This window comes from uncultured Polaribacter sp. (assembly GCF_947500975.1).
Classification (GTDB): Bacteria; Bacteroidota; Bacteroidia; order Flavobacteriales; family Flavobacteriaceae; genus Polaribacter.
Genome location: NZ_CANMUE010000004.1, coordinates 57672 through 115342, shown reverse-complemented (window position 1 = coordinate 115342; position 57671 = coordinate 57672). Strand labels below are relative to the sequence as shown.

Sequence of the window (57671 nt, the reverse complement as noted above, 5' to 3'; positions counted from 1 at the left end):
TAAACAAATGTTAATGGTTGGTGGTTTTGAAAAATATTTCCAAATTGCTCGTTGTTTTAGAGATGAAGATTCACGTGGAGATCGTCAGCCAGAATTTACACAATTAGATATTGAAATGGCGTATGCAAGTATGCAGCAAATTATCGATTTAAACACCAAAATGTTTAATGAAGTTGTCAGAAAAATTTACGGCAAAAAATGGATTTTACACCCTTTTGAAGTTATTACTTACAAAGATGCCATGGATAAATATGGTTGTGATAGACCAGATTTACGTTACGGATTGCAAATGCAAGATATTACAGAAATTGTAAAAGACACAACTTTTCAAGTTTTTAGTAAACCTATTGATGAAGGTGGAATTGTTAAGTGTATTAGAGTTTCTGCTGAAGAGCAAGGAAACAAACGTATGTCTAAAGGGCAAATTGAAAACTTGACTGCCATTGCTCAACAAAATGGTTTAGGTGGTTTGGCATATATTATTGTAAATGAAAACGATTTACAATCGCCAATTATTAAGTTTTTAGGCGAAGAAATTGCAGCAAACATTATCAAAGCAACAGACGCTCAAATTGGAGATATTGTATTTTTCTCTGCTGCAGATTATGCAACTGCAAATAAAGCATTAGATGCTGTACGCCAAGAAATGGGACGTATTTTAACGTTGATTAATCCAAAGGAATTAAAACCAGCTTGGGTTGTAGATTTCCCTATGTTTGAAAAAACAGAAGAAGGTAAATGGACCTTTACTCACAATCCGTTTTCTATGCCAGCAGTTTACGATTTAGAAAAACATATGACTGGAAATGATGATGAAATTGGAACAATCATTGCCCAACAATACGATTTAATCTTAAATGGTTATGAAATTGGTGGTGGCTCTGTTCGTGCACATAAAGCTGAAATTTTAGAAGCTACCTATAAAAATATGGGTTACAATAAAGAAGAAATGATGAAAAGTGTTGGAACGATGTACAAAGCGTTTCAATACGGAGCACCACCTCATGGAGGAATTGCTTGGGGAGTTGATAGATTGATGATGATTTTAGAGAAAAAAGCTTCTATTAGAGAAGTTATGGCTTTTCCAAAAACAGGTTCTTCTGAAGATTTATTATTTAATGCACCATCAATTTTATCTGATAAAAAAGTAGAGGAAATGAATGTAAAAATTATCAGAAATTAAAGATTGTTTTACTCTAAACTAAAAATAAATAATTTAAAAATCTCGCTAAAGCGAGATTTTTTTATTTTCTAAAAAATAAATCAACAATAAAAAAAGTAAAATCAAAATTAACCCCCTTTTTAACTCATTTAAGGCACTTTTTAGTTTTTAACAAATGTTGATAAATTTGCGTCATAATTACTAATTCGCTTTATAATAATATTTTAAAATCGTAAATTTGAGTTTAATAAGTTTGTCTTAATAGAAAAACTTTTTCAACCTAAAATTATTAATTCACATTTATAATGAGCGAAGAAAAAAAGAATAATTATGATGCCTCCAGTATTCAGGCATTAGAAGGTATGGAGCATGTAAGAATGCGTCCATCAATGTATATTGGAGATGTTGGAATTAGAGGTTTACACCATTTAGTATATGAAGTTGTAGATAATTCTATTGATGAAGCAATGGGTGGTCATTGTGACACTATTGATGTTACAATTAACGAAGATAATTCGATTACAACTAAAGATAATGGACGTGGAATTCCTGTAGGAATTCACAAAAAAGAGGGCGTTTCTGCATTACAAGTTGTAATGACAAAAATTGGAGCTGGTGGTAAATTTGACAAAGATTCTTATAAAGTTTCTGGTGGTTTACACGGAGTTGGTGTAAGTTGTGTAAATGCATTATCAGAACACTTAACAGCTACAGTACATAAAGAAGGTAAAGTTTGGCAACAAGAATACTCTAAAGGAAAAACGCTATATCCTGTTAAAACTATAGGAGAAACAGATTTTACCGGAACTATTGTTACTTTTTTACCAGACACCTCAATATTTACTCAATCTACAGAGTATAGTTACGACACGCTAGCAACTCGTATGCGTGAACTAGCTTACTTAAACAAAGGAATTACGATTACCTTAACTGATAAAAGAGTTACTGATGACGAAGGTAATTTTATATCAGAAACTTTTCATAGTACAGAAGGTTTACCAGAATTCATTAAATATTTAGATTCTACTCGCGAGCAATTAACTGCGAATGTAATTTCTATGGAAGGTGAAAAAAATGGTATTCCTGTTGAAGTTGCTATGATTTATAACACCTCGTATGCAGAAAATTTACACTCTTATGTAAACAATATTAATACACACGAAGGAGGAACACACCTTTCTGGGTTTAGGCGTGGTTTAACAGGAACTTTAAAAAAATATGCTGATGAATCTGGATTGTTAAAAAACGTAAAATTTGATATTTCTGGTGATGATTTCCGTGAAGGATTAACAGCAATTGTTTCTGTAAAAGTAGCAGAACCACAATTTGAAGGACAAACAAAAACGAAACTAGGAAACAGAGAAGTAACTTCTGCTGTTTCTCAAGCAGTTTCAGAAATGTTAAAAGACTATCTAGAAGAGAACCCTAATGATGCTAAAACCATTGTTCAAAAAGTAATTCTAGCAGCAACTGCAAGACATGCCGCAAGAAAAGCACGTGAAATGGTACAGCGTAAAACCGTAATGAGCATAGGTGGTTTACCTGGAAAATTATCGGATTGTTCCGAAACTGACCCTGCGCAATGTGAAATATTTTTAGTTGAGGGTGATTCTGCAGGTGGAACTGCTAAGCAAGGTAGAGATCGTAATTTTCAAGCAATTCTTCCTCTTCGTGGAAAAATCTTGAATGTTGAAAAAGCAATGCAACACAAGGTTTTTGAAAACGAAGAAATCAAAAATATGTTTACTGCTTTAGGCGTTTCTATAGGAACAGAAGAAGATCCAAGAGCTTTAAATTTATCAAAAGTACGTTATCATAAAGTAGTTATTATGTGTGATGCCGATGTAGATGGTTCTCACATTGCCACTTTAATTCTTACTTTTTTCTTTAGATATATGAGAGAAATGGTAGAACAAGGGTATATTTACATTGCAACTCCACCTTTATATTTAGTAAAAAAAGGTCAAAAAAGAGAGTATGCTTGGGATGATAATCAACGAGATTTAATTGCTCAAAAAATGGGTGGTTCAGTAAATATTCAACGTTATAAAGGTCTTGGAGAAATGAATGCTGAACAACTTTGGGATACAACAATGAATCCTGAGTTTAGAACATTAAGAAAAGTAGTTATAGACAGTCCTGCAGAAGCAGATAGAGTTTTCTCTATGTTAATGGGAGATGAAGTTCCGCCAAGAAGAGATTTTATTGAACGAAATGCAAAGTATGCCAATATAGACGCATAAGAAGTCTTTTTCAAATCAATTACGCACACTCTATGAATCATAGAGTGTGCTTTTTTTTTATATATTAGCTTACTTAATAACCCAATTACTAAACAAAACTATTACAAATGAAAAAGTGTATTATTATCTTATTAGCAATTTTTGCCTTTACAACAAATTCGAAAGCTCAAAATGGTTTCGAAGGTTATCTATTAGCAGATAACAACGACCGTTCTAAATTAATTGAAGCTTATATTAGCCCTGCAATGAAAGGATTAATTTACGGAATGAATAATGGCTGGTATCACACAGCAAAAGTTCATAAACCTTTAGGATTTGATATTTCCATTGGATTAAACGCATCTTTTGTGCCAGAAAAAGATGAAATGTTTAGTTTGTCTGGTTTGACATCTATTAACAATGGATCTATCACTGCAGCAACAGTTGCAGGTTCTGAAGACACAACACCATCAACCACTGTTGATTTTGAAGAAAGCGGAACAACTTTTAGTACAACTTTTAATGCACCAGGAGGTATTAAAGAAAGCCTACCTTTAAGTGCTGTACCTGCTCCAGCTATTCAAGTAAGCTTAGGTTTACCTGCAAAATTTGAAGTTAACTTAAGATTAGTTCCTAAAGTTGGTGATGATGATGTAAAAGGAAACTTATTTGGTATTGGATTAAAAAAAGAAATTACAAGCTTATTTGGCCCTATGGATAAGACACCTTTACATGTTTCTTTACTAGCAGCATATACATCTATGTCAGTAGAATATAATATTGAAAGTGAAGGAGATATTGCAGTACAGAATGGCTTGGCTGAATTTAAATTAAATGCATATACTGTTCAAGCAATTGCATCTTTAAATTTCCCAATTATAAATCTTTATGGAGGAGTTGGTTATAACTCTGGTAATTCAACCCTTAATATGACAGGAGATTACACTTTAAGTTACGGAGCTTTAACAAGAACAGTTACAGATCCTTTTACATCTGAGTTTAACTCTGGTAGTTTTAACACTACCGCCGGTCTTAGATTAAGCTTAGGTTTCTTTAAAATTTTTGGTAGTTACACATTACAAGAATATAATACCGCTAATTTAGGTATTGCATTTAGTATCAGATAAACAAAATAGCTATATAATTTATAAAAAGACATCAAAAAATGATGTCTTTTTTTATGAAATTTATCACATTTAAATATTTTTAATATCGTATTTTTACACCAATAAATTATCATAAAACTAAAAAACATATAAATTATGAAAGTTACAGTTGTTGGTGCAGGTGCAGTGGGTGCAAGTTGTGCAGAATACATAGCTATTAAAGACTTCGCATCAGAAGTTGTAATCTTAGACATTAAAGAAGGCTTTGCAGAAGGAAAAGCAATGGATTTAATGCAAACTGCTTCTTTAAATGGTTTTGATACCAAAATTACAGGAAGCACAAATGATTATGCTAAAACTGCAAACTCTGATGTTTGTGTAATTACATCTGGTATTCCTAGAAAACCAGGTATGACCCGTGAAGAACTAATTGGAATTAATGCTGGAATTGTAAAAATGGTGTCTGCAAACTTAATCGAGCACTCTCCAAACACAATTATTATTGTAGTTTCTAACCCTATGGATACTATGACATATTTAGTTCATAAAACTACAGGATTACCAAAAAATAGAATTATTGGAATGGGTGGAGCTTTAGACTCTGCACGTTTTAAATATAGATTAGCAGAAGCCTTAGGAGCTCCTATTTCTGATGTTGATGGAATGGTAATTGGTGGTCATTCTGATAAAGGTATGGTTCCTTTAACAAGATTAGCTACAAGAAATTCTGTTCCTGTTTCTGAATTTATTTCTGAAGAAAGATTAGAACAAGTAAAACAAGACACTAAAGTTGGAGGAGCAACATTAACAGGTTTGTTAGGTACTTCTGCATGGTATGCTCCTGGAGCTGCTGTTTCTGGTATGGTACAAGCAATTGCTTGCGATACTAAAAAGATTTTCCCTTGTTCTTCTTTATTAGAAGGAGAATATGGTTTAAATGATTTATGTATTGGAGTTCCTGTTGTTTTAGGTAAAAACGGTATTGAAAGCATTGTTGAAATTAACTTAAGTGATGCAGAAAAAACTCATTTACAAGAATCTGCCGCAGGTGTTTCTAAAACAAACGGTTTGTTAGAATTATAATCAACCTTTTTTATAGATATTTAAAATCCAGCTTTAAGCTGGATTTTTTTTATTCATTTTTCAAAAAAAGCTAAAGACAATTAACAAATTACCTCCTAATAAATAAGTTTTTATAAACTCAAAATATTATATAATAATTCTTTTATAAGATCTCTTTTTACACTTAAAAAAAGCAATCTTTTTTTATATATTTGACACATGAACTCTAAATGGTACATTAGTACACTATTTTTAATTTTATTCATTTGTTTTGGAACATTCCAAGACCAAGTAATTATACCAAATCAAGAAATTGTTTTGGAATTTATTGATACTAAAATCAATAAAAATGAAATTAAAAATACGATTGCAAATGTAAAAGAGAAGCTTCTAAACACTGGTGTTTCTAATATTAAAATCAAAGAAACAAAAAATGGAACACTTAAAATTTCTTACTATAGTGTTGCTCCTATTAAACTTATAAAAGAAGCACTTTCAGAAAAAAATGCTATTGTTATAAATCAAAATTCAGAAAATAAAGATAATAAAACTGAATATTCTGATTATAATATTGATGTTTATGAGTTAACTAACCAAACTAAAATATCTAACTTAGAAGATAATTTTGTATTCGAAATCGAATCTAATTCAGATCGTTTTACTACAAACTATAATTTGTTTTTAATAAAACATTTTGATAGCCATAAAGAAAATCAAAGCTACAAAATAGCATATACTGAATACAAAAAAAATCCTTTTTCAAAGGATAATTCTTCTTGTAAAGAACCAGAAGTTAGAGCTGGACCTAACAACTACAACAACATATAAATATCTTAATTTACACTTTTCTTAAACTCTTGTAAATTAACGAGTAACAAACTCATAATTAAAAAACTATAATCAATAAAATTATTGTCAAGTTTTACGAGAAACTATATATTTGCTCGTTTTAAAAATTTGACTAAAAAATAAACAATAGAATGCAAAACAAAGGACTTATTAAAACTTTCGCAATCCTTTTTGGATTGGTTAGTTTATACCAATTATCATTTACATATTTTGCTGGTAAAGTTGAAGATAAAGCTGAAACTTACGCAATTAGTAAGGCATCAGAAAATAATGCTAGAGAAAAAGCAAGTTTCGAAAAAAAATACTTAGACAGTGTTGCTAACAAAGATGTAATCGATTTAGGCATTACAAAATACACTTTCAATGATTTGAAAGAAAAGCAAATGAATCTTGGTCTTGATTTAAAAGGAGGATTTAGTGGTGTTTTACAAGTTTCTGTAAAAGAAGTTTTAAAAAGCTTATCAAACGACTCTAAAAACGAAGTTTTTAACAAGGCTTTAGCTGCTGCAGATGAAAGATTAAAGAATGATAATGCTACTTATTTAGACATCTTTTTTGAAGAATTTGAAAAAATAGCAGGAACAACTAAATTAAGCGACCCTTCTATTTTTGGTACAAAAGCATTAAGCGAAAAAATTTCTTTTAATGAAGAAAATAGTACGGTAAAAGAAACTTTACAAGAAGAAATTAACAGTTCTATTGGAACAGCTTTTGAAGTATTAAGAAGTAGAATTGATAAATTTGGAGTTTCATCTCCAAACATACAAAGAATTGGAAATTCTGGTAGAATTCAAATTGAATTACCAGGAGCTAAAGACACGGAGCGTGTTGCAAAATTAATTACTAGTAAAGCAGAATTACAGTTTTGGGGTGTTTACACAAATGCAGAAATTCAAAACTTCTTTTTTGCTGCAAATGGTAAAGTTGCAGAATTCTTAAAAGACGACTCTGTTCTAGAAGAAGTAAAAGATTCTTTAAAGAAAGATGATATTGATGATTTATTAGGTAAAGCTGAAGATACTTTAAAAGTTCAAAAAAATCTTTTTACTTATTTATTTCCTAATGTTGCTCAATCTCAAAACAGTATAGGTTCTGTAGTTGCACAGGCAAAAGTAGCTGATACAACAACAGTAAATAATTTATTAAACAAAAAAGAAGTAAGAGCATTATTACCTTCAGAATTAAGACATGTTAAATTTTTATGGGATTATAAATCAACTAAAGCTGTTGACGGTTCTGATTTAATTGCTTTATACGCAATCAAAGGAAACAGAAATGACAAACCAACAATTGAAGGTGATGTAATTTTAGATGCTTCTCAAGTGTTTGATCAATTAAACAAACCAGAAGTTAGTATGGTAATGAATAGTTCTGGAACTAAACAGTGGGCAAAAATGACTGCAGACAATGTAGGTAATTTTGTAGCAGTTGTTTTAGATAACTATGTATACACAGCACCTTCTGTAAACCAAGTAATTAACGGTGGTAGAACTTCTATTTCTGGAGGAACAATGACTATTGAAGAAGCAGAAGATATTGCTACTGTATTAAAAGCTGGTAAACTACCTGCTGCTGCAAGAATTATTGAAGCAGAAGTTGTTGGACCATCTTTAGGGCAAGAAGCTATAGATGCAAGTTTCCTATCTTTTGGATTGGCAATTATGTTGGTTTTACTTTGGATGATTTTATACTACGGTAAAGCAGGTTTATATGCTGATATTGCCTTAATAGTAAACATCTTATTTATCTTCGGTATTTTAGCTTCTTTTAATGCGGTGTTAACTTTACCTGGTATTGCAGGTATTATCTTAACCATTGGTATGTCTGTAGATGCCAACGTTATTATCTTTGAGAGAATTAAAGAAGGTTTATTTAAAAAGAAAGGTTTAAAACAATCTGTAGAAGAAGGTTTCTCTGTTAAAGGTGCTTTATCTGCAATTATTGATGCAAATATTACAACTTTATTAACAGGTATTATTTTATATGTTTTTGGTACAGGACCAATTAAAGGTTTTGCATTAACATTAATGATAGGTATTGCAACATCATTATTTACAGCTGTATTTATTACACGTATATTAATTGACAAAGCTGTAAACAAAGGCTCTAACTTAACTTTTAATACTTCTGTTTCTAAAGGTTGGTTCCAAAACATTAATGTTGAGTTCTTAAAGAAACGTAAAATTGCATACATCATTTCAGGAGCAATTATTCTTGGAGGTGTTGCATCTATTGCTACAATAGGATTAAAACAAGGGGTAGATTTTAAAGGTGGGCGTTCTTATACCGTTCGTTTTGATAAAGCTATGAACGCAACTGAAGTTGCAAATTCTTTAAAAGATGTATTTGGTTCTGCACCAGAAGTAAAAACTTATGGTACTGACAATCAATTAAAAATAACAACCGTTTATAAAATTGAAGAAGAAGGAATAGAAGTAGATGAAGCTGTACAAAACGCATTATTTACTGGTTTAAAATCTTACATAGGCAATACAACTTATGAAAACTTTAAACCTGGTTTTGAAAAAGCAGCAAATTCAAACGGTATTATGAGCTATAGAAAAGTAGATCCAACCATTGCAGATGATATTAAAACATCAGCATTATACGCTGTATTTGGTTCTCTTTTAGTAGTATTCTTATACATATTATTACGTTTTAGAAAAGTATCTTTCTCTATTGGAGCTGTAGCAGCAGTTTTCCATGATGTATTAATTGTATTAGCGGTATTCTCAATATTTTACAAGTTTATGCCTTTTGATATGGAAATAGGGCAATCTTTTATTGCGGCCATATTAACCGTGGTAGGTTACTCTTTAAATGATACTGTGGTTATCTTTGATAGAATTAGAGAATTTGCAGGAATCCATACAAAATGGAAATATAGTGAAGTAGTTGATAAAGCCTTAAGTTCTACTTTAGGAAGAACAATAAATACATCTTTAACAACAATATTAGTAATGTTAGCAATTTTCTTATTTGGAGGAGACTCAATTAAAGGATTTATGTTTGCATTAATTGTTGGTGTAGCTGTTGGTACTTATTCATCATTATTTGTGGCAACACCAATTATGTACGATACATCAAAAAAAGAAGAAAAGAACTCATAGTTCTTAATTAAATAAAAAAAACCGTTTTCTTGTATCTTCATAAGAAAACGGTTTTTTCATTAAATATATAGCAACTATATTTGTATTCTTATGAAAATAATAAAACTTCAAGATTTATACTTTACACCATTTATTTCTAAGGATAAAATTTCTAAAATAGTAAAACATTTAGCAGAACAAGTAAAAGCAGATTTACCAAAAGATGAGGTTCCAATATTTGTTGGAATATTAAATGGATGTTTTCTTTTTGCTGCTGATTTTATAAGAGAATTTAATGGAAATTGTGAAGTTTCTTTTGTTAAATTAGCATCTTATCAAGGTACATCAAGTTCAGAAAATGTAAAGCAACTATTAGGTATTAATGAAGATTTAACTGATAGAACTGTTATCATTTTAGAAGATATTATTGATACTGGCACAACACTCCAAGAAATTTATAATATCTTTAGAAACAAGAATGTAAAACAACTAAAAGTAGTAACACTCTTTTTTAAACCAGACGTTTTTAGAAAAGAATTACCAATAGACTATATAGGGAAAAGTATAGAAGACAAATTTATTGTTGGTTATGGTTTAGACTATAATGGTTTAGGCAGAAATTACCCAGCAATATATCAATTAACAACAAAACCAAAAATGAAAAACATTGTATTATTCGGACCTCCAGGAGCAGGAAAAGGAACTCAAGCTACATTACTAAAAGAAAAATATAATTTAGTGCATATTTCTACAGGAGACGTTTTTAGATTTAATATTAAAAACGAAACTGAATTAGGTAAACTTGCAAAAAGCTTTATGGATGAAGGAGACTTAGTACCAGATGAAGTAACCATAAATATGCTTAAAGCAGAAGTAGAAAAAAATGCAACTGCAAATGGATTTATTTTTGATGGATTTCCAAGAACAGAATCTCAAGCAATTGCTTTAGATGAATTTTTAGCAGAAAAAGGAGAGCAAATAAACGGTATGGTTGCTTTGGAAGTACCTGAAGATTTATTAGTAGAACGTTTGTTAGAACGTGGTAAAACAAGTGGCAGAACAGACGATACTGATGAAAGTAAAATTAGAAACCGTTTTAACGAATACAATACAAAAACTGCCATTTTAAAAGAATTTTATCAAGCACAAGGAAATTACTTTGGTATAAACGGAGTAGGTTCTGTTGAGAGCATTACTGTAAGTTTATCTAAAGTTTTTGATACCTTATAAAACCATTTAATTGTATAAATATTTATTCTTAAAACGATAAAACCTTTATACAAACACATATTTCAACGATTACACAATTACACACTAAGATGACTGAGGGAAATTTTGTTGATTACATAAAAATATATGCTACTTCTGGAAAAGGTGGGCAAGGTTCTGCACATTTACACAGAGAAAAATATATTACAAAAGGTGGTCCAGATGGTGGAGATGGCGGACGTGGTGGACACATCATTTTACGAGGAGACAAAAACATGTGGACCTTATTTCACTTAAAATTTAAACGTCATTTTAGAGCAGAAGGTGGTGGAGCAGGAAGTAAAAGTAGAAGTTCTGGTCATGATGCAGATGATATTTATATAGATGTCCCCCTTGGTACAATTATAAAAGATGCTGATACTGATGAAGTAATTTTAGAAATTACTGAAGACAAAAAAGAAGTAATTTTACTTGAAGGTGGAAAAGGTGGACTTGGTAACTGGAATTTTAAAACCTCTACAAACCAAACTCCAAGATATGCTCAACCTGGTATGGATGGTGTTGATGGTTGGTTTAGACTGGAATTAAAACTTTTAGCTGATGTTGGTTTAGTTGGTTTCCCAAACGCTGGTAAATCTACTTTATTATCAGTTTTAACGGCAGCAAAACCTAAAATTGCAGATTATGCTTTTACAACTTTAAAACCTAACTTAGGAATCGTTGAACACAGAAATCATAAAACATTTGTAATTGCAGATATTCCTGGAATTATTGAAGGCGCCGCAGAAGGAAAAGGTTTAGGACATCGTTTTTTACGTCATATAGAACGTAATTCTGCTTTATTGTTTTTAATTCCTGCCGATAGTGATGATATCAACAAAGAATATAACATCCTTTTAAACGAACTAAAAAAACACAATCCAGAGCTTTTAGATAAAGACAGATTATTGGCCATTTCAAAAGCAGATATGCTAGATGATGAATTAATTTCTGAAATTAAAGCCGAACTCCCAGAAGGAGTTGAAGCTTTATTTATTTCATCTATTGCTGAAATTGGTCTACAAAAATTGAAAGACAAACTTTGGGAAATGTTAAACTAACTTTAAGTAAAAACCTAACTAACTTCTCTAAAAAGTCTTTGTGAGGAATTATTCTTTTAGCTGAATTCTAATTGGTAAACTATACTTTGTAGTTACAGGTATTCCTCTTTTAATTGCAGGATAAATTACAGGTATTTTTTTGATACAAACATTTAATATACTGTCCAATTTAGGTACTTGAACTTGTATATTTTTTGATAACAGAGTTTCTTCTAAAATAATTTCTCCTTTAGAGTTAATCAACAAGTTTACAAAAACAGTTTCATCTATAGAACCTGTTGCTGTTAAAGAATGTTTTTGTAGCTCTTCTCCTATTTTTTGATGTATTGTATTTCTAAAACAATCAGATTTTTTTGTTTTATTAATAATAGAATCGCATACTTTAAAAGATGGCGAAAAATCTACTGAAGTAAAATCAACAACTGTATCTAATCCCTTTAGATTTTTATTTTTTGATGATGATGTAAATTTATCGCAAGAATATAAAATTAAAATTACAAACAAAAAAATAAGATTTTTAGAAATCATTTATCATATATATAATGTAAAAATACAACTTTTTTAAAATCCTATAGAACTATAATAAATTACAAAAAAAACAAAACCCTTCTATTTCTAAAAGGGTTTTCTTCAAATAGTTATATAACAAAGATTATTACATAATTAATTTCTAATTAAAAATCATACCAATGAGAAAGTAATGTAAAATCATCTACTGCAATTAAACCAATAGTTTTTTGGTTCGCATTTAAATTACCTCTTCTTTGAATGTAAAATCCACTTTCTCTGGTTAAGTACTCTATAAAAGGTAAAAAACCTCTTCTTGAAAAATGAGTATTTCCTGGTTGAATTTCAGTAAATACTACTATTCTGTTTCCTAAAGCATCTTCTGTTATCGTTTTTGTTACCGGAAAATTTTGTCTATAAGTGGTGCTTCCAGACAAATAACGCAATTGAATAAAAGGTTCATCACTATCTAAATTATACACATAAATACGCTGTATAGACCTACCTCCTAAACTTTCGGAAAAAAAAGCTCTTAAATCATCCATAAATTGTGTAAATGATTCACTATCATCATTTAAAGAAAATCTTGTAGAGTATAATCGTATACTATTATTTGGTTCGTTTCCTAAATCATAAGAAGGCAATACAAAATTCAAATCACTCTCATACCTTAAAATTGCTTTTACACCATTATTTTCTGCAACAAATTCACTAGTATCTGTATCATAATTAAATTCATTTAATTTAACACCATCTACATCTATTTCTGGGCTAATTATAAAACCTGTAGGTGTTGGTGCTAAACCAAAACTAATATCACTTTCTATAGCATCTGTTGTAATTGCAGTTACCGTTGCATATCTTCTAGGAGCATTAAAACTAAAATTATACAAAGTTGTATTGCTTTCGGTTTCTAATATTAGATTTCTAAATACCGATTTTAGTGGATCTTTAGGAATATAGTTATTTAACATGTCTTTATTATTAGCTGTTAAATTCATCCAATCACTTTCTGTTGCTTTAGAAAAACGAATAATATTAGAGCGATCTCTGTTTGATTTAAATAGGATATCATCCCCATCTGTTTGATAATATAAAAACTCGAAACTTCCTCTATAACCTTGCCCTACAAACTCTTCATCCGGATAATTATCGGAATCTGATAATTCATGAATTACATTTTTTGTTGTAAAAGTAAGTTTAATGGTAGAACCTAGAGTTATATCGTACAAACTAGCAGTATTTACATCTGGAGTACCAAAATCAGAGTCCATAAGTACTTCTGAATCACTAATAAAATCGAATAAAAAAGTGAATCCTCCTAGTTCTGTATCATCAGTAAAATAGGTAATTTTCCAGCCATTTTCTGAACTTTGAAGAGATGATTTTAATTCTGCAATCCTTTTTTCTATTCTTACTGCTGGGGTATCTTCAAATAAAAGTTCTGGATCGTTATTATCTTCACAGCTACTAAATATCAAAAGAACAAACGCTACAATTAATTTACAGGTGTTTATTTTAAATTTTCTCATGTCTTTTTATTATTGAATTGCTTTTAAAATATTATCTGTTGCTAATTTTTGTAACTCGTATAAATCTATATTAAAAGATTTTTTAAAATAATCTGCTACAATCGCTTCTTTAGCTTTTATAAGTGCTATAGCATTTTCTGCTTCTGGAGTAGCTGTAACAGTTGCTCCTTGAGTTGCTGCATCTATTTCATCTTGCGTTGCTGTTGTTGGCAAGTTTTCTAAAGCTGCATCAACAGCATTAGAAATAATTTTCGCTTTAATGTTATCTAAAAGTTCTTGATATTCTTCTGCATTGTTAGTAAGTATAGTTTCTAACATTTCTGCAAAATCTTCATTTTCATTTAGCCTTGCATAATCTGTAATAAAACCTTGACTGTTTGCAATGTCAAATCTTTCTTCTTCATCTGCAGGGTTATACCATTGTGATGTATAACCACTTGGTGTTATTTCTTTAAAAGCTTCTTCATCATAACGAATTTGTTGGTTTAAAATATGTGCATATTCATGTTGAATTGTTTTAACAAACATTGTTACCTCACTTTTATCTTTAACATTTATTAAATCAGTTTCAAATAACACAATATTTTTCCCTCCTTCTGCAAAACCTAAAGTTCTTGTTCCACTAGGATTTAAATTTTTACCACCAACTAAAAGTAATTCTCTTGGTGCAATTTCTTTTATAAAATTTTCTCCTCCTAATTCAGAATAAGTATCAATCCAAACTTGTTTAACAATATCCATAACAGGAATAACCTTCTCTAAAGTTGGTGGAGATAAGTATCTATCTAAATCTACTCTACCTTCATGCCATTTATAATTTACTTCAATATTATAAGGAATTGTAAAATATTCTCTTAACCAAGAATCTGTAACATTTAATTCTGGCGTATCTGTATCTAAATTACTTTCTGTTAATTTATTTTCTTCTGGGTTACAAGCTGAAATAATTGCAAAAAATATTACAGCTATAAAAATGTTTGCTTTTTTCATTATTATCTTGGGTTTGGAGTTAAACCAAAATTAATTGCTGATTCTGGTATCTGTAATTGTTTTCTTAAATCTTCTTTTTCTAATTCTATATCAATATCTAATTTTCTATAATATCTTTTAATAGCAATATTAAATCTTCTAACGTCAAACCATCTTAAACCTTCGTGATAGAATTCTTTTTGTCTAAATTTTAAAATTGAATTTATAAAAGATATTTGTTTATCATTAATAAAACCATAAAAAGGAGTTAATTCATCTGCTATAACAGGAAACATATTTGTAATCATATCTTCTGTTAAAACATCTGTAGTTTCATCGAATCCTTCTGTTTTATTTGCTAGGAAATCTGTTAAATCTTTTAAACAATTTGCATAATCTTCTTTCATTGCATATGCTTCTGCTCTATTTAATAGTAATTCATCATAACCAAATAAAACCTGATTTGTAAAACCAAAACCTGTACCTGCAGATTCATTGGTAATCTTAAAATATTCATCAAATTTAGGTATATTATAAGCTTCATTACTACCAAATACATCATAAGCCCATTCTTTATTAAATGGATTGTCTGAGTTTATAATAGCATCTCTATTTAACTCAGAAAGACCGTAATTAGTTCTCCAAAAATTTCTAGCCCACCAAGAAGATGTTGAGTTTAATAAAATGTTAGAATCTTCTATTGAGTTACTGTATTGAAGTGTTCTTTCACTGTAAGATAAATTCTGATATGCCAGTAAATCTCTCACTTGAGAACTTGGGTTTGTTAAAGAAGCATTTGCATAAAAAATCACCTTATCCCATTCTCCTTTATATTGATAAAATCTTGCAGCAAATGCATTTGCTGCATCTTTAGAGAAATGATACTTTGGATTATTCTCTCTATCTATAACTAAAGAAATACCTTCTAATAAATCTTTCTCTATCAAGTCATAAACTTCTTCTACAGTATTTCTTTTATATATTTTAATCAATTCCTTTTCAGGCTCTAAAACATAAGGTACACCTAAGTCAGATGAAGACGTAGTCTCATTATACTGCTTTCCCCAAAAATTAACCAACATAAAATGTGCATACGCTCTAGCTAATAAAGCTTCTCCTTTTTGTGCATCTAAATCAAATTCATCTTTTAAAAGTTCTATAGACTCTAGTGCTTGGTTTGCTTGCGCTATAGCTTCATAACAATTTGACCAATAACTGGTTGGTGTATCTTGATTGTCATCTAAACTAGTTTCCCAAGTAAACATTTGTTCATGCAATAAAACATTAATATAAGTTCTGATATTTTGTCTTGATGTTGCATTGTCCGACATTATTTCTGCCATTAACTGGTAATTTCCTTCAGGGTAAGCACCCGTAACTAAATCACTAATTTTATCTGGTGAATTAATCTCTGCTCTATTATCTGGTAATTCAGATAAGTAATCATCACAACTTACAACTGTTGTAAGTAGTAGTAGTGTGAATAATTTTAATAAGTTTTTTTTCATTTTTTTCATTTTTTAAAGTCCGATATTTAATGACATTGTAAATTGTCTTGTTATAGGCAATGCCACACCACCTGTACCATAAAACTCTGGATCTTGACCATTTAATCTATCATCTGAATACAATAAAAATAGGTTAGTACCCTGTAATTTTATTTTTAAAAAGTTAAGACTTAATTTATCTAAAACTTCTTGATTAAAACTATATCCTAAAGAGATACTTTTCATTCTTAAAAAATCTCCATCTGCAACTCTTGCATCAGAAAAGTTGTAAGCGTTGTATGCTCTAGATAAATCTGATGCATTATAAAGGTTATTATCTCTAACATCCACAACCTTTGGTATGTTTGTAACATCTTCATCTCCAGGAATTACCCATCTATTAATACTACTTTTTGTAAATACATTAGTCCCAGAATAAAAATTATCTAACGCAGGGCTTAACCTTACCACATTTCCACCTGCTCCAGTAATTAAGACATTCAAATCCCAATTTTTATAAGTAAAAGTGTTTGTTAAACCACCTGCAATATTTGGTAATACAGAACCATTATACACTAAATAATCTGTAATATCATCACTATCCTGAAAATTTACATCTGTCGTAGAGTCATCACCCTCTGGTAATATGAAAGTAGGTATACCTTCAGAATTTAAACCATCAAACTCAAAAGAAAATAAAGAATTGTTTGGATATCCTTCTACAGCACCACCTTGTAAACCAACAATATCTATAACTCTTGGCTCATTTTGTAACTTGGTGATTTTTTGATCAAAAACAGAAAAATTAAATGAAGTAGACCATCTAAAATCATCTGTATTTACATTTGTTGTGGTAATTGCAAATTCAACACCAGTTGTTTCACTATCAGAATTGTTACCTTGTTTAATAAATTGACCTCCAATACCAGATGTTCTTACATTATCTATATTGTCAAAAATATCTCTTTTGTAAACATCTGCTGTTAATTGAAGTCTGTTATTAAACAAACCTAAATCTACACCAACATTCAATTCATATTGCTTTTCCCATGTTAATTCAGAATTTTCTAAATCTGCAATATTTAAATAGGTTTCTCTTTCTGTTGGTGTTAATCTATCTGTAATAGCACTTCTAAAAATTGCTAATGAATTCGTTGCAGGTCCAGGTGAAGCACTTAAACCGTAAGAAGCTCTAAACTGTAAATTATTTATTGTTTCTGAGTTTTTTATAAAATCTTCATTAGTTGCATTCCATTTTGCACTTATTGTACCAGTTGGTAACCATCTAGATTTTGTGCTTCTTCCTTGTCTGTTAGAACCATCATATCTTCCAGTTAAAGAAAACACATATTTATCGTTATAAGTATATGTGGTTCTACCAAAAACAGCGATAGTTCTTTCTCTTTCTCTATCTAATCCAAAATAATTTCCTCCATCAGCAATAATTTTTTCTAATAATCTTGCATCTGTAAAAGGCACAAAACCATTTTCGTATTGTAAACCATAACCAGTAAAATTTTCAGAATTTCTATCTACGTACCTTAATTCCTGCCCCAAAATTGCATCAAAATTATGTTTTTCTTTAAAGTTTTTTTTGTATGAAAAACTATTTCTTACGTAATAAGATGTTAAATTGTTATCAGTTTTTCTATACAAACCACCTTCAGGAAAAACTGATACTGGTATTGCATCAGGATCATTAGGATCATTATATAAGAAAATATTTGCATTAGCAATTACAGTTGTTTGATCTGCATTATATGCTCTAACAACATTAGAATTTTCTCTTATTTGATGCTCTCTAGTACTATTTACATATCTTGTAGAAGCATTTAAATCATATGTTAAATTATCTGTAATTTTATAAGAGGCATCTATTTGAAAACGTAAATCTTTTACATTTAAATCTAGAGTATTATTATCTAACTCTTCCAAAATATTAAATTGTGCCCAGTTGTTTGTATAATATTCTAAATTTCCATTATTATCTCTTGGTCTTAAAGCTCTTGAAGTATTTAAACTATAGCTAAAGGGATTAATATCAAAGTCCCTACTAAATTGCCCATCTACAACATTTGCAACTCTATTAAAAGAACCCGGTGCTTTCTGTGTTCTTACAGAAGCTACTGAGGAAAGTGTAAGGTTAAATTTATCTGAAAAATAGAACGTATTTTTTAAATTGGTAGTTAATCTAGTAACTTTATCAGAAATGGACCAACCAGGGTCATGTAAAAAACCAACAGAAGCATAAAAGGCACTGCTTTCACCACCACCAGCGAAATTTAATGTATGGTTTTGCATTACAGACTGTCTAAACAGTGTTTTAAACCAATCTGTATTTGCCAATTCATAATCTTGTAAAAATCTACTTCTTCCTTCTGGTGTATTTTCTACTCCAAATCCACCATTTGCATAACTGTTAATTTGTTTTTCTAAAATACCATAAACTCCAGAAAACCTTGCATTCCCTACGTCCGGTAATCTTAAATACCCTTGACTTCTTAATCCTTCTAAAATACTTATTGTTTCTTTTGAATCCAAAATATCATATTGAGAATATGAAGGAATATCTCTAACTGTTTGCTCTAAAGTATAAGTAACTTTTAAAGGTGTAGATTTTCTACCACTTTTTGTTGTAATCACAACAACACCATTTCTTGCTCTTGCTCCATAAATAGAAGTTGCAGAAGCATCTTTTAAAATATCTATTTTTTCGATATCTGTAGCATTTACACCAGCAATAGAAGAACTAATTAACGTAGAAGCATCACCAGAAGTTAAAGCATCCAAATCTTGTTCTATTATATCTTCTTGTACAACACCATCTATTACATACAATGGGTTATTATTACCAAAAACAGATGAAGAACCACGTATAGTAATTTGAGGTGCAGCACCAAAAGTACCTGTGATATTCTGTACGTTTACACCTGCAATTTTACCCTCTAGCATTCTACTCACGTCATTAACCCCTTCAATTTTAACATCTTCCATTTTAATGGTAGCTGCAGCTCCCGTAAAACTTTTCTTGTTAATTTTATCATACCCTGTGGTGATTACAATTTCTGATAAATTCTCAGAAGATTCTGCTAAAACTACATTTATTACAAGAGAATCTCCTACTAATACTTCTTTCTTTTCAAACCCTAAAGATTGAAAAACTAAAACATCACCTTTTGAAGCATTTATAGAATATTTACCATCAAAATCTGTAGGAACCCCTTTATTGGTCTCTTTAATTTTGACAGAAGCTCCAGGAATGGGGACTTTATTTACATCAGTCAAAATACCACTTACTCTTTGTTGAACCTTACTTTTTGTAAGTAATATAGATCCATTACTATTAAACAGATAAACAACATTACTATTCTTTAAACTTAAATCTAATAAATCCTTAACAATGATTATACCTTTATTCAAAGAAACTTTAGGTAGTTTTTCAAATAAATGTTTCTCATAAACAAATAAATAATCAGTCTGGTTTTTTATAAGTTTAAAAACTTCTTCGACAGATATTGTAATATTTGAATCGATTTTAATTTTTGCATTTTGAGATACTCCTTCATTTGAAACGAGTGCAAAAGAAATCGAACAGAATAGATAAATGAACGTTCTCATAATTGTAGTTAATAGCTTTCTCTTAAAAAAGAAAAAATGGCTAATAAATTTAATTTCCATAAATTTGTTAAATGTTTAATTTGATTAATTGATTAATTGATTACTAATAAGCATGATCTTGGGAATTCTGGTTTTTATATTGTGAGAAATGGATAAAACCAGATTCCTTTTTTTTTATCTTTTAATTTTTATTTTTTTATTGTGTTTTTCATAAGTTAAATTACTAGTATTTGAAATTGCTTTTAATATGAACCCTAATTCTTCTTTTTTACTAAGTACCCCGTTAAACTTTAATTCTTTTACTTCTTTATCTTCAATTAAAAAATCTACATCATACCATCTAGAAAGAACTTTTGTAATTTCATTAAGAGTTATGTCGTTAAAATTAAAATACCCCCTAATCCAAGCAATAGTTTCTTGAGCCTCTACATCTTGTAGTTTTATTTTTGAGGTACTTTTACTTAAAACAACTTGTTGATTTGGACTTAAATATATTTTCTCATTTCTTGTGTTTTTTAACAAAACTTTTCCTTCTAATAAAGTAGTTGTTATAACATTATCTTCTTGGTAAGCTTTTACATTAAAATGGGTACCTAATACACTTATTTTTTGGAAGTCATTTATTACTTTAAAGCCTGCTCCATTATTTTTTGTACTAGGTGAAACTTCAAAATATGCTTCTCCATAAATTAATTCTACTTCTCTTGGTTTACCTTTTATAAAGGCAACTGGGTATTTTATCTTAGACTCAGAATTTAACCAAACCTTGGTTCCGTCTGATAAGATTAATGAAAATTCGCAACCTCGTTTTGTTGTTAAATAATTATATTCTATCTCTTTGTGAATAGAATCATTTTCTTCTGTATATGTGTAAGCTAAATGTTTACCATTACTTTTAATATTTGAATTTTCAAATACTTTATCAGTAGATAAAACAACTTCTTTACCATTACTTAAAGTTAGTATTGTTTTACTTTCAATAGTTTTATTCCCGAAAATTTCTGGTGTTATATTTTTTTGCTCAAATAACCCGGAAAGATTAGCTATTGATAATAAAAGTGCTATTGTTGCTACAGCTCCGTAGAACTTCCATAAAGGCTTTATTTTGTTTTTTGTGCTCTTTTCTATAGCCCCCCAATGTTTCTTACTATCAAAAATATATGTCTTAGAATCTTTGTTATTTTTAACATTATTAAAATATTTTTGATGTTCCTTTGATTCTGAATACCATTGATCAAATTCTAAACTTTCTTTTTCAGAAAGAGTATTATTAATTTTTTTTATAATTAATATAAATTCCATTTTAAGAAAAAAAAACGTTTTAAAATTAGTTTAGGTAAGAAACCGTCTTTCATTTAAAAAGACAATTAAAAAGTTAAAAAGGGTGACAAAAAAAAGATTTTTTTTGAATTAATCTTTACAAAAAACGAAAATAGCTAACAATAAAATAACAATATTAACAAAAACAATAAAGATTCATTAATAAAACTTCTAGCTCTTTTAAGCTGAGTTTTAACAGTGTTTATAGAAATTTGAAGTTCTTCAGCTATCTCTGAATACTTATAATTTTCAAAAAATTTTAATTTAAAAATTTTTTGCATTTTTAAAGGCATTTTATCTACAGCTTGCAAAATTTTAAGATACGCTGTATTTTCTTCTTCCTCTAAAATAGGAAACATTTCTATTTCGTTAACAATTGAATTACTGAGATCTAAAAATTGTTTTTTGTCGGTAATTTTTATAGACTTTAGATAGTTTAAGCTTCTATTTCTTACCATTGCATACAAATATGCTTTAAAGGAGGTCTTAATATCTATTCTATCAGAATTTTGCCACAAATAAATAAAAACTTCTTGTACAATATCTTCGCTTAAAGAATAATCAAATAAAAATTTATTAGCATGTATAACTAAATCTTTAAAAAAAAGCTCGTAGCAATTTTTAAAAACAATTTTATTTTTACTTTTTATTTGGTTGATTAGAAGTTTATCATTCATAGAAAGGGAAAAACAGCATAAAACTAATGATAAAAGTATTCTAAATAATTTATTTTTTCTTAATCTTTATTTATAATGTTTTTACTTTTATATAATATAAATTTAATGTTTGTTTATTTTACGAACTATCTATTTTACTAGTATGTAAAAAAAAGAAATAATAATTTTTAGCTTTTTTTACAAATAAGTATTTTATTTAAAATCACGAATTTACTAATAATTTATAAATTATAATGACTTTTAATTTAAACTTTCTCCTCTTAAAAAATACTCTTTCTTTATCTCTTTTATTCTATTTTTTACAAATGCTGTGGTATTTGCATCTCTAGATATAAAATTGTCTACATACTTTTTATAATATTTATAAGCTATCTTTTTTTCTTTGTAATAATCATCAGAAAGTTTTGCTAACTGATACAAAGCTCTATAATTTCTTGAGTTTTCTTTATAAGCATTTTCAAAATATTTTATAGCTTTATTTGGTTTTTTGGTCTCATAATATAAAGTTGCTAAACCATAATATTCTTCATCTCTCTTTTCTTTTCCTTTAAATGTAGCTAACATGTAATTGAAATTTGCAGTTTTATAATCTTTTTCTTTCATTGCAATATGACCTAAATAGGTATTAGCTTTAAAATCTTTCTTATCTAAAAATGACAATTTTTTAAAATACTTTTTTGCTGTTTTTAGGCTATCTAAATTATAGTAAGCTTTGCCCAATAAAGTCATATTATAAGTATCGTTCTTATTAATAGTATCTAGATTTAACAGCAGAGGAATTGCATCAATATATTTTTTATCTCTAAATAATTGATTGATCTTAAGCTTATTTAAATCGACATGATTTTTATTCAAAGCCAAACCTTTATTAACAAATAATTGTGTAGAATCTTTGTCTTTTAATTTTTGAAAACAAGTAGCCAATCTAGTAATTGCTTTAAAATGTAAAGTGTCTTTTTTATAAGTGTCAATTAAACTATTAATCATTGGATCTCTTTGTCCATCTAATTTATAAGACAATCCTAAATAGTAAGAGTAATTAGCATTAGTTTTATCTTTATCAATTAAATATTTAAAAGTTGCTATGGCCTTCTTAGGTTTTTTATTAATAATATATAATTTACCTAATTGATATTTCAATACCAAATTCAAGGAGTCTTTAGCTAAAATTTTTTCATAAATTTTAATAGCTTTTATTGACTTTTTTAGTAATCTATAATTCTTTGCTAGTTTTAATTTTGTTTTATAATCTTCTTTAAAAGTAAGCGCTTTTTCATAAAAACTTGCAGCATTCTTAAAATCATCAATAGATTCATAAATAGTTGCTTTTTTATAATTTGATAAAAAATTGGATCCCATTTGATCAAGAATTGATAAAGCAATTTTATATCTCCCTTTCGCAAACAAACTATCTACAGCAGTAAAAGTTGAAGTTTGCGCTTCAACTTTTATCATTGTAAATAATAATACTATTATTAAGTTCTTTTTCATAGAAATTTTAATTGTTTTATTCAACAACAAGGGTAAAAGGTATTGCATATTTTACAGAAACCTTTTTACCTTCATTTTCACCAGGTATCATTTTGGGTAAAGAACTCATAACACTAATAACTTCGTTCTTTATATCTTCATGAGGTGCTCTCGCCTTAATATCAATAACATTTCCTTGTTTATCAATTTTAAAGCTAATAAAAACCCTTTTTCTTCCTGATTCTAAACCTAATGTATTTGGTAATTCAGAATCAAAGTTTTTAGTAAAATGTTTTTGAATATTTTTTGAAAAACATTTTTTATCACCAGGTTCACAACCAGGAAAGGTTGGTGCTTTACCAATTTTCATAAAAGAAACTTCTTCTACCACAGTTAGCTCTTCATTATTCTCTTTAATTTTATCGTCAATTTTTTGCTCTTCCAAACGCTTCATTTTTGAAAAATCAATAATATTAGCGATAATATTTCTTCCATTATCACCTTTATATATTCTAATATCTAAAGAATTATAGAAACTACTTTCTTTTTCTTTATAATTACTAATATGATTATCAAATTCATTTTTTTCATTATTACTTAATTCATTATAGCTAATTTCTTTCCATTTTGGGAGTTCTGTTCCCATATAAAAATCTAAATACGCCTCTTTATCCCCTTTTGATTCTTTTAGTTCTTCCTTACCAAACTGCATATACATTGTTGTTAATTCTTTTTTAGCAATAACTTCTTCTGAAGAACTCTCAGAACAAGATGTATAAAAAAGCATGCTTGCTAATACAGGTATCAATACTAAATATTTTAGCTGATTCATTTTCTTAGATTGTTTCTTTGTCATCATAATAATTCTTTTTTTAATTAAACTTTGTTTATAAAATTGATTGATAAACGATATGTTTTCAACCTGAAAAAAGTTGGATAGTAAATTGTTTATATAGGTTTCTTTGGTTTCTAATTTTGCAACAACCTTATCAGAAATGTATTCATGAAGCAACGTAATTCTTTTTTGATACAAAATTATCATAGGATTAAACCACATAACTATTTTTAAAAATTCGAAGAATAACAAATCCAAAGAATGTTTTTGTTTGCTGTGTACTAATTCATGTTGTATGATTTTTTCTTGCTGAGATTCAGGAATGTCTTTTCCTAAAAATATATAATTGAAAAACGAGAATGCTTTAGTTTCTTTTGGTAAAAACACCAATTGATAAGAATCTTTTTTTAGAATATTATTTTTAATAATTAGGTTGATAACCTTACTCAATTTGACTATAAAAATTGCTAAAAAAATGAAAAAACCTACCCCAAATAAAATGCCGATATAATTTACAGACGGATTAAAATTATTTGTTTCAATTGCTTGTTTAATTACTTTTTCTGGCGATAAAAATATCTCTGGTAAATAAACAATGTATTCTTGCGAAACTGCTTTTTGAAATGTTGGTATTTTTATAAACGGAATCAAAAAAGAAAATATTGGCGTAGATATTAAATACAATCTGTTTTTAGTAAAAAAAGTTTCTCTACTTAAAAATAAATCATAAACAGCCAAGAATAATACTTGGAATAATATGACTTGTAAAATATAATTTATCATAGTTTTTTATTTTTGAATGTTCTCGATACAAATTTGTTTTTTCTTAACAAATTCACTCGAACTGACTACAGTGCATGCTGAAAACTGAGACTGCAAACTAAATACTGTCTTACTTCTTTCCTTTATTAACTTCCTGTAAAATAGATTCTAATTCAGAAATATCCATTTTATTTTCTTTTACAAAAAATGACACCATACTTTTAAAAGATCCATCAAAATAACCGTTCATTAGCTTATGTAAACTTTGGTTACTATATGTTTCTTTATCTATTATTGGGTAGTACACATATCCTCTACCTTTTGGTTTATGCCCAACAAATTCTTTAGTTTCTAAAATTCTAATAATTGTAGAAACTGTATTATAAGCAGGTTTAGGTTCGGGTAATTTTTCTATAACTTCTTTAACAGAAGTTTCCTTTAAATCCCATAAAACTTGCATTATTTGTTCTTCTGCTTTTGTCAATTGTTTTTTCATATTTTCAACTAATTTTTTAGTTTAATAAAACAAATATAACTAAAAAATTAGTTTAAACTAATTTTTTAGTTAATAAAATGTAACAAAAACAACTTTAAAACGTCTAATTAATAATGAAACTGCTGATTAACACTGCAGAAATAGAATTAAATTTTATGGATATTTTTTTACTTACACTAGGTTTTATACTAGTAATAATTGGAATTATTGGTTCTTTTTTACCAGTATTGCCTGGACCTTTTTCTGGTTGGCTAGGTTTATTGTGTTTATACATGACTAAAATAATTCCTACAGATTATACCTTTTTAGTAATTACTTTGGCTATAGCTATTTTAATTCTAGTTTTGGATTATTTTATACCCGCTTTTGGAACAAAACGATTTGGTGGCACAAAATATGGAGTTTATGGTACTACAATTGGTTTACTTGTAGGATTGTTTTCGCCCATACCTTTTGGTATGATTTTAGGAACTTTTTTTGGTGCGTTTGTTGGCGAATTACTTTATGATTCAAAAGATACTAAAAGAGCTTTAAAAGCATCTTATGGTGCTTTTATTGGATTTTTAGCATCTACAACTATAAAGTTTGCAATTTCTATTGTGTTTGCAATTTTGTTTATTAAAATATTTTGGGAGTATAAAAATGTATTCTTTTAAACTTTATTCTTTCTCAGCCATTTTCTTCACATAATCTGTGATAATTACTATTTGAGTTGGCCCAACTTTACCTTCTATATACTTAGCATTTTCATGATCTAAAGAAATTCTTCTAACAGCAGTACCTTGTTTAGCAACCATGCTAGAACCTTTAACTTTTAAATCTTTAATTAAAACAACAGAATCTCCTGCTTGTAAAATTGCACCGTTTGCATCTCGGTGAATAATCTTTTCACTGTCATCTAAATGATCTCCAGATTCTTTTGCAAAACGCAAATCATCATCTTCTAAATACATCATATCTAACAAATCTTTTGGCCAACCTTCATTTCTTAAACGAGACAACATTCTCCAAGCAACCACTTTTACAGCTCTGTACTCACTCCACATAGAATCGTTTAAACATCGCCAATGATTTGCGTCAACTTCTTCAAGATTATCAATTTGATTTACACAAGTTTCACAAGCCAACAAACTTCCATCAACTCCACCTCCACCAGATATAGATGGTTTTACATCATAAACTGATAAATTATTTGTTGACGCACATAACTCGCATTTACTTCCACTTCTATTTTCTAAATCTTGTTGTAAACTCATAATTCATTTTAATTTATAACAGCAAAAGTAAACAAACCCTTTATTTTGTGAATTGAAAAAACATAATTAAAAACTTTTTATTTTAAATAACTAATCTAGATAAATTAACCTAAAAATACTTCTTAAATTTGCAGTATAAACCTAAGTATGATTAAAGCTTTTATAAGATACATTAAAAGTATCCAATTTATAAAAGGAGTTTTAGTTGCATTAGCAATGGCTATTCCTGTTTTTATATCCATCTATTTTTTTAGTAGTATGGATATTGGTTTTAGTATTGCTTTAGGCGCCATACTAACCGTACCTGCAGACATTAGTGGTAGTCTAAAACACAAGTTTTATGGTTTTTTGGCTTCTATAATTTTAGCTTTTAGCATAACTTTATTAATCGGTTTGTCTATCAACTATACACTTGTTTTAATTGTTTTATTGATAATCATTGTATTTTCAGTTTCTTATATTTCTGTATTTGGTTTTAGAGCTTCTTTAATTTCTTTAGCAGGTTTACTGGCTTTGGTTTTAGCATTTGCATACAATAGTACAGAAATCTCAATTTTTGAACATTCTTTATATATTGTTTTAGGTGGTATTTGGTACTCCCTTTTAACGATTGGCACCCAATTAATTTTTCCGCAAGTACAAACCGATTTTTTGTTTGTTAATTTATTAGAAAAAACTTCAGAATTTATAAAAATTAGAGGAGAATTATTAGTAGAAAAAGAAGATAGAGTTCAACTTTTAGAAACAAGTTTTAAACTTCAAATAGAAATTAATGAACTGCATGAAACCCTAAGGGAAGTTATTTTAGAAAGAAGGTCTAATACAGGTTTTAGCAATAGAATTAGAAGACACCAATTAATATTTTCTAAGCTTTTAGAAATTTATGAATTGGCCATATCTAATCCTGTTAATTATGATAAGTTCGATGAATTATTTGAAAGTCATCCTGAAAAAATTGATGATTTTAAAGTTCTAATTTTTGAAATTTCTAATAGATTAAACCATATTTCTAAAGTTATTTTAAAAGAAGAAAAGCTAACATTTACAACAAGTTTTGATATCCTTTTAAAAAAGATAAAAAACCAAATAGAGCTTTTTGAACTACAAATAGGTTTGCCAAAATCTAGAGAAGATGTAATTCTGTTATTAAATTATAAAACCTATCAAGAAAAACAAATACAAAACTTGGTAGATATTGTTAGGGTATTAAATAACTATTCTAAAAACAATAAAATTATAGGAATCAAAAACCCCGAAAAATTTATAACCCCACAAGATTATGACCTTAAAAAATTAAAAGCTAATTTTAGTATAAAATCTCCCATATTTAGGCATTCGTTACGGTTAACACTTACCACATTAATTGGTTATTTAATTGGTAACATAATCGAATTACAACAATCTTATTGGATTTTATTAACTATAATTGTAATTATGAGGCCTAGTTACAGTTTAACCAAAGAACGAACAAAAAACAGGGTTTTAGGTACAATTATTGGTGCTTTTGTTGGAGCTACAATTGTATTAATAACACAAAACACAATTATTTATGCTTCTATTGCTATTATCTCTTTAATAATAGGTTTTTCTTTGATAAAGCAAAACTATAGAAATGGCGCTACATTTATTACACTTTATGTAATTTTTATGTATGCTTTAATTTATCCTAATATTTTAGAAGTGATTCAATTTAGAGTTTACGATACTTTAATTGGAGCCTTTTTAGCATTTGGAGGCAATTATTTGTTTTGGCCAGCTTGGGAAGCTAAGAATATTAAAGATTTCTTAAAAGATTCGACAGAAAGTTTTTCTACTTTTTTAAAAGAAATTAATAATTACTATCATATAAAAGGAGAAATTTCTTTAGCTTATAGATTGGCAAGAAAAGAAACGTTTTTAAAAGTAGGTAACTTAAATGCAGCTTATCAAAGATTGGTACAAGAACCAAAATCTAAACAAGAAAACAGTGCTTTAATTTACGAACTAGTAACTATAACTAACACTTTTTTATCTTCACTTACTTCTTTAGGCATGTATATTAGAAGTAATGAAACTGGTATTGCTCCAGAACATTTTGACATTTATACAACCAATATTTTAACCAATTTAGAGCGAGTTATTGACAGTGCTAACCATATAAAATCAAATAACTCTATAGATACACAAGGATTAAAGGTTGCCAAAAAAAACTATGAAAATCATTTTAAAAATTTATCATCTACTAGAGATAAAGAAATAAAAAAAGGAATTCCTATTTCTAATGAAATGAAAATTGCTTTACACGAAACACAATTGGTTTTTGAACAAGTAAGATGGTTGCTGAATTTATCTGAAAATTTAGTAAAAAAAATAAATAAAATATAATTTTTAATCGATTTCTAGTGAGGTAAATTTAAAGCTTGTTCCATCAAACAAACCTTTATCAGATAATTTTAAAGACGGAATTACTAATAACGCCATAAAAGACAAGCTCATATAAGGAGCTCGTAATTTGCTTCCCATTTGTTTCGCCATTTTATCCAATTCAGCATAGGTTTTTCCAATTTCTTCAGCAGATTTATCAGACATAATTCCTGCTACTGGTAACGAAACTATTTTTTCTTTAGAATTAGAAACAGCACAAACTCCACCTCTATTTTTAATAATTAAATTTACAGCTTTACAAATTGCTTCATCTGATACACCAATGGCGATAATATTATGAGAATCGTGCCCAACAGAACTTGCAATTGCGCCTTCTTTTAAACCAAAATTTTTGATAAATGCAATAGCAGGTTCATCATTTTTATAACGATTTACAACCGTCATTTTTAAAATATCTGTTGTAGTATTAGAAATTAAATTCCCGTTTTCAATTAAACTTTCTGCTTCAATTTGGTTGGTTACCAATTCGCCATCTAAAGCTTCAATAACTCTTATTTTATTTGCTGATGATTTAAACTCAAAATCTGAAACCTTCTTTTTATCAGTATTAAAATTATTTAATACTTCAAAATCTACAGATTTCACAAAACTATTTCCATTTTTAGCAACCAATTCTCCATTAATATAGGTTTCTAAAACCTTAAATTCTTTTAAATCATTAATTACAATAAAATCTGCATCATCTTCTTTTTGCAACAAACCAACATCCAAATTATAATGTTTTACAGGGTTTACACAAGCCGCTTGTAATACTTTAAAAACATCAATTCCTTTGGCAACAGCTCTTTCACACAATTGATTTATATGCCCCAACAACAAATCATCTGGATGTTTATCATCTGAACAAAACATCATATTTTGGTAATTTTCTGGCAATAAATCTATTAAAGCTTCAAAGTTTTTAGCAGCACTTCCTTCTCTAATAATTACTTTCATTCCTTTTTCTAATTTCTCTTTTGCTTCTTCAAAAGAAAAACATTCATGGTCTGTAGAAATTCCTGCTGCAATATATTTGGTAACATCATCACCTCTTAAACCTGGTGCATGACCATCAATAGGTTTGTTGTTATTTTTTGCATGCTGAAGCTTTTTTAATACTTCTTCATCATCAAATAAAACACCTGGATAATTCATCATTTCTGCCAAATATTTAATATCCGAATTCCCCATCAATAACTTAATATCATCAGCATTTATAATTGCTCCGGCACTTTCAAAAGATGTGGCAGGCACACAACTTGGCGCTCCAAAATTAAATTTTAAAGGAACCTTTTTTCCGTTTTTTATCATAAAATCGACACCTTTTACACCCAAAACATTTGCAATTTCATGCGGATCAGAAACTGTTGCTACAGTTCCGTGAATTACAGCAATTTTTGCAAATTCAGACGGTACCAACATGGAGCTTTCTATGTGAATATGTGCATCTACAAAACCAGGTAAAATATATTTTTCTTGATGATGGTTTGATGCTCTAACATCAAGAATTTTTCCATCCTTTATTTCAACTTCTCCTTTATAAATTCTCCTATTTAAAATATCTACAATGTTCCCTTTTACAATCATCTTAAAACTGGTTTTACACAAAACTACAAATAATAAAAAGTTATTTTCTAAATCTAAAGAGAATATTCTATTTTTGAATATGGATGAAAAAATGATGTATCATAAATTCGAAAATTGGGCAAAAAATCAACAAATTCCTTTGAATGATTTATTTCCAACAATCAAAAAAAATGATGTTTTTCATATTGATTTGAGCATCAATAATTCTACAGTAAAAACTTTTGATGAGTTTAACAACCCTACTTATTTTAAACAAAAAATAGCAGAAATTCAGCAAAAAAAACCCACTAAAATAATTGCTGGTGGTTATTTAGAAAAACGTGCTTTGTATACTTCTGATATTTATAATTCAGCAGATAAAAATAGTACTGAAAAACGAAATATTCACTTAGGTGTAGATTTTTGGTTACCTAAAAAAACACCCGTTCATGCAATATTAAATGGTACAGTTGTTTGTGCTGTTCATCAAAAATCATTAAAAGGTTATGGCGGGTTTATCATTCTAAAACATACCATAGAATCTTTAGATTTTTATACACTTTATGGTCATTTATCTGAAAAAAGTGTTTCAAAATATTTAATTAATGAAAAAATAAAAAAGGGAGATAAAATTGGAGAATTAGGCAATTATTCTGAAAATGGAGAATGGGTGCCTCATTTACATTTTCAAATAATGCTATCGCTTTTAGATTATAAAAATGATTTTCCTGGAGTTGCTTTAGAATCTGAGATTTTAACTTGGAAAAATATTTGCCCAAATCCAAATATGATTTTAAAAATTGATGCTTTAAATTAATTTAAACATTAAAATATAAATCTTACATTTATACTTCTAATTTTTAACAAATTAAAACGATGTCTAAAAACTTATTACTACTACTATTATTAAGTATTTCTATCAATATAAATTCTCAAAAGAAAGACGAGAAAAAGAAAAAATGGGATGTAAATAATCCGCATGAAAATTGGAAATACAATACTTTCAATTTAAATACTGATGAAGGAACTTGGATGAACTTAGACGTTTCTCCTGATGGAAAAACAATTGTTTTTGATTTATTAGGTGATATTTATAAAATGCCTATTTCTGGAGGAAGTGCAACTGTGCTGCGTTCTGGTTTAGCTTTTGAAGTTCAGCCAAAATTTAGCCCAAATGGAAAATATATTTCATTTACTAGTGATGCTGAAAGTGGTGATAATATTTGGGTGATGACAGCAGATGGTAAAAATGCAAAGTCAGTTACAAAAGAAAAATTTAGATTATTAAATAATGCTGTTTGGACAGCTGATGGACAATCATTAGTTGCTAGAAAACATTTTACATCACAACGTTCTGCTGGTGCAGGAGAAATGTGGCAGTATCCACTTTCTGGCGCTGCAGGTTTACAATTAACCAAAAGAAAAAACGATCAACAAGACGTTAATGACCCTTCAATTTCATCAGATGGAAAATATTTATATTATGCTGAAGACATGTATCCAGGTGGATATTTTCAATATAATAAAGATCCAAATAAACAAATTTATGTCATTAAACAATATGATTTTGAAACAGGTAAAACCGAAAAAATTACAGGAGGACCAGGAGGAGCTGCAAGGCCTGTAGTTTCTAAAAATGGTAAATTATTAGCATTTGTAAAACGTATTAGAACAAAATCGGTTTTATATATTCATGATTTAGAAACTGGTAAAGAATGGCCTGTTTATGAGGAGTTAAACAAAGATCAAAGTGAAGCTTGGGCTATTTTTGGAGTATATCCTCATTTTTCTTGGATGCCAAACAACAAAGATATTATTATTTGGGCAAAAGGTAAAATCAATAAAATTAATATTGATACCAAACAAATTTCAAACATTCCTTTTCAAGTTAATCAAGAAATTAAATTAGCCAAAACACATCGAGTAAAAAGAAAAGTTTTTGAAGAAAATTTTACTTCTAAAATGATTAAAAATGCACAAACTTCTCCAGATGGAAAAACGCTAATTTTCACTTCTCTAGGTCATATTTACAAGAAGGAATTACCAAATGGAATTCCTACAAGAATTACCTCATTAACAGATTTTGAAGCCGAACCTAGTTTTTCTGCTGATGGAAATTCGTTGCTTTTTGTTTCTTGGAATGATGAAAATTTAGGTGCTATTTATAAAGTAAATCTAGACGGTTCTGGATTGGAAAAAATTACTACCGAAAAAGGAATTTATAGGACACCTGCTTATAACAGTACTGATACTAAAATTGTGTATAGAAAAGAATCTGGAAATGGAGATCAAGGTTTTGATTACACTAAAAAAACAGGAATCTATATTGCTAACGCAGATGGAACATCAGCTAAAAGAGTTTCTAAAAACGGAGAGTTTCCTACTTTTTCTTCTGATGATAAACGTATTTTCTTTCAAACTGGAGGTTCATTTTTTGGAGGTTTAACTAAAAAACTTAAAAGTGTAAATTTAATTGGTGAAGATGAAAGAAGTCATTTTAAATCAAAATTAGCCAACAGGTTAGTGCCAAGTAAAGACAATAAATGGATTGCTTTTATTCACTTACACAAATTATTTGTTGCGCCTTTTGTGATGAATGGTAGTGAAATAAATTTAGATCAAAATACCAAATCTTTTAAAGTTGAAAGTTTGTCTAAAAACGCGGGAATCAACTTACATTGGTCTTCAAATAATCAAAACGCTCATTGGACTTTAGGTGATGAATATTTCACTAAATCAATTGTAAACAACACAACAGACCCATTCGCAAAAACAAATTTAGTTGATGATGCTGAAGTTGGAATTAAAATAAATTTAACTAGTAAATCTGATATTCCTGAAGGAAGAATTGCATTTAAAAATGCAAGAATCATCACCATGAAAGGAAATCAAATTATAGAAGATGGAACCATAATTATCTATAAAAATAAAATTGAAAAAATAGGACAAACAAACTCTGTAAACATTCCTTCTGATGCAAAAATTTATGATATGAATGGCAAAACAATTATGCCAGGTATGGTTGATGTGCATGCTCATGTTGGTGCTTTTAGAAATGGTTTAAGCACTCAAAAACATTGGCAATTTTATGCAAATTTAGCATTTGGAGTTACTACTTCTCATGACCCTTCTGTGCATACTGCTGCAGCTTTTACTTTAGAAGAATTACAAAGAAACGGGCAATTAGTTGGACCAAGAATGTTTTCTACTGGTTTTATTTTATATGGTGCAGAAGGCGATTTTAAAGCCGTTGTTAATAATTTAGAAGATGCTCGTTTTGCTGTTGCCAGAACAAAAGCTTTTGGAGCAAAATCTATAAAAAGTTACAATCAACCTAGAAGAGAACAACGTCAACAAATTATGCAAGCCGCAAGAGAATTAGGTGTAAATGTTGTTCCTGAAGGAGGTTCTTCTTTTTACGCAAATATGAGCATGATTTTTGATGGACATACAGGAATTGAGCATAACATACCTATTGCCCCCATATATAAAGATATTTTATCTCTTTGGAAAAATAGCAAAACTGGCTACACTCCTACTCTTATTGTAAATTATGGTGGTGTTAATGGCGAGTTTGAATGGTATCAAAAAAGTAATGTTTGGGAGAATAAAACATTATTAAAATATACACCAAGATATGTTATTGACAGTCGTTCTAGACACAGAACTATGATTCCTGATGAGGAATATAAAAATGGACACATTTTAACTTCTGAAACAGTTACAGCTTTGGCAAGTGAAGGTGTAAAAGTAAATTTAGGAGCTCATGGACAATTACAAGGCTTAGGTGCGCATTGGGAATTGTGGATGCTGCAACAAGGTGGATTATCTAATCATGAAGCTTTAAAAGCAGCTACTATAAACGGTGCAGATTATATTGGTGTTGCAGATGAAATTGGTTCTTTAGAAAAAGGTAAATTGGCAGATTTAATTATCATGGATAAAAACCCTTTAGAGAATATTCAGAACTCGAATTCTGTGATTTACACTATGGTAAATGGTCGTTTATATGATGTAAACACCATGAACGAAATTGGAAATTACAATAAAAAAAGAAGTAAATTCTACTTTGAAATGGATGGTTATAATCAAGGTGTTCCTTTAAACATGAACACAAATAGTTTTACGACGCCAACTTGTAGTTGCCACTAAAAATATTGATTATTCCTTTGGATAAATAACGTTATTCAAAGCAATATCGAAAACATTAATATCAACAATTTTAGAAATAGGTTTAAAGAAATTTAAACCTATTTTTTTACAATCTTTTCTGCATTTGGCTAAAAACCGATCATAAAAACCTTTTCCGTAACCAACTCTGTAATTATTTTCATCAGAAATTAATAATGGTACAAAAACTAAATCTATTATTGTTTCTTCAACTTGTTTGGCGTTTACTGGCTCTGGAACTCCGTATTTATTAAGTTCTAATTTTGTATTTTCTTCGAAGTAAAAATGAGATAAAGTATGATCTTCAAAATTGCATTTACTAACTACAATTTGTATACTTTTTCTTCTAAAATAATTAATGATAGGCTCTGTATCAATTTCCTTAAATTTATCTAAAGTTAAAAATATGTGAGCAGTTTTCACTTTAGAAATATCTAAAACATAAATTTGTTGATAGATGTTTTCTTGTAACTTTTTAAGTTCTTCAAAAGTTAATTCTTTACGTTTTTCTTTATAAATTGTTCTTAAATCTTGCTTTTTCATCATTTAAAAAATTTAAATAGAATTTATAGTTTTATCAACAGTAATAATTCTAAAAGTAGTTGAATTTACTGTAATTCTTACTTGATGCTTTTTGTTTAAAATATAAAAATTTTTACCCTTTTTTATATAATTTATTAAAGGTGTCTCAATCAATAAAGTTTTAATAAATGTTTCTATTGCAATTTTAGAATAATTTAATTTTAGCTTTCTATTGATTCTTTGATAAACCAATTCTGTAAAACAATGGTTTTTTATAATTTTAGGTTTATCAATAATCATTATTACATACTTTTTAGTTCAGCTTGTAATTTTTTGGTTAAACCACTTACAACTAAATCATAAGAATGATTGATAAGTTCACGAACTAAATCATCAGAAACATCAGCCGAATTTATGATTACTGTGTTCCAATGTTTTTTATTCATATGAAAACCAGGATAAATACCTTCATACTCTTCTCTAAGTTCTTCGGCCTTTTCTGGATTACATTTTAAGTTGACTTTCTCTTCTCCTTTTTCCCAATTATTTAAACCTGTAAGCGCAAACATCTTATTCATTACTTTAAAAACTAAAGTAACATCATCAAAAGGAAAATGTTCTGTAACCCCCTTTTTTGAAATGCAAAATTCTCTTAATTGTTCTACGTTCATATTAATATTTTAAGGTACTGAAGCAATTGTGCTATTGATATATTAAATTTAATACTATTACAAATCCAACAAAATAAACAGCTTTTTTTATTTTCCTATAAATTTATTTATTTCCAACCTTTCCTAAATGAGTATTATTAAAACTATCAAAATATTTTAATCCATATCCAAAAACTCTATCAAAAGAGGCATGACCAAAAAGAACAATTCCAACTAGTTGAAGTGTTTGATCTTGAAGGTAAAAACCTACTAACCAGAATACAATTGCAATCCCTTTATGATGTAGGATATTATAACATAATGCACCCGTTTTTGTATTTATCAAGTATCCTAAAAAACTGACATCTGGTAATAAGAATAAGGCTAAATACCACCACCAATCAAAACTTAATTGATTAAAAAAAATCAAAGACAAGATAAACATCATTAACTCTTCAACTTTTAGAGTATTTTTCATAATGAAACTATTTTATAATTTTATACAAAATAGGTTTACTAGGTGTTGCATCATTTTCGAAAGGAGCAATCATTAAATTTAATAAATACTCACCATCTTCAACCGAATTTGGTACATAAATAAACTCCGTAATTGTAGCATCCATCCTTAATTTACCAGAAGTATTCCAAAATGCATTATGAGATAATAATTTCCCTTCATCTCTCTCTTTATCAACAGAAGGTAAATCTATTAATAAATGTTTAATGCCTTTTTCTCGTAAATAAATTGCAGCTTCTTCCAATAAATATGGTGGGTTTGTATTTGAATATTGCATAGACTTCTTGTCTTTTAAATTGGGTAATGTTCTAATTACAATAGCGTCTCTTTTTTTATTTCTTAAAGCCGTTTTTAATTGTTTTTCTGAAATAAAAAAATCTTCCCCATCACTTTCTGGAACAACAGTTACTACTTCTGCTAAGTGAATAAAATATTTTAAATTCTTATTTACAGAGTGTACTTTTTCTGTAATATGCCCAACACATTCCGTGTGTGTAATATGAGAATGTGGGTTAAAGTGAATATTGTTAAAATTAACAACTGCACCTTCTGTAACCTTTACAATTTCTCCATTAATTTCTTCTGGAAAAATTTTCGGATCATCTACATACCAGGCATTTACATTTTTTTTCGACACATCTATTGGAATCGATATATCTATAGGTTCAGATATATTTACTTCTATTTTTCTTGAGTTGTATTCTATAATTGCTTTCAAAATACTTTTAATTTAAGTTCAGCATAAAAAGGTCTGATGCAATTCCATCAGATAAAAACTTACCTTTTTGGGTGGTTTTTAAAATTTGGTTTTCAAGATACAATAAATCTTGTTCAATATATTTTTTTGATTGATTTTCTATGTAATCAACAAATTTAGTTCCAAAATCGTTATTAATTTTTTCTAATGAAACTCCCCAAATTGTGCGTAAACCAGTCATAATATACTCATTATATCTATCTTTTATTGATAAAGTTTCTCTTTCTATTGGTAATTTATTTTCCTGAATTTTTTTGATGTATTTTGTATTATTTCTCACATTCCAACTACGTTGGTTTCCATCAAAAGAATGTGCAGAAGGGCCAATACCTAAATATGATTTCCCTAACCAATAAGATGAATTGTTTCTACTAAAAAAGCCTTCTTTACCAAAATTTGAAGTTTCATAATGAACAAAATCATTTTTTTCTAATACTTCAATTAAAATATTGAATTGCTCTTGTGCTTTTTCATCATCAACATTTTTAATAATTCCTTTTTTGATAAGACTTTCCAATGGTGTTTTTTCTTCAACAGTTAAGGCATAACTAGAAATATGAGAGACTCCAAAATCCAAAACATTTTGTATGTTTTCTTTCCATTCTTCATTGGTGCAATCAGGAATTCCATAGATTAAATCTACAGAGATATTATCAAAATGACTAATTGCTAAAGTTAAGCAATTCTTAGCTTCATCAGAATTGTGTGCTCTATTCATCAATTTTAAATCTTTCTCAAAAAAAGATTGAACACCAATACTTAATCTATTTATAGGTGATTTTGAAAGAGCTATAATTTTTTCTTCTGATAAATCATCTGGATTTGCCTCTAAGGTAATTTCTGGATTTTCTACAACTATATGGTTTTCATAAACGGCATTAATTAATAATTGAATTTCATTGGTTGATAAAACACTGGGGGTTCCTCCTCCAAAATAAATAGTTTCAATGATATCGTTTTGCAATTCATCTTTTCTAATTTCTATTTCAGAAATTAAAGCAGGAATCATCTGATCTTTCTTTTTTAGAGAAGTAGAAAAATGAAAATCGCAATAAAAACATGCCTGTTTACAAAATGGAATATGAATGTAAATTCCACTCATTTTTTAATTCTTTTTTCGTTTTGTTTAACAAAACTTGCCCAACCAGAATAGTTTTTTCCACCAACAACTCTACCTGAATTGTAAAAATGGCAAACAGCTGCTGCTAATCCATCAGTGGCATCTAAGTTTTTTGGCAATGTTTTTAAATTCAATAAAGATTTTAACATCAATGCAACTTGTTCTTTACTAGCACTTCCGTTACCAGTAATTGCCATTTTAATCTTTTTTGGCAAGTATTCTGTAATTGGTATTTCTCTAGATAAACCTGCAGCCATAGCTACTCCTTGAGCTCTACCCAACTTTAACATAGATTGTACATTTTTACCAAAAAAAGGTGCTTCGATAGCTATTTCATCAGGGTTGTAAGTATCAATTAACTCAATTGTGCGTTCAAAAATGAGTTTTAATTTTAAATAATGATCGTCATATTTTTGTAATAACAACTCATTCATTTGAATAAATTCCATCTTTTTACCTACAACTCTTATCAAACCAAAACCCATAATTGTTGTTCCTGGATCGATGCCTAAAATAATTTTTTCTGTAGCCAAATTACAGTTAGATTTACTTGTTAAAAAAAAGCTTTTAAAATATCCTCTGCTTTAAACAAAATAAATAAAACTAGTGCCAACAATAATATCAAAAAAAGTCCTTTTTTAGGTTTTGATTTTTTTTGTTTACCAAATTTTCTTTTGAATTCCATTTTTATATCTTATATATTTCTCACTTTAATTGCTCTTAGCATTTCTCTTTTTCCAGGAGGACCTGGCAAACGCTCTACTTTAAAACCAACTGCTTGCATTGCTCTTCTAACGCTACCTTTAGCAGAATAAGTAACAAGAATTCCGTCTGTTTTTAAAGCAGTATACATTTTAGCAAAAATTTCTTCTGTCCATAATTGAGGTTGAACTCTAGCACCAAAAGCATCAAAATAAATTAAATGAAAAGCATCTTTATCATTAATATCTTCAAAAAATTGTTTTCTTTTTTCAAGTGAAAAATCATCTGTAATTTGATGTTTTTCATCCCAAGAAACATCATGCATTTTATTAAAAATAGCTGTATCTTTTTTAGCTTCTAATACAGATACAAAATTCATTTTCTCAATTTCTTCAGGAGTAACAGGATACGCTTCTACTCCAACGTAATTAATTGCCTTTTTACTTTCTAAATAGGTAATAAAACAATTTAAACCTGTACCAAAACCAATCTCTAATATCGACACTTCATTAGACGAAACTAATTTTAATCCGCTATCAATAAAAACATGATATGTTTCATTAATTGAACCATTTTTTGAATGATATTGCTCATCTAAATCTGGTAGATGTATGGTTGTAGAACCATCGGAAGTAATTAATATTTCGCGTTTCATAATGTAACTTTTATAATAAATTAGATTTCTTAATCGCTTAAAAAAAGCTCATTTCGAAATGACAAAAAAAAATTATTTCTTCATTAAAACACCATTTGCTTCAAAAGCAAATTCTTTTTTTGGTGCTGTAATTTTTGCTATTTCTTCTTTGGTTTTCCCTGCATCTTCAGCATAATGCTGTAACTCTTCTACAGAAGTTTCTTTTACAAATGCCTTACCAGCAACAATAACCTCTTTACCATTAGCATCTAAAGGCATAAAAAAACCATAGTCTTTAAAACGAACCATTGTTTCTGTAGTTTCATTTAAAGGTAATTTCATCCAACAACCTTTTTTAGAACACACTTCTTTTATGCTTGATGCAAATTTAACGTCTATAGTATCTCCAATTTTCATTGAATTATATTGAACTAACATACCTTTAGTAGACAATGCTTTTTCTTCTGTTATTTTATCACCAAAAGAAGCATAAGTTGTAAACTTAGATGTAGTTTCTTTAGTAACTATTTCTTTTTTCTCTGATTTACAAGCGGTAGTTACTAAGATTGCTAACAGGCAAAATTTTATAATAATTTTCATAACTTAATAATGTTTAATCTTTGATAACAAATGTAAGCAATTAATACAGAAAACTAGAAATCATCTAAGCTTTCAGATAAATAATTTGTGTACATTTGTTATATAAACTAAATCAATAAAAAATGAAATCTTCTATAGAAATTCAACTAGTAGAAAAATCTAAAATAGATTCGGTAGATTTTAATAATTTACCTTTTGGGAGTGTGTATTCTGATCATATGTTTGAAATTGATTTTAAAGATGGTAAATGGCAAACACCAAAAATTAAACCATATTCGCCAATTTCTTTAGATCCATCAGCAAAGATTTTTCATTACGGACAATCTATTTTTGAAGGAATGAAAGCATATAAAGACACAAATGGTAAAATAATGCTTTTTAGACCTTTAGACAACTGTAAACGTTTAAATAAATCTGCAGAACGTTTGGTAATTCCGCAAATTCCTGAAGACATTTTCATGGATGGTTTAAAGAAATTATTAGAGGTTGACAGCAATTGGATTCCTACAAATGAAGGAAGTTCTTTATACATAAGACCTTTTATGTTTGCAACAGGTAATGGCTTTCATGCATCACCTGCAGATGCTTATAAGTTGATTATTTGTTCTGCTCCTTCTGGTGCTTATTTTGCCGGAAAAGTAAAAGTTTTAATTGAAGAAAAGTTTGCTCGGGCTGCAAATGGCGGTGTTGGTTTTGCAAAAGCTGGAGGTAATTATGCTGCTCAGTTTTACCCAACTCAATTGGCTGTAGAAAAAGGGTATAATCAAGTTATTTGGACGGATGATAATACACATCAATTTATTGAAGAAGCAGGTGCAATGAATATTTTTATCAGAATTAATGATACTTTAATTACGAGCCCAACAAGCGATAGAATTTTAGACGGAATAACGCGTAAAAGTATTTTACAAATTGCAGAAGACAACAATATTAAAACCGAAGTTAGAAAAATTTCTGTTGGTGAAGTTGTTGAAGCTGCTAAAGACGGAAGTTTAAAAGAAATGTTTGGAGCAGGAACTGCAGCGGTAATTTCACCAATTTCTGGTTTTGGATATCAGGAAAATGATTATGATTTACCAGAATTAGAAAACCCTTTTGCAACTAAACTAAAGAAAATAATCACAGACATACAAACCAATAAAATTGAAGATCCTTATGGATGGAGAGTTATGATTTAAAATTTTATAGGCATAAAGTTAATAAAAGCATCAACAAAATGTTGATGCTTTTTTGTACATTTAAAAACCAAATTTGACTTATGAAAAGTATTTTAATTGTTCTCTTAACTTCTATCTCTTTACTGTCTTGCAATTCTAAAATAAAACCCCAAAAAGAGGCTATTAATCATCAACAATACTTAACAATTTTAGGAACAGCACAAGATGGAGGTTACCCTCATATTGGTTGTAAAAAAGAATGTTGTGCTAATTTTTATAACGGAACAAACAAGAAAAAAAGTGTTGTAGCTTTGGGTTTGATTGATAGAGAAAATAAACAAAAATGGTTATTTGAAGCTACACCGGACATGCATACTCAATTAGCCGAATTAGAAAATAATCATCTAAAAAAATCAGAAATTATAGATGGTGTCTTTTTAACACACGCACATATTGGGCATTACACTGGCTTAATGTATTTTGGTAGAGAAGCACTTGGCAAACAAAACACAAAAGTATTTGCAATGCCAAAAATGAAAGATTTTTTAATTAAAAATGGTCCTTGGAGTCAATTAATAGGTTTAAAAAACATTGCTTTAAAAGACTTAAAAAACGATTCTACCATGATTATGAATAACAAATTAAAGGTTACTCCTTTTTTAGTTCCTCATAGAGATGAATTTTCTGAAACTGTAGGTTATAAAATATCGGGAACTAAAAAAACAGCCTTATTTATTCCTGATATCGATAAATGGCACAAGTGGAAACACAACATTATTGAAGAAGTTAAAAAAGTTGATTATGCTTTTTTAGATGCTACTTTTTTAAATCAAAACGAAGTAAAAAGAGCGATGTCTGAAGTACCTCATCCTTTTATTGAAGAAACCACAAACTTGTTTAAAAACGAAACTTTAGCAACCAAAAACAAAGTGATTTTTATTCATTTTAATCATACAAATCCTGTTTTACAAGAAAATAGCAAAGAACGAAAAGAAATTGAAAAAATGGGCTTCAAATTTGCAAATGAAGGCGCAAATTATGAGTTGTAGCTGGTAATTAAATTTATTTCCTTACTATAAAAAAACTAACATTGCGGGTATATTTTTTATTACTTGGTTAAAAATTTAGTAATTAGTTACCCGTCCTTTTTTCTACCCTATAAAACCCTTTTCCTCCACCTCTATAAGTATTAATTGACAATATCAATTCGTCTGAACATTCAATACATTTAAATTTATTGAACACTAAATCATCCAACCAACTATTTTCTTTTTCAAATTGTTTTACAACATCAGCTAAACTATCTCTATTTTCTTCTAAATATTTAATCTTTCCTTTTTTAACCCAATTATTAAATAACAACACATACATTTCATAATCAACAGGAGATAAACATTCTTGTTCTTTTGGTAAGGAACATTTACATTTATTTTGGGTAAATTTTTCTACCTCTCCATTGGACCATAGAACATAATAACTCCATCGATCATTTGGTCTTCTATATGTTTCTATAACATGTTTATTTTTATCGTCTATACTTAAATCAATTTTTCCAAGATGAGTTTTGGCTTTTTTCAAAACCACTCCGTCTGAAAAAATTAATTGATAAAAAAACAGACTGTCTTTAAATTTTACTGTCAAATTTTCGCTCATATATTTTCAATTACTGGTATCCTGTTTGTGGTAGGGAAATTTGAATTTAAAGTTAACTGCTATTTTACGCAGAAAATAGAAGCTTACAAAAACGGAACTAACTTTTATTTATCATCAGTCTGTTTTAATTATTGTTAATATTCAGGATTGTATTTTCTTTATCTATTATTTCTAAAAATTTATAGATTCCATTTTTTTGAAATTCACCACATTCATTCGCAATTAGAATCACTTTATTCAAAAAACTTTTAGTGAAATATTTATTAATTAAGTACTCTTTTTTTACTGACAAAAAAACTCCTTTTAATTCTTTGATGTGATTTTTACCGGAAGTAACAAATCTGAAAGTAATTTGACTAATGGCTTCATATGCAACGTCTATTTTTTCATTCATTATCATTTCGGTTAAAATATCTAATTTAATATCAGTAAATAATATTTTATCAAGCCAAATATTGTTAGCCAAAAGAGACTTAAAATTATCTGATTTATTTTGATAAGTTTTTTTGATATAATTCCAATCTTCTAATGTCATATTTTCAACAATATCTAGATAAATATCATATCCAGCCCATTCTGCCCAATCCATAGAATCAAGTCCTTCTTTCTCGTATTTTTCTAATTTAGTATAGTAGTACTTTACAACTTGGCTCATAATTATTTAATAACATTTTTACATATGATGGCTATGTGTTCAAATAACTAATTTAGTAAATAATTACAGAACAAGAAAGTATGAGAAAACTTTTGCACTTTGGTAAGAAGTTAGCAAAAAATTGTAATTTTGTCCGCGAGGATTTTCCGAAGAAAAATAAAAGTGTGCAAAAAAGCAACTAACTTTTGTAAAGCACTAAATTAGTAATTTTGTATACAAGATATTAGCAAAAGTTATTATTCAACCATTTTTATTAATTTATCCCTTTCCTTTTTCCTTTTCTTTGATGCAACCCAAAAAGGTATTGAAATTCCACCATAAACTGCTCCACTCGCAACCATAATTCCTCCAAAAACATCTGTTAAACCATTTTTTTTTACTCAAAAGCACTCCTCCGCCAAGAACCATTCCAGAAACAGAAATTGTAGTCATTACAATTCCGACAGTTTTGTTCGTTCTTCTTTTTCGTTCAAGTTTTAGAATCTTGTTTAAATCATTTTGAATATTGGTGTTTTCAAGATTTAAGTTTTCAGTTTTTATTTCTAATGAATTCAGTTTGGCTATTTCTTTTTTAGATAAGGTTTGTGATACTCCATTTAAAAATGAAAAAAGTAAAAATATTATAGTAATTTTTTTCATAATATTCAGTTTTTAATTTTTACAACGTTATTGTATAAGATTAACTGCTTATTTTAAGCAATAAAGTAAGCAAATAAAACACAGATAGAAAATCTTCAAAGACTTTCGTAAATAAGTAATGAGTTTAAACGGCGTTGGTCTTTCGTTATTGTTTTTCAGCTTTTAATCTTTAAATACCGCTTTCCTTGTTAAACTACGCGTTTGTTGTTTGAAGTTTTAGGTATAATAAATTCTGTTGCTTTTTTGAGAAGAAGAAGTTTATTTTCTAAGTGATTTAGTACACAAATAAGAAAAACATTTAAAAAAAGTGCATTAACCCCTTTGAAATTCAGTGTTTTACATAAGTACAGATCTACACTTAGCATTTAGTTTTGCAAAGACAAAGGAGCATACCGAAAATCCTGAAAAAAGAGTAGGCAAAATTAAATTATTAAGTTATGAATATATTACAATTAAAAAAACGATTGGCATTTGTAGTGATGTTTGGTTTTTTATTAACATTTACTATCAATGCAAAAGCTAATGTTGTTTCTAGTGTGGACTGTTTTGAAAATTCAATTATACCGGCAGAACTAAATGATACTGAAACAATTTATTACCCTATTGAATATTATGATTTTAAAAATGGTAAATGGAAAAGATTCTGGAGAGATGTTTTAGAAGGTATCTTAACAGAAATACTGACACCAATAGCACCACCAAATGATAATGACAATGATTTTTCTAGAGAAGATTTAAAAGCAATTCAATCATTTGCAAAAGAAAAAATTGGCAGTAAAGAAGAGGCTTTAGAACTTTATTACAAAATGGAGATGTTAATTCTTTCTGAAAATCAATATATAAAGGAAAATGAGTTGTTAGAGGTTTTTAAGAAGGACAATAGTATGAGGGACTTATTAAACAAAATATTTAACAAAAAAAACAAAACAACATCTAGTAATAAGGTTAATTTCAAGAATAGAAATTTAAAAACAACAACAAAAGCTGATACCAAACTTAGTGAAAAAGCCATAAAATTTAAAGGCAACAGAGGAGATATTATTATTGACAAAAATCAGCCTAAAAATATCGGTAGATTAATAGGCAGAATTATAGGTAAAATAATAAAACACTTTATATAAAAGATAGATAGTAAACTGTTTAAGTAATTAGTAATCTAAAATAGAAATAGAATACTTTATTTAAACAGTTTTTCTTGTTGCATTCTCAAATAATTACAATCTTTTCAATTTCGTATATCATTAAAATAAACTAATGATTTATCACTACCAAAAGTTTTATAATTCAGAATTTTATCTAACCCTTATTATTATTTTTGTTCTATTTCATTCCAATTATCAAATCCCATTTTCGTCAAAAAAGCTTTGGAATTATGAGTAATTTGAATAGCTTGTTTTAAATGTTTTCTGTAAGAATCTAATTTCCAAAATTCCATTGCGAGATTTAGATATATTTCTCTTGTTTTCTTATTCATTATTTTCACTCTATTTTGATTGAAAATAATGAAAGAAAATTTAATTTCACCTTCTGCAAAAACATAATCAGCTAATTTTATTTTTTCATCTATTTTCATTGAAGTAGTTAATGAAAGTATTATGTTTTCTTTCATTTGCTCATCAAAACGATACCAATCTTTTTTTATGATAGCAAAATCCTCTTCTTCTAGTTTTTTTGCAAGTTCAAAAGTTTCCATGCATACATCATTATATAAAAAATTAGGGTCTTTACATAAATTATAGAATTTGATAATTATCACTCCTTTTTTTTTAAGTATTACAACATGTTTGTGTTTGCTTTGTTGCGTTGATTTAGTGTAAAGTTAGCAAAAATTACTGAATAGAAAATCTGATAGGAATTACGTAAATTGGCTTAAAAAAAGCAATAAAACATAAACGTTGTTAGCTTTAATAGTTTATTATACAAAGGTTTATTCTTTTTTCAATTCAAAAATTATCTTAGCATTTAAGTGTTATGAGTTGTTTTTTTCAGCCTTATAAAGTCAATTAACGATATTATTATAAAAAATATAAAGAATAATATTCCTAATGGAATTGTGATAAACAAAAACCAAGGTATAACTCCCCAGAAACAATTAGATTCATTACAAGATTCATTAGTTATTAATTCAGTTATCATAGCCCCAACATATCCTATTATAAAAGGACTTAGAGCTATAACAATAATTAAAAGTATTCCAAATGGAAATTTTATAAAATCTTTTTTTCTCTTAAAATAAAACACTTTTATTTTTGTTAATCATTTTCAAATTATTTTTCAGAAAACTTACTCATCTTCTATTAAAGTCAACGTTCTGGATAAACCGTCGTTTTAATGCGGTTTATGTTTTGTTGTGTGTTTTAAGCACTAAAGTTAGCAAATAAATCACAGATAGAAAGTCCGTTAGGACTTTTGTAAGTGAGCTAAAAACCAGCAATTTTGTTTATACGGTGTTGCCTAACGTTTTTTATTTCATTTTCATTAGTCCTGTCGAATTTTCTTTTATAAAATCTACCATTTTCGACTGAAATATTTTCACATATTCCTTTTCGTAAAAATATTTTTCAATAGTTAATGTAGTTTCAAGTTCTTTGTAACCTTCTGCAAATGAATTCCATCTTTTGTCCCATTTTTGACTTTGGTCTTGGAATTGCTTATTTAATTCCTGAATAGTTTCAAATTTCCCATAAAATTCCGTTAAAACGTTATTATAATCTATTGTTAATTTTCCCATTTTAGCAGTTTTCAAAGCCTCAAGAGTTATTAAAGATAATTCAGGATTATTAAATAGAAATTGATAAACTCCTCCATTATTGGTTTGTGATTCAAAATTTACTAATGAAAAAAACATTCTTTGTTCTTTTGTCATTTTATTTAGAAACTCGGAATGAGATATTTCTCCTTTCCAAGGTTTATAAACATCATTACATAATGTTTGAGTCAGTTCAGTGTATTTATTTGGATAAGATTTCCATTCTTTCCCTGCATATTTTAATTCAATTTCCTTTAACCATTTCTTTTCAACAATTGGAAGATAATTAGTTGATTCATTTTCTGATTTGACTAAAACAAAATCTTTAGGTGCTTTTTCATAAGTTTCAGATTTATTACGAAACCAAAAAAAAGCAATTATTAAAAGAACGATAATTATTGAGGTTATTCCTATTTTCATTTTCGTGGTTAATGTTTGGCAACGTGTTTATATATGGTTTGTTGCGTGAATTTAGCAACTAATTTAGTAAATAATTACTGACAAAGAAAATCCGCGAGGATTTTCGCAAGTAAGCCAGAAGTGAGCAATAAATTATATATGTTGTTGTAGTGCGTTTTTATTTTCAGTTTATGTTTTAAATTATATTCTAAATAATTTCTTCTTGATTTTCTAATATATTCAAAGTTTCTATTTCTTTATAAACTTTGTTTTAGATAATTTCCCATATTCATTCTTCCGATAGAAAATATTTTTGTTTTTTCATTTATATAGTCAATTATCATAATTCCTTTTTGAATAATTTCAGTTTTTTCAAAATCTTCTCCGAAATTTACTGATTCTGTTTTTAAAATAATTTCATAAATTAATTCTAATATTTTTTCAGCGTGAGATTCGTGTAACTTGGAAATATGTTCGATTAATTCTGAATTTTCCATTTTTGCTATTCTCACTAATGATAGGTCAAATTCATTTTTCAGCGCTTCATTAATATCTCCAATTTCACTTTCAGCATTATTTGAATTTATTCCACTAATTTTCCCAATTAAACTATTTAAAAGTAAAAGTAACTTTTGAATTTCTCGTTTTATAAAATCTTTTTCAACTTCCATTTTTCATTTTTAAGAGCCAGTTGGTCAATGCACTACAACTTCGATATATACTGAACTTGTTTAAAGTTCTGATGTAAAAGATAAAACTTTTTATATTATTAATAACAATTTACTTCTCTAAAATTTTAGCAATATTAGGTTTAAAATAATTTGGCCCTTTTAAAACTTTACCGTCTTCTCTGTAAATTGGCTTGCCATCTTCACCAAGTTTACTCATATTGCTACGTTGAATTTCATTAAACACTTCTTCAATTTTATTTTGCATTCCGTGTTCAATAATTGTTCCGCATAAAATATATAGCATATCTCCTAAAGCATCTGCCACTTCAACTAAATCGTTATTTTGTGCAGCTTCTAAATATTCTTCATTTTCTTCTTTCATCAACTCAAAACGCAATTTTTTTCTATCATCAGAAATATTTACTGTTGGTTTGTCTTGAATATTTATTTTAAATGCTGTGTGAAATGCATGAACTGCGGCTATTTTATTTTTCATTGATTTTAATTTTACTATTTTAAAATGGAAATTAGATGTTTTTAATTTGTAATTTTGCGACTTACAATATATAGAAACTTTATGAAAACTTACACTTCATAAATTCTATTATTTAAAACTTTTAAAAGGATATTAACTATGTTTTTAGGCGCTTACTTTACTACTGGAAGAATTATTTTTATAATATTTTTTGTCTTAGCTTTTGGAACTTTAGTTGCAATGAGTTACAAAAAAGATATTAAAAACCATGATCGTTATTATAAAAACGCTGGTAAAAAAGTAGCAATTTATGGCGGATTAATTATTGCTATTTTTGTAGCAATCCGCTTTATATTTGGTAATTAACTAGGGTATTTAAAACAATCTGTAGTATGGTCGTTTACCATACCAACTGCTTGCATATAAGCGTATATTACCGTAGAACCTACAAATTTAAAACCTCTTTTCTTTAAATCTTTTGATATTATATCAGACAAAGGTGTTGTTGCAGGCACATCTTCTCTTTTATGAAATTTATTTATAATTGGTTTTTCATCTACATAACTCCAAATAAATTTTGAGAAGGAACCAAATTCTTCTTGTATATCCATAAATAATTTAGCATTAGTTATAGCACTTCTTATTTTTAGTTTATTTCTAATAATACCAGCGTCTTGCAATAAAGATTCATATTTACTTTCTGAATATTTTGCTATTTTTTGATAATCAAAACAATCAAATGCTTTTCTAAAATTTTCTCTTTTGTTTAAAATGGTAATCCAACTTAAGCCTGCTTGAAAAGTTTCTAAAACCAAAAATTCAAATAAAGTTTCATCATCATAAACTGGTTCTCCCCATTCATTATCATGATAATCTTGATATAATTTACTATCTGTAACCCAAAAACATCTGTGCTTCATTTTATTTATTTTAACGATGAATTTAATGTTAAAAGATGTAAAAAACAATGCTTTTTAAAATAATTTTTGCTACTTTACTTTTGATAAAACTTATGATTATGAAACTTTTAAAACCTATATCTTTTATTTTTATTCTTACAATACTTTTATACGCCTGTGCTTCATCACCCATAAACAATAAAACATCAATAAAAGAAAAACCCGTTGTAATTGCAAATGATAGTTTAGAATATGAAATTACCATTTTGGATATTGGTTTTAACACATATTTAAACTCTATAGCTCAACCAAGAAATTATTATTCTCAAAGCTATTTAGAAGCTAGAAATAGAGGCTGGGTAACAACTTGGAATATGAGAGCTCAAAATCCAAATCAATATAACCCAAATATTTATGAAAATGTTATTGATTACCAACAACATATTAATTATGGTTATGAAGTAAATTATTTATTGTTTAATTACTTTTTATTTGCTCAAAACAAATATCGAATGAATTTAGGCGGTGGTTTTACAAGGAATAGAATTAATTAAATCTTTTCAAACCTAACAAAACTATAATCGTATTTATTTTTTTCATCTGCTTTAAAATCTATTCTAGAAATTTCTTTCCAAATTTTTAAATCAATTTCAGGAAAAAAAACATCTGCATCAAACTCATGATGTACAATTGTTAAATCTATAGCATCTGCTAAGTTATTTTCAAGAGTTTGTTTATAAATTTGAGCCCCTCCAATTATATAAATTTCATCATCAGAACTTGCCATTTCAATAGCGTCTTTTATACTGTTGGCTATTAAACATCCATCTTTAAAATAATTATTGTTTCTAGTAATAATTATTGTAGTTCTATTTGGCAATGGTTTTCCAATAGATTCAAAAGTATTTCTACCCATTAATATGTGATGACCTGTAGTAACTTTTTTAAATCTTTTTAAATCTGCCGGTAAGTGCCAAATTAAATCGTTGTCTTTTCCTAATGCATAATTTTTAGCAATTGCTGCAATAACTGTAACCATATTCTTTCTTCATTTTTAACAAAAATAATGTAAAAAGTTATACAGATTTGACATTTTAGTACCTTTTAAAGAAAATAAAAGAAAACAACGAATACGTTTTCGGAGTAAAGCCACTGAAAATCAAACCAAAAGAAGTTATCTTTTTTTAATATAAGTGTAATTTTATAGTCATTTAATTTTGAATTACAAATATTTTTTTAATCAAATTATCAAAGCCATAATTCTTAATTATTCTTAAATTTTTATTATTCTTCATTAATATTTCTACTATATTTATACTGTAAAATTTGAAAATAAATTATTATGGCTATTAAAAAACAATTTTTGAAAAGTAAACCCGTTTGTAAAGTTACTTTTACTGTACCTGCTCAAGAAGCAAATGAAGTTGTAGTTGTTGGAAATTTTAATGAATGGGATGCAAAAGCAACTCCTTTAAAAAAATTAAAAAATGGATCTTTTAAAGGTTCTATTAATTTAGCCTCTGGAAATTCTTATGAATTCAGATACTTAGTTGATGGTTCTTATACTAATGAAACAGAAGCTGATAACTTTGCATGGAATGATTATGCTGGAGCTGAAAACAGTGTATTAAATTTATAAAACAAAAAAAGGTTTTCAAATTAGATTTGAAAACCTTTTTTTAACAAACTTTTTTTTTACTAAACTGCAACTTCTCCTTTAATATGAGGATGCGGATTGTAGTTTATTAATTCAAAATCTTCAAAAGTAAAATTTTCAATATTTTTTACTTCTGGATTTATTTTCATAGTTGGCAAAGGTCTTACATCTCTAGACAATTGTAATTCTAATTGTTCTACATGATTACTGTAGATATGTGCGTCTCCAAAAGTGTGAATAAAATCGCCAGCTTCATAGCCACAAACTTGTGCCATCATCATAGTAAACAATGCATAAGAAGCAATATTAAAAGGAACTCCTAAAAAAATATCTGCACTTCTTTGATACAATTGACAAGATAATTTTCCATCAGCAACATAAAATTGAAAAAATGCATGACAAGGAGGTAAAGCCGCTTTATTATTAGCAACATTTTCTGAAAAAGATACAGATGTATCTGGTAAAACTGAAGGATTCCATGCAGAAACTAACATTCTTCTAGAATTTGGATTATTTTTTAAAGTATCAATTACTTCTTTAATTTGATCCACCTCATCACTATTCCAATTACGCCATTGATGCCCATAAACAGGACCTAAATCTCCATTCTCATCTGCCCATGAATTCCAAATTTTCACACCATTATCTTGTAAATATTTAATATTTGTATCACCTTTTATAAACCAAAGTAATTCATAAATAATCGATTTTAAGTGTAACTTTTTTGTAGTTACCATTGGAAATCCTTTACTTAAATCGAAACGCATTTGATAGCCAAAAACACTTTTTGTTCCAGTTCCTGTTCGATCCCCTTTTTCATTACCGTTTTCTAAAACGTGTTTTACTAAATCGTGATATTGTTTCATTTTCTTCTATTTTTTTCCAATTTTAAAAATAAAAAAAGCTTTAACATTAATGCTAAAGCTTTAGGTATTTATATCAATAAGTTATTAACTATTTTATCCTATAATCATTCCTGCAATTGTTGCAGACATTAATGATGCAATTGTACCACCAATTAAAGCTTTCATTCCAAATTCTGATAACGTTTTTCTTTGACCAGGAGCTAAAGAGCCTATACCTCCAATTTGAATTCCTATTGAAGCAAAATTTGCAAAACCACATAACATATATGTTGCCATAATTATAGATTTATTAAATGTTAAATGAGTTGCACTTGCTACATTTTTTAATTCTGCTAATTGTATATAACCAACAAATTCACTTGCTGCTAATTTGATTCCTAGTAATTGCCCCATCAAAGTCATATCTGTTGAAGGAACACCAATTAACCACATTAAAGGTGCAAAAATATAACCTAAAAGAAATTCTATTGATAATTTATCATATGCTGTATTTTGCGCAATAATATCATTTAAAGAAGTAATATTTCCAATTAAATCTAAACCGCCATTTAACATTGCAATTACCGCTACAAAAACTAATAACATTGCTCCTACATTTACAGCTAACCTTAAACCTTCTGTGGTTCCATTAGCAATAGCGTCTAAAACATTTGATCCTATTTTTTCTTGAGAAACAGTTACATCGGTATTTACTTCTTCTGTTTGTGGATACAATATCTTAGAAATAACAATTGCACCAGGAGCTGCCATTACTGATGCAGCTAATAAATGTTTTGCAAATACAAGTTCTAATTCTTTATCTCCTCCTCCTAAAAATCCAATATAAGCTGCCAAAACTGCGCCAGCCACTGTAGCCATTCCACCAATCATTACTAATAGCATTTCAGACTTATTCATTTTTTCTAAATAAGCTTTAATTAACAATGGTGCTTCTGTTTGACCTAAGAAAATATTACCAGCTACAGATAAACTTTCCATACCAGAAATTCCTAAAAACTTAGACAAAACTATTGCTAATATTTTTACTATTTTTTGAATTATCCCTAAGTAAAACAATAATGATGTTAATGCAGAAAAGAAAATAATTGTTGGTAAAACTTGAAAAGCAAATATGTATCCAAAAGTATTCATATCTTCAATTAAACCACTAAATAAAAACATACTACCTGCTTTAGTGTATTCTAAAATTTGGATAAAAAGTTTTCCAACCAATTCAAATCCTTTTTGAATAAATGGCACTTTTAATACACCAATTGCAATAATTAATTGAAGTGACAATCCAATCCCTACCTTTTTCCAATCAATTGCTTTTCTATTTGAACTGAATAAAAATGCAATTATAATTAAAGAAATCATTCCTAAAAGCCCTCTCCATAAAGTGTTTAATGAGAAACCTTGACTTTGAATTATTGTATCATTTTTTATTTCTTTCTTTTCTACAACCTCATTTACAACCAAATTAACTTCGCTTTCAGGAATTATTATTGAAGCATATTCTTTTGATGAAAATGTATACATTTTATCATTCTCAGACAAAACTAAACTTGCATTATCAAAAGAAACTATATTATAATACCTAACAGTATCTTTTGGTTCTTTGTAGTTAAATATCAATAAATTATTCTGATGAATATAATTACCCGATGCATTTAAATTATTCTCAGATTTTAAAGAAATAGTAAAGTTACCGTCTTTTAAAGAAAAAACATCACTTGAGTCTGTTTCTTGAATAAGAGTTCCATCTATTTTTTTTATGGAAGAAATGCTCCAGTCTTGTTCTATTTCTTGAGAATAAGATATAAAAGAAATTACAGAGAGTAGAAGTATTAATAGTTTTTTCATGTGATTATTTTTTAAGAGCGTTTACTAATTTCATCTCTTATTTTTGCTGCTAATTCGTAATTTTCATTTACAACAGCAGTATTTAATTTATTGTGTAATTCTTTTAATGAAACTTCAGAAAAACTGTTTTCTTTTTCTGAAGTTAATTCGTCTAACTCTAAAGAATAATCACCAAAATCTTCATTTTTATCCAATGCCAATTCCTCTTCAACTTTTAAATATACTCCAGCTTTATCTAAAATATTTTCATAAGTATAAATTGGTGCATTAAAACGAATGGCAATTGCTATGGCATCAGAAGTTCTTGTGTCTATTACTTCTTTTACACCCTCTCTTACACAAACAAGACTCGAAAAAAAGACACCATCTACCAATTTATGAATAATAACTTCTTCTACTTTTATTAAAAAAGTATCAGAAAATGTTTTAAACAAATCGTGTGTAAGCGGTCTTGGAGGTCTAATCTCTTTTTCTAAAGCTATTGCTATAGATTGTGCTTCAAATGCTCCTATAATAATTGGTAAGGTTCTTGTACCTTTAATTTCACTTAAAACCAAAGCATAAGCTCCACTTTGGGTTTGGCTATAAGAAATACCTTTAATGGTTAGTTTTATTAAACTCATATATCTTTCTGCAAAATGTAAAAAAGCATCATAAATTACACTTTTTTAGTGGGCACAATTTAATAAAAATAATAGATTGATAACTTTTATTTTATCAGTTTTTATGAAAAGAAAAAACCTATAAGTAATTATACCAATAGGTTTTCTTTAAAAACTATGTTTGAACTTGAATTAAGCTTGTTTAAATGCTTTTAATTTTTCTATTAATTTGGGTACAACTTCAAAAGCATCACCAACAATACCATAATCTGCAGCCTTAAAAAACGGCGCTTCTGGATCAGTATTTATTACAACTTTTACTTTTGATGCATTGATACCAGCTAAGTGCTGTATTGCTCCAGAAATTCCAATAGCAATATATAAGTTAGATGCAACAGGTTTACCAGTTTGCCCAACATGTTCTCCATGAGGTCTCCATCCTAAATCAGAAACTGGTTTAGAACATGCAGTTGCCGCACCTAAAACTCCAGCTAATTCTTCAATCATTCCCCAATTTTCTGGTCCTTTCAAACCTCTTCCTGCAGAAACTACAACATCAGCATCAGCAATAGTTACTTGCCCCGTACTTCTTTCTAATTTTTCTGATGTTACTTTTGTCGCTTCAACCGTAGCATCAAAACTTTCTGTAGTTCCAGAAACAACGTTCTCATGAACTCCGTAAGAATTTTTAGCTACTCCAATTACTTTATTTTCTGTTGAAATTATTGTATTTGAGAAACCTTTATTAGAAAATGCTTTTCTTTTTACAGTAAAAGGACTTGTTGAACTTGGCAAAGCCACTACATTTGATGCATAACCAGCATTTAAAGCTACTGCCAAAATTGGTGCTGCATACAAAGTATCTATACTAGAGTCTAAAATTATTACTGTTGAATTTTGCGCATCTGCAACTTGTTTAATTACTGACGCATAACTATTTGCATTAAAAGTAACTAAAGAATCATTTGTTACAGAAACTACTTTTTCTGCTCCATACGTATACAATTCTTCTGTATTATCTGCATTTATGGTTACAACAACTACATTACTATTAAGTTGTTCTGCTACTTTTTTTCCATAAGAAACTACTTCAAAAGCACTTTTCTTAAATTTTCCGTCTGTTGAATCGGCAAAAACTAAAACTGACATATTTAATATTGTTTAATTGGTAAAATGTTTAATTTATGTAACTGTTATAAAAATGTTCTTTAACAGTTAAATGAAAAACAATTACACGTTTATATTTTATTTTGATGAAAACTTTTAAACGAAAAAACGTTTAAATATTTACATATATTTAAATCACTTTAGCTTCATTATGTAACAAGCTAATTAGCTCATCTACATTATCTGCATCTACTAATTTAACAGCTCCTTTTGGTGCTGGTTTTTCAAAAGATTGTATTGAAGTTGCATTTTCTACAGCAATAGGTTCAACTACATTTAAAGGTTTTTTACGAGCCATCATAATACCTCTCATGTTTGGTATGCGTAAATCTTTTTCCTCTACAATTCCTTTTTGACCTGCAACAACTAAAGGTAAAGAAGTACTTAAAGTTTCGTTTCCACCATCAATTTCTCTAGATAAAGTAGCAGAAGTTCCATCAACTTCCATCCCAATACAACCATTTACAAAATTGAAGTCTAATAATGAAGCTAACATTCCAGGAACCATTCCTCCATTATAATCAATCGATTCTCTTCCGGCTAATACTAAATCATAACCTCCATTTTTTACAACATCCGCTAATTGTTTTGCAACTGACAAACCATCAACCGCATCCATATTAACACGAATTGCATCATCAGCTCCAATAGCTAAAGCTTTTCTTAATGTTGGTTCTGTTGATGAATTTCCAACATTTACAACAGTTACAGAAGCTCCTTGCTTCTCTTTAAACCACATTGCTCTTGTAAGACTAAACTCATCATAAGGGTTTATTACAAATTGTACTCCATTTGTATCAAACTTAGTATCATTATCTGTAAAATTAATTTTTGATGTAGTATCTGGTACATGACTAATACAAACCAATATTTTCATAAATTCTAATTTTTAATCATTTTCTTAATCACAAAATTACGGCTTTTTTTTTGAAAATACTATGCGTGCATAATAAATTTTTATAGATTTTAACATTCTCGAAATCGATTGAGTGAAAATTACATGATAAATACGTTAGTTTCTAAACTTGAAATAAAAAAATGACAATTAATTTATTACTTTTGTCTTTAAATAATTTTTACAACTAAAAACTTAAATGAAAACAGTTCAATTCAGAGAAGCTATTTGCGAAGCAATGAGTGAAGAAATGCGCAGAGATGAAAGCATTTATTTAATGGGTGAAGAAGTTGCCGAATATAATGGAGCTTACAAAGCTAGTAAAGGAATGTTAGACGAGTTTGGTGCAAAAAGAGTTATAGACACTCCAATTGCAGAACTTGGTTTTGCAGGTGTTGCAATCGGGTCTGCCATGAATGGTAATAGACCAATTGTAGAATACATGACCTTTAACTTTTCTTTGGTTGGTATTGATCAAATTATAAATAATGCCGCAAAAATCAGACAAATGTCTGGTGGTCAATTCAATTGCCCAATTGTATTTAGAGGTCCAACAGCTTCAGCTGGTCAATTAGGTGCAACACATTCACAGGCATTTGAAAACTGGTTTGCAAATACACCAGGTTTAAAAGTAATTGTACCTTCTAACCCATATGATGCAAAAGGATTATTAAAAGCTGCAATTAGAGATGATGATCCAGTTATTTTTATGGAATCTGAACAAATGTATGGTGATAAAATGGAAATTCCGGAAGGTGAATACATTATACCAATTGGTGTTGCAGAAACGAAAAGAGAAGGAACAGATGTAACTATTGTTTCTTTTGGTAAAATTATTAAAGAAGCTTATAAAGCTGCTGAAGAATTAGCAAAAGAAAATATTTCTGTAGAAATTATCGATTTAAGAACAGTTCGTCCAATGGATCATGATGCTATTTTAAAATCAGTAAAGAAAACAAATAGATTAATTATTTTA

General features: G+C 28.4%; 54 protein-coding genes (2 of these 54 cut by a window edge). 19 read left to right on the top strand and 35 right to left on the bottom strand.

The features are described from left to right. The 8 genes from gatB/aspS to obgE all read left to right on the top strand — a co-directional run. Positions 1–1183: the 3' portion of a bifunctional amidotransferase subunit GatB/aspartate--tRNA ligase AspS gene (gatB/aspS, locus tag Q0733_RS05965; protein WP_298780148.1), read on the top strand. Its footprint begins 2153 nt before the window's first position; the window shows 1183 of its 3336 coding nt (coding positions 2154–3336); its start codon lies off the left edge, out of view; its stop codon occupies positions 1181–1183. Positions 1184–1467: 284 nt separating this feature from the next. Beyond that, positions 1468–3405, top strand: coding sequence for a DNA topoisomerase (ATP-hydrolyzing) subunit B (gyrB, locus tag Q0733_RS05960; protein ID WP_298780146.1), 1938 nt, complete (start codon positions 1468–1470; stop codon positions 3403–3405). A 107-nt stretch (positions 3406–3512) separates the two neighbouring features. Then, positions 3513–4511, top strand: coding sequence for a DUF6588 family protein (locus tag Q0733_RS05955; RefSeq protein ID WP_298780144.1), 999 nt, complete (start codon positions 3513–3515; stop codon positions 4509–4511). A gap of 135 nt (positions 4512–4646) precedes the next feature. After that, a complete protein-coding gene (gene mdh, locus Q0733_RS05950; RefSeq protein WP_298780143.1) occupies positions 4647–5573 on the top strand; it encodes a malate dehydrogenase in 927 nt (308 codons plus the stop codon). A gap of 198 nt (positions 5574–5771) precedes the next feature. After that, positions 5772–6380 (top strand): hypothetical protein, encoded by a 609-nt coding sequence (locus tag Q0733_RS05945; protein WP_298780142.1) that lies wholly within the window; start codon positions 5772–5774, stop codon positions 6378–6380. 152 nt (positions 6381–6532) lie between these two features. After that, a complete protein-coding gene (secDF, locus tag Q0733_RS05940) occupies positions 6533–9511 on the top strand; it encodes a protein translocase subunit SecDF (protein WP_298780140.1) in 2979 nt (992 codons plus the stop codon). Positions 9512–9601: 90 nt separating this feature from the next. Next, positions 9602–10720, top strand: coding sequence for an adenylate kinase (locus tag Q0733_RS05935; RefSeq protein ID WP_298780138.1), 1119 nt, complete (start codon positions 9602–9604; stop codon positions 10718–10720). Positions 10721–10809: 89 nt separating this feature from the next. Continuing rightward, positions 10810–11799, top strand: a complete 990-nt coding sequence (gene obgE, locus Q0733_RS05930; protein WP_298780135.1) for a GTPase ObgE — start codon at positions 10810–10812, stop codon at positions 11797–11799. A gap of 48 nt (positions 11800–11847) precedes the next feature. On the opposite strand, the gene Q0733_RS05925 is transcribed toward obgE, so the two are convergent. From Q0733_RS05925 to Q0733_RS05880, 10 genes are all read right to left on the bottom strand, one after another. After that, positions 11848–12303: a hypothetical protein gene (locus Q0733_RS05925; RefSeq protein WP_298780132.1), complete on the bottom strand. Its 456-nt coding sequence runs from the start codon at positions 12301–12303 to the stop codon at positions 11848–11850. Positions 12304–12473: 170 nt separating this feature from the next. Then, positions 12474–13838, bottom strand: a complete 1365-nt coding sequence (locus Q0733_RS05920) for a DUF4302 domain-containing protein (protein ID WP_298780129.1) — start codon at positions 13836–13838, stop codon at positions 12474–12476. Between the two features lie 9 nt (positions 13839–13847). Next, positions 13848–14828 (bottom strand): substrate import-associated zinc metallohydrolase lipoprotein, encoded by a 981-nt coding sequence (locus Q0733_RS05915; RefSeq protein ID WP_298780126.1) that lies wholly within the window; start codon positions 14826–14828, stop codon positions 13848–13850. Between the two features lie 2 nt (positions 14829–14830). Next, entirely contained in the window at positions 14831–16315 is a 1485-nt protein-coding gene (locus tag Q0733_RS05910; protein ID WP_298780123.1) for a RagB/SusD family nutrient uptake outer membrane protein, read from the bottom strand. 12 nt (positions 16316–16327) lie between these two features. Further along, the gene (locus Q0733_RS05905) at positions 16328–19912 is read right to left on the bottom strand and encodes a SusC/RagA family TonB-linked outer membrane protein (RefSeq protein ID WP_298780120.1); all 3585 of its coding nucleotides are present in this window, start codon (positions 19910–19912) and stop codon (positions 16328–16330) included. A 174-nt stretch (positions 19913–20086) separates the two neighbouring features. Further along, a complete protein-coding gene (locus tag Q0733_RS05900) occupies positions 20087–21214 on the bottom strand; it encodes a FecR family protein (protein ID WP_298780118.1) in 1128 nt (375 codons plus the stop codon). Between the two features lie 134 nt (positions 21215–21348). Further along, positions 21349–21909 (bottom strand): RNA polymerase sigma factor, encoded by a 561-nt coding sequence (locus tag Q0733_RS05895; protein ID WP_298780116.1) that lies wholly within the window; start codon positions 21907–21909, stop codon positions 21349–21351. 240 nt (positions 21910–22149) lie between these two features. Further along, positions 22150–23400, bottom strand: coding sequence for a tetratricopeptide repeat protein (locus Q0733_RS05890; RefSeq protein ID WP_298780113.1), 1251 nt, complete (start codon positions 23398–23400; stop codon positions 22150–22152). A gap of 16 nt (positions 23401–23416) precedes the next feature. Further along, on the bottom strand, positions 23417–24997 hold the full coding sequence (locus Q0733_RS05885) for a M56 family metallopeptidase (protein ID WP_298780111.1): 1581 nt from the start codon (positions 24995–24997) through the stop codon (positions 23417–23419). A gap of 109 nt (positions 24998–25106) precedes the next feature. Next, complete coding sequence (locus tag Q0733_RS05880) at positions 25107–25472, bottom strand: BlaI/MecI/CopY family transcriptional regulator (protein ID WP_298780108.1); 366 nt, start codon at positions 25470–25472, stop codon at positions 25107–25109. Positions 25473–25585: 113 nt separating this feature from the next. Between Q0733_RS05880 and Q0733_RS05875 the strand changes: the two genes are divergently transcribed. Further along, a complete protein-coding gene (locus tag Q0733_RS05875; RefSeq protein WP_367276293.1) occupies positions 25586–26128 on the top strand; it encodes a DUF456 domain-containing protein in 543 nt (180 codons plus the stop codon). Positions 26129–26131: 3 nt separating this feature from the next. Here Q0733_RS05875 and Q0733_RS05870 read toward each other — a convergent pair whose 3' ends face one another. Then, positions 26132–26728 carry an alkylphosphonate utilization protein gene (locus Q0733_RS05870; RefSeq protein ID WP_298780106.1) on the bottom strand — a complete coding sequence of 199 codons (597 nt, stop codon included), beginning with the start codon at positions 26726–26728 and terminating at the stop codon, positions 26132–26134. A 147-nt stretch (positions 26729–26875) separates the two neighbouring features. Here Q0733_RS05870 and Q0733_RS05865 point away from each other — a divergent pair, with 147 nt between their 5' ends. Continuing rightward, positions 26876–29092, top strand: coding sequence for an FUSC family membrane protein (locus Q0733_RS05865; RefSeq protein ID WP_298780103.1), 2217 nt, complete (start codon positions 26876–26878; stop codon positions 29090–29092). Between the two features lie 3 nt (positions 29093–29095). Here Q0733_RS05865 and ade read toward each other — a convergent pair whose 3' ends face one another. Further along, a complete protein-coding gene (gene ade / locus Q0733_RS05860; protein ID WP_298780101.1) occupies positions 29096–30718 on the bottom strand; it encodes an adenine deaminase in 1623 nt (540 codons plus the stop codon). Between ade and Q0733_RS05855 the strand changes: the two genes are divergently transcribed. Beyond that, positions 30699–31514 carry a peptidoglycan DD-metalloendopeptidase family protein gene (locus Q0733_RS05855; RefSeq protein WP_298780098.1) on the top strand — a complete coding sequence of 272 codons (816 nt, stop codon included), beginning with the start codon at positions 30699–30701 and terminating at the stop codon, positions 31512–31514. The genes ade and Q0733_RS05855 overlap by 20 nt on opposite strands. Before the next feature lie 59 nt (positions 31515–31573). Further along, positions 31574–34849, top strand: coding sequence for an amidohydrolase family protein (locus tag Q0733_RS05850; RefSeq protein WP_298780095.1), 3276 nt, complete (start codon positions 31574–31576; stop codon positions 34847–34849). 9 nt (positions 34850–34858) lie between these two features. Here Q0733_RS05850 and Q0733_RS05845 read toward each other — a convergent pair whose 3' ends face one another. The 9 genes from Q0733_RS05845 to Q0733_RS05805 form a co-directional block, all read right to left on the bottom strand. Then, positions 34859–35413, bottom strand: coding sequence for a 5-formyltetrahydrofolate cyclo-ligase (locus tag Q0733_RS05845; RefSeq protein WP_298780093.1), 555 nt, complete (start codon positions 35411–35413; stop codon positions 34859–34861). A gap of 9 nt (positions 35414–35422) precedes the next feature. After that, entirely contained in the window at positions 35423–35689 is a 267-nt protein-coding gene (locus Q0733_RS05840; RefSeq protein ID WP_298780092.1) for a DUF3781 domain-containing protein, read from the bottom strand. Positions 35690–35691: 2 nt separating this feature from the next. Then, a complete protein-coding gene (locus Q0733_RS05835) occupies positions 35692–36060 on the bottom strand; it encodes an MmcQ/YjbR family DNA-binding protein (RefSeq protein WP_298780091.1) in 369 nt (122 codons plus the stop codon). A gap of 103 nt (positions 36061–36163) precedes the next feature. Then, on the bottom strand, positions 36164–36517 hold the full coding sequence (locus tag Q0733_RS05830) for a DUF4260 domain-containing protein (RefSeq protein ID WP_298780089.1): 354 nt from the start codon (positions 36515–36517) through the stop codon (positions 36164–36166). A 7-nt stretch (positions 36518–36524) separates the two neighbouring features. Then, positions 36525–37274 carry a cyclase family protein gene (locus Q0733_RS05825; RefSeq protein WP_298780088.1) on the bottom strand — a complete coding sequence of 250 codons (750 nt, stop codon included), beginning with the start codon at positions 37272–37274 and terminating at the stop codon, positions 36525–36527. A 7-nt stretch (positions 37275–37281) separates the two neighbouring features. Next, positions 37282–38415 (bottom strand): radical SAM family heme chaperone HemW, encoded by a 1134-nt coding sequence (gene hemW, locus Q0733_RS05820; protein WP_298780086.1) that lies wholly within the window; start codon positions 38413–38415, stop codon positions 37282–37284. Further along, positions 38412–38966 carry a crossover junction endodeoxyribonuclease RuvC gene (gene ruvC, locus Q0733_RS05815; protein ID WP_298780085.1) on the bottom strand — a complete coding sequence of 185 codons (555 nt, stop codon included), beginning with the start codon at positions 38964–38966 and terminating at the stop codon, positions 38412–38414. The genes hemW and ruvC overlap by 4 nt, the downstream gene beginning before the upstream one ends. Positions 38967–39127: 161 nt before the next feature. After that, complete coding sequence (gene mnmD / locus Q0733_RS05810; RefSeq protein ID WP_298780082.1) at positions 39128–39790, bottom strand: tRNA (5-methylaminomethyl-2-thiouridine)(34)-methyltransferase MnmD; 663 nt, start codon at positions 39788–39790, stop codon at positions 39128–39130. Between the two features lie 72 nt (positions 39791–39862). Then, positions 39863–40369, bottom strand: a complete 507-nt coding sequence (locus Q0733_RS05805; RefSeq protein WP_298780081.1) for a DUF4920 domain-containing protein — start codon at positions 40367–40369, stop codon at positions 39863–39865. A gap of 122 nt (positions 40370–40491) precedes the next feature. Here Q0733_RS05805 and Q0733_RS05800 point away from each other — a divergent pair, with 122 nt between their 5' ends. Both Q0733_RS05800 and Q0733_RS05795 read left to right on the top strand, forming a co-directional pair. Continuing rightward, a complete protein-coding gene (locus Q0733_RS05800; protein WP_298780080.1) occupies positions 40492–41547 on the top strand; it encodes a branched-chain amino acid aminotransferase in 1056 nt (351 codons plus the stop codon). Positions 41548–41627: 80 nt separating this feature from the next. Beyond that, positions 41628–42575: an MBL fold metallo-hydrolase gene (locus tag Q0733_RS05795; RefSeq protein ID WP_298780078.1), complete on the top strand. Its 948-nt coding sequence runs from the start codon at positions 41628–41630 to the stop codon at positions 42573–42575. Between the two features lie 82 nt (positions 42576–42657). Here Q0733_RS05795 and Q0733_RS05790 read toward each other — a convergent pair whose 3' ends face one another. From Q0733_RS05790 to Q0733_RS05780, 3 genes are all read right to left on the bottom strand, one after another. Beyond that, a complete protein-coding gene (locus Q0733_RS05790; RefSeq protein WP_298780076.1) occupies positions 42658–43179 on the bottom strand; it encodes a hypothetical protein in 522 nt (173 codons plus the stop codon). 124 nt (positions 43180–43303) lie between these two features. Next, positions 43304–43834, bottom strand: coding sequence for a hypothetical protein (locus Q0733_RS05785; protein WP_298780075.1), 531 nt, complete (start codon positions 43832–43834; stop codon positions 43304–43306). A 258-nt stretch (positions 43835–44092) separates the two neighbouring features. Next, the gene (locus Q0733_RS05780) at positions 44093–44473 is read right to left on the bottom strand and encodes a hypothetical protein (RefSeq protein WP_298780073.1); all 381 of its coding nucleotides are present in this window, start codon (positions 44471–44473) and stop codon (positions 44093–44095) included. A gap of 437 nt (positions 44474–44910) precedes the next feature. Between Q0733_RS05780 and Q0733_RS05775 the strand changes: the two genes are divergently transcribed. Next, the gene (locus Q0733_RS05775) at positions 44911–45594 is read left to right on the top strand and encodes a hypothetical protein (protein WP_298780072.1); all 684 of its coding nucleotides are present in this window, start codon (positions 44911–44913) and stop codon (positions 45592–45594) included. Between the two features lie 188 nt (positions 45595–45782). Here Q0733_RS05775 and Q0733_RS05770 read toward each other — a convergent pair whose 3' ends face one another. From Q0733_RS05770 to Q0733_RS05755, 4 genes are all read right to left on the bottom strand, one after another. Next, on the bottom strand, positions 45783–46166 hold the full coding sequence (locus Q0733_RS05770) for a hypothetical protein (protein WP_298780071.1): 384 nt from the start codon (positions 46164–46166) through the stop codon (positions 45783–45785). A gap of 771 nt (positions 46167–46937) precedes the next feature. Then, entirely contained in the window at positions 46938–47642 is a 705-nt protein-coding gene (locus Q0733_RS05765) for a hypothetical protein (protein WP_298780070.1), read from the bottom strand. Between the two features lie 236 nt (positions 47643–47878). Next, entirely contained in the window at positions 47879–48292 is a 414-nt protein-coding gene (locus tag Q0733_RS05760; RefSeq protein WP_298780066.1) for a hypothetical protein, read from the bottom strand. A 109-nt stretch (positions 48293–48401) separates the two neighbouring features. Then, complete coding sequence (locus Q0733_RS05755; RefSeq protein WP_298780063.1) at positions 48402–48788, bottom strand: nucleoside triphosphate pyrophosphohydrolase family protein; 387 nt, start codon at positions 48786–48788, stop codon at positions 48402–48404. 138 nt (positions 48789–48926) lie between these two features. Between Q0733_RS05755 and Q0733_RS05750 the strand changes: the two genes are divergently transcribed. Continuing rightward, the gene (locus Q0733_RS05750) at positions 48927–49133 is read left to right on the top strand and encodes a hypothetical protein (protein WP_298780060.1); all 207 of its coding nucleotides are present in this window, start codon (positions 48927–48929) and stop codon (positions 49131–49133) included. Here Q0733_RS05750 and Q0733_RS05745 read toward each other — a convergent pair. Continuing rightward, a complete protein-coding gene (locus tag Q0733_RS05745; RefSeq protein WP_298780058.1) occupies positions 49130–49687 on the bottom strand; it encodes a DNA-3-methyladenine glycosylase I in 558 nt (185 codons plus the stop codon). The two genes, Q0733_RS05750 and Q0733_RS05745, sit on opposite strands and share 4 nt — an antisense overlap. Positions 49688–49785: 98 nt before the next feature. Between Q0733_RS05745 and Q0733_RS05740 the strand changes: the two genes are divergently transcribed. Next, positions 49786–50220 carry a DUF6146 family protein gene (locus tag Q0733_RS05740; RefSeq protein WP_298780056.1) on the top strand — a complete coding sequence of 145 codons (435 nt, stop codon included), beginning with the start codon at positions 49786–49788 and terminating at the stop codon, positions 50218–50220. On the opposite strand, the gene Q0733_RS05735 is transcribed toward Q0733_RS05740, so the two are convergent. Next, complete coding sequence (locus tag Q0733_RS05735; RefSeq protein ID WP_298780054.1) at positions 50217–50705, bottom strand: dihydrofolate reductase; 489 nt, start codon at positions 50703–50705, stop codon at positions 50217–50219. The two genes, Q0733_RS05740 and Q0733_RS05735, sit on opposite strands and share 4 nt — an antisense overlap. A 303-nt stretch (positions 50706–51008) precedes the next feature. Between Q0733_RS05735 and Q0733_RS05730 the strand changes: the two genes are divergently transcribed. Beyond that, entirely contained in the window at positions 51009–51305 is a 297-nt protein-coding gene (locus tag Q0733_RS05730) for an isoamylase early set domain-containing protein (RefSeq protein WP_298780052.1), read from the top strand. A 59-nt stretch (positions 51306–51364) separates the two neighbouring features. Here the strand turns inward: Q0733_RS05730 and Q0733_RS05725 are convergent, their stop codons facing one another. From Q0733_RS05725 to Q0733_RS05705, 5 genes are all read right to left on the bottom strand, one after another. Then, the gene (locus Q0733_RS05725; RefSeq protein ID WP_298780050.1) at positions 51365–52189 is read right to left on the bottom strand and encodes a thymidylate synthase; all 825 of its coding nucleotides are present in this window, start codon (positions 52187–52189) and stop codon (positions 51365–51367) included. 93 nt (positions 52190–52282) lie between these two features. Next, the gene (locus Q0733_RS05720; RefSeq protein WP_298780048.1) at positions 52283–54031 is read right to left on the bottom strand and encodes a nucleoside transporter C-terminal domain-containing protein; all 1749 of its coding nucleotides are present in this window, start codon (positions 54029–54031) and stop codon (positions 52283–52285) included. A gap of 11 nt (positions 54032–54042) precedes the next feature. After that, positions 54043–54654, bottom strand: a complete 612-nt coding sequence (locus tag Q0733_RS05715) for a bifunctional nuclease family protein (RefSeq protein WP_298780046.1) — start codon at positions 54652–54654, stop codon at positions 54043–54045. A gap of 171 nt (positions 54655–54825) precedes the next feature. Then, entirely contained in the window at positions 54826–55782 is a 957-nt protein-coding gene (locus tag Q0733_RS05710; RefSeq protein WP_298780045.1) for an electron transfer flavoprotein subunit alpha/FixB family protein, read from the bottom strand. Between the two features lie 148 nt (positions 55783–55930). After that, positions 55931–56677, bottom strand: coding sequence for an electron transfer flavoprotein subunit beta/FixA family protein (locus Q0733_RS05705; protein ID WP_298780044.1), 747 nt, complete (start codon positions 56675–56677; stop codon positions 55931–55933). A gap of 217 nt (positions 56678–56894) precedes the next feature. Here Q0733_RS05705 and Q0733_RS05700 point away from each other — a divergent pair, with 217 nt between their 5' ends. Further along, positions 56895–57671 carry the 5' portion of a pyruvate dehydrogenase complex E1 component subunit beta gene (locus Q0733_RS05700; protein WP_298780043.1) on the top strand. 201 nt of this gene lie beyond the right edge of the window, so 777 of the gene's 978 nt are visible here — the first part of the coding sequence; the start codon lies at positions 56895–56897; its stop codon lies off the right edge, out of view.

Bases quoted from the DNA above. Each gene is read 5' to 3' on its own strand.
- gyrB (WP_298780146.1), top strand. From the start codon at position 1,468: ATGAGCGAAGAAAAAAAGAATAATTATGATGCCTCCAGTATTCAGGCA.
- Q0733_RS05955 (WP_298780144.1), top strand. From the start codon at position 3,513: ATGAAAAAGTGTATTATTATCTTATTAGCAATTTTTGCCTTTACAACA.
- mdh (WP_298780143.1), top strand. From the start codon at position 4,647: ATGAAAGTTACAGTTGTTGGTGCAGGTGCAGTGGGTGCAAGTTGTGCA.
- Q0733_RS05945 (WP_298780142.1), top strand. From the start codon at position 5,772: ATGAACTCTAAATGGTACATTAGTACACTATTTTTAATTTTATTCATT.
- secDF (WP_298780140.1), top strand. From the start codon at position 6,533: ATGCAAAACAAAGGACTTATTAAAACTTTCGCAATCCTTTTTGGATTG.
- Q0733_RS05935 (WP_298780138.1), top strand. From the start codon at position 9,602: ATGAAAATAATAAAACTTCAAGATTTATACTTTACACCATTTATTTCT.
- obgE (WP_298780135.1), top strand. From the start codon at position 10,810: ATGACTGAGGGAAATTTTGTTGATTACATAAAAATATATGCTACTTCT.
- Q0733_RS05920 (WP_298780129.1), bottom strand. From the start codon at position 13,838: ATGAGAAAATTTAAAATAAACACCTGTAAATTAATTGTAGCGTTTGTT.
- Q0733_RS05915 (WP_298780126.1), bottom strand. From the start codon at position 14,828: ATGAAAAAAGCAAACATTTTTATAGCTGTAATATTTTTTGCAATTATT.
- Q0733_RS05910 (WP_298780123.1), bottom strand. From the start codon at position 16,315: ATGAAAAAAAACTTATTAAAATTATTCACACTACTACTACTTACAACA.
- Q0733_RS05905 (WP_298780120.1), bottom strand. From the start codon at position 19,912: ATGAGAACGTTCATTTATCTATTCTGTTCGATTTCTTTTGCACTCGTT.
- Q0733_RS05900 (WP_298780118.1), bottom strand. From the start codon at position 21,214: ATGGAATTTATATTAATTATAAAAAAAATTAATAATACTCTTTCTGAA.
- Q0733_RS05895 (WP_298780116.1), bottom strand. From the start codon at position 21,909: ATGAATGATAAACTTCTAATCAACCAAATAAAAAGTAAAAATAAAATT.
- Q0733_RS05890 (WP_298780113.1), bottom strand. From the start codon at position 23,400: ATGAAAAAGAACTTAATAATAGTATTATTATTTACAATGATAAAAGTT.
- Q0733_RS05885 (WP_298780111.1), bottom strand. From the start codon at position 24,997: ATGATAAATTATATTTTACAAGTCATATTATTCCAAGTATTATTCTTG.
- Q0733_RS05880 (WP_298780108.1), bottom strand. From the start codon at position 25,472: ATGAAAAAACAATTGACAAAAGCAGAAGAACAAATAATGCAAGTTTTA.
- Q0733_RS05875 (WP_367276293.1), top strand. From the start codon at position 25,586: ATGAAACTGCTGATTAACACTGCAGAAATAGAATTAAATTTTATGGAT.
- Q0733_RS05870 (WP_298780106.1), bottom strand. From the start codon at position 26,728: ATGAGTTTACAACAAGATTTAGAAAATAGAAGTGGAAGTAAATGCGAG.
- Q0733_RS05865 (WP_298780103.1), top strand. From the start codon at position 26,876: ATGATTAAAGCTTTTATAAGATACATTAAAAGTATCCAATTTATAAAA.
- Q0733_RS05855 (WP_298780098.1), top strand. From the start codon at position 30,699: ATGTTCCCTTTTACAATCATCTTAAAACTGGTTTTACACAAAACTACA.
- ade (WP_298780101.1), bottom strand. From the start codon at position 30,718: ATGATTGTAAAAGGGAACATTGTAGATATTTTAAATAGGAGAATTTAT.
- Q0733_RS05850 (WP_298780095.1), top strand. From the start codon at position 31,574: ATGTCTAAAAACTTATTACTACTACTATTATTAAGTATTTCTATCAAT.
- Q0733_RS05845 (WP_298780093.1), bottom strand. From the start codon at position 35,413: ATGATGAAAAAGCAAGATTTAAGAACAATTTATAAAGAAAAACGTAAA.
- Q0733_RS05840 (WP_298780092.1), bottom strand. From the start codon at position 35,689: ATGATTATTGATAAACCTAAAATTATAAAAAACCATTGTTTTACAGAA.
- Q0733_RS05835 (WP_298780091.1), bottom strand. From the start codon at position 36,060: ATGAACGTAGAACAATTAAGAGAATTTTGCATTTCAAAAAAGGGGGTT.
- Q0733_RS05830 (WP_298780089.1), bottom strand. From the start codon at position 36,517: ATGAAAAATACTCTAAAAGTTGAAGAGTTAATGATGTTTATCTTGTCT.
- hemW (WP_298780086.1), bottom strand. From the start codon at position 38,415: ATGAGTGGAATTTACATTCATATTCCATTTTGTAAACAGGCATGTTTT.
- mnmD (WP_298780082.1), bottom strand. From the start codon at position 39,790: ATGAAACGCGAAATATTAATTACTTCCGATGGTTCTACAACCATACAT.
- Q0733_RS05805 (WP_298780081.1), bottom strand. From the start codon at position 40,369: ATGAAAATTATTATAAAATTTTGCCTGTTAGCAATCTTAGTAACTACC.
- Q0733_RS05800 (WP_298780080.1), top strand. From the start codon at position 40,492: ATGAAATCTTCTATAGAAATTCAACTAGTAGAAAAATCTAAAATAGAT.
- Q0733_RS05795 (WP_298780078.1), top strand. From the start codon at position 41,628: ATGAAAAGTATTTTAATTGTTCTCTTAACTTCTATCTCTTTACTGTCT.
- Q0733_RS05790 (WP_298780076.1), bottom strand. From the start codon at position 43,179: ATGAGCGAAAATTTGACAGTAAAATTTAAAGACAGTCTGTTTTTTTAT.
- Q0733_RS05785 (WP_298780075.1), bottom strand. From the start codon at position 43,834: ATGAGCCAAGTTGTAAAGTACTACTATACTAAATTAGAAAAATACGAG.
- Q0733_RS05780 (WP_298780073.1), bottom strand. From the start codon at position 44,473: ATGAAAAAAATTACTATAATATTTTTACTTTTTTCATTTTTAAATGGA.
- Q0733_RS05775 (WP_298780072.1), top strand. From the start codon at position 44,911: ATGAATATATTACAATTAAAAAAACGATTGGCATTTGTAGTGATGTTT.
- Q0733_RS05770 (WP_298780071.1), bottom strand. From the start codon at position 46,166: ATGGAAACTTTTGAACTTGCAAAAAAACTAGAAGAAGAGGATTTTGCT.
- Q0733_RS05765 (WP_298780070.1), bottom strand. From the start codon at position 47,642: ATGAAAATAGGAATAACCTCAATAATTATCGTTCTTTTAATAATTGCT.
- Q0733_RS05760 (WP_298780066.1), bottom strand. From the start codon at position 48,292: ATGGAAGTTGAAAAAGATTTTATAAAACGAGAAATTCAAAAGTTACTT.
- Q0733_RS05755 (WP_298780063.1), bottom strand. From the start codon at position 48,788: ATGAAAAATAAAATAGCCGCAGTTCATGCATTTCACACAGCATTTAAA.
- Q0733_RS05750 (WP_298780060.1), top strand. From the start codon at position 48,927: ATGTTTTTAGGCGCTTACTTTACTACTGGAAGAATTATTTTTATAATA.
- Q0733_RS05745 (WP_298780058.1), bottom strand. From the start codon at position 49,687: ATGAAGCACAGATGTTTTTGGGTTACAGATAGTAAATTATATCAAGAT.
- Q0733_RS05740 (WP_298780056.1), top strand. From the start codon at position 49,786: ATGAAACTTTTAAAACCTATATCTTTTATTTTTATTCTTACAATACTT.
- Q0733_RS05735 (WP_298780054.1), bottom strand. From the start codon at position 50,705: ATGGTTACAGTTATTGCAGCAATTGCTAAAAATTATGCATTAGGAAAA.
- Q0733_RS05730 (WP_298780052.1), top strand. From the start codon at position 51,009: ATGGCTATTAAAAAACAATTTTTGAAAAGTAAACCCGTTTGTAAAGTT.
- Q0733_RS05725 (WP_298780050.1), bottom strand. From the start codon at position 52,189: ATGAAACAATATCACGATTTAGTAAAACACGTTTTAGAAAACGGTAAT.
- Q0733_RS05720 (WP_298780048.1), bottom strand. From the start codon at position 54,031: ATGAAAAAACTATTAATACTTCTACTCTCTGTAATTTCTTTTATATCT.
- Q0733_RS05715 (WP_298780046.1), bottom strand. From the start codon at position 54,654: ATGAGTTTAATAAAACTAACCATTAAAGGTATTTCTTATAGCCAAACC.
- Q0733_RS05710 (WP_298780045.1), bottom strand. From the start codon at position 55,782: ATGTCAGTTTTAGTTTTTGCCGATTCAACAGACGGAAAATTTAAGAAA.
- Q0733_RS05705 (WP_298780044.1), bottom strand. From the start codon at position 56,677: ATGAAAATATTGGTTTGTATTAGTCATGTACCAGATACTACATCAAAA.